56 protein-coding genes and 1 pseudogene (1 of these 57 cut by a window edge) are annotated in these 57,671 nt (G+C 36.6%); 23 read left to right on the forward strand and 34 right to left on the reverse strand.

What is annotated here, in order from left to right:
• Positions 1 to 199, reverse strand: a 199-nt coding sequence (locus ACQKMV_RS14885; protein WP_427504952.1) for a hypothetical protein, incomplete at its 3' end; no start/stop codon positions are given.
• Between ACQKMV_RS14885 and ACQKMV_RS14890 the strand changes: the two are divergent.
• Positions 187 to 420 (forward strand): annotated as a pseudogene (locus ACQKMV_RS14890) (DJ-1/PfpI family protein); the annotation flags it as partial. The gene ACQKMV_RS14885 and the pseudogene ACQKMV_RS14890 overlap by 13 nt on opposite strands.
• A 37-nt stretch (positions 421 to 457) precedes the next feature.
• On the opposite strand, the gene ACQKMV_RS14895 reads toward ACQKMV_RS14890, so the two are convergent.
• The 4 genes from ACQKMV_RS14895 to coaW all read right to left on the reverse strand — a co-directional run bounded on the left by ACQKMV_RS14895 (position 458) and on the right by coaW (position 2,258).
• Positions 458 to 811, reverse strand: coding sequence for a DUF3889 domain-containing protein (locus tag ACQKMV_RS14895; RefSeq protein ID WP_427504884.1), 354 nt, complete (start codon positions 809 to 811; stop codon positions 458 to 460).
• A 71-nt stretch (positions 812 to 882) separates the two neighbouring features.
• A complete protein-coding gene (locus ACQKMV_RS14900; RefSeq protein ID WP_323656514.1) occupies positions 883 to 1,026 on the reverse strand; it encodes a hypothetical protein in 144 nt (47 codons plus the stop codon).
• Between the two features lie 23 nt (positions 1,027 to 1,049).
• The gene (locus ACQKMV_RS14905) at positions 1,050 to 1,286 is read right to left on the reverse strand and encodes a hypothetical protein (RefSeq protein WP_425492685.1); all 237 of its coding nucleotides are present in this window, start codon (positions 1,284 to 1,286) and stop codon (positions 1,050 to 1,052) included.
• A 135-nt stretch (positions 1,287 to 1,421) separates the two neighbouring features.
• On the reverse strand, positions 1,422 to 2,258 hold the full coding sequence (coaW, locus tag ACQKMV_RS14910; RefSeq protein ID WP_427504886.1) for a type II pantothenate kinase: 837 nt from the start codon (positions 2,256 to 2,258) through the stop codon (positions 1,422 to 1,424).
• 689 nt (positions 2,259 to 2,947) lie between these two features.
• Between coaW and ACQKMV_RS14915 the strand changes: the two genes are divergently transcribed.
• Complete coding sequence (locus ACQKMV_RS14915) at positions 2,948 to 3,769, forward strand: squalene/phytoene synthase family protein (RefSeq protein WP_427504887.1); 822 nt, start codon at positions 2,948 to 2,950, stop codon at positions 3,767 to 3,769.
• A gap of 210 nt (positions 3,770 to 3,979) precedes the next feature.
• Here ACQKMV_RS14915 and ACQKMV_RS14920 read toward each other — a convergent pair whose 3' ends face one another.
• The 6 genes from ACQKMV_RS14920 to ACQKMV_RS14945 all read right to left on the reverse strand — a co-directional run bounded on the left by ACQKMV_RS14920 (position 3,980) and on the right by ACQKMV_RS14945 (position 11,515).
• Positions 3,980 to 4,810: a MerR family transcriptional regulator gene (locus ACQKMV_RS14920; protein ID WP_427504888.1), complete on the reverse strand. Its 831-nt coding sequence runs from the start codon at positions 4,808 to 4,810 to the stop codon at positions 3,980 to 3,982.
• Positions 4,811 to 5,170: 360 nt separating this feature from the next.
• Positions 5,171 to 6,181, reverse strand: coding sequence for an agmatinase (gene speB / locus ACQKMV_RS14925; RefSeq protein ID WP_427504890.1), 1,011 nt, complete (start codon positions 6,179 to 6,181; stop codon positions 5,171 to 5,173).
• A gap of 70 nt (positions 6,182 to 6,251) precedes the next feature.
• On the reverse strand, positions 6,252 to 7,430 hold the full coding sequence (locus tag ACQKMV_RS14930) for an iron-containing alcohol dehydrogenase (RefSeq protein ID WP_427504891.1): 1,179 nt from the start codon (positions 7,428 to 7,430) through the stop codon (positions 6,252 to 6,254).
• A 60-nt stretch (positions 7,431 to 7,490) separates the two neighbouring features.
• On the reverse strand, positions 7,491 to 8,963 hold the full coding sequence (locus tag ACQKMV_RS14935) for an aldehyde dehydrogenase family protein (protein ID WP_427504948.1): 1,473 nt from the start codon (positions 8,961 to 8,963) through the stop codon (positions 7,491 to 7,493).
• Positions 8,964 to 9,249: 286 nt separating this feature from the next.
• Positions 9,250 to 10,647, reverse strand: a complete 1,398-nt coding sequence (locus ACQKMV_RS14940; RefSeq protein ID WP_427504892.1) for an APC family permease — start codon at positions 10,645 to 10,647, stop codon at positions 9,250 to 9,252.
• Positions 10,648 to 11,026: 379 nt separating this feature from the next.
• The gene (locus ACQKMV_RS14945) at positions 11,027 to 11,515 is read right to left on the reverse strand and encodes a metal-dependent hydrolase (protein ID WP_427424465.1); all 489 of its coding nucleotides are present in this window, start codon (positions 11,513 to 11,515) and stop codon (positions 11,027 to 11,029) included.
• Between the two features lie 258 nt (positions 11,516 to 11,773).
• On the opposite strand from ACQKMV_RS14945, the gene ACQKMV_RS14950 reads away from it, so the two are divergent.
• Together ACQKMV_RS14950 and ACQKMV_RS14955 are read left to right on the forward strand one after the other, a co-directional pair.
• Positions 11,774 to 13,018: a ferredoxin reductase family protein gene (locus ACQKMV_RS14950; RefSeq protein ID WP_427504894.1), complete on the forward strand. Its 1,245-nt coding sequence runs from the start codon at positions 11,774 to 11,776 to the stop codon at positions 13,016 to 13,018.
• 127 nt (positions 13,019 to 13,145) lie between these two features.
• Positions 13,146 to 13,772, forward strand: a complete 627-nt coding sequence (locus ACQKMV_RS14955; RefSeq protein ID WP_427504895.1) for a nitroreductase family protein — start codon at positions 13,146 to 13,148, stop codon at positions 13,770 to 13,772.
• Positions 13,773 to 13,947: 175 nt separating this feature from the next.
• Here the strand turns inward: ACQKMV_RS14955 and ACQKMV_RS14960 are convergent, their stop codons facing one another.
• The 4 genes from ACQKMV_RS14960 to ACQKMV_RS14975 form a co-directional block, all read right to left on the reverse strand.
• Entirely contained in the window at positions 13,948 to 14,055 is a 108-nt protein-coding gene (locus ACQKMV_RS14960) for a putative holin-like toxin (protein WP_220443510.1), read from the reverse strand.
• Positions 14,056 to 14,487: 432 nt separating this feature from the next.
• Positions 14,488 to 15,528: a threonine aldolase family protein gene (locus ACQKMV_RS14965; RefSeq protein ID WP_427504896.1), complete on the reverse strand. Its 1,041-nt coding sequence runs from the start codon at positions 15,526 to 15,528 to the stop codon at positions 14,488 to 14,490.
• 36 nt (positions 15,529 to 15,564) lie between these two features.
• Complete coding sequence (locus ACQKMV_RS14970; protein WP_427504898.1) at positions 15,565 to 15,756, reverse strand: hypothetical protein; 192 nt, start codon at positions 15,754 to 15,756, stop codon at positions 15,565 to 15,567.
• Positions 15,757 to 15,928: 172 nt separating this feature from the next.
• Positions 15,929 to 17,368 (reverse strand): PLP-dependent aminotransferase family protein, encoded by a 1,440-nt coding sequence (locus ACQKMV_RS14975; RefSeq protein WP_427504899.1) that lies wholly within the window; start codon positions 17,366 to 17,368, stop codon positions 15,929 to 15,931.
• Between the two features lie 126 nt (positions 17,369 to 17,494).
• Between ACQKMV_RS14975 and ACQKMV_RS14980 the strand changes: the two genes are divergently transcribed.
• Entirely contained in the window at positions 17,495 to 18,406 is a 912-nt protein-coding gene (locus ACQKMV_RS14980) for a DMT family transporter (RefSeq protein ID WP_427504900.1), read from the forward strand.
• A 39-nt stretch (positions 18,407 to 18,445) separates the two neighbouring features.
• Here ACQKMV_RS14980 and tnpB read toward each other — a convergent pair whose 3' ends face one another.
• Together tnpB and ACQKMV_RS14990 are read right to left on the reverse strand one after the other, a co-directional pair.
• On the reverse strand, positions 18,446 to 18,601 hold the full coding sequence (gene tnpB, locus ACQKMV_RS14985; protein ID WP_268639446.1) for an IS66 family insertion sequence element accessory protein TnpB: 156 nt from the start codon (positions 18,599 to 18,601) through the stop codon (positions 18,446 to 18,448).
• A gap of 278 nt (positions 18,602 to 18,879) precedes the next feature.
• Positions 18,880 to 19,314 (reverse strand): hypothetical protein, encoded by a 435-nt coding sequence (locus ACQKMV_RS14990; RefSeq protein ID WP_427504902.1) that lies wholly within the window; start codon positions 19,312 to 19,314, stop codon positions 18,880 to 18,882.
• Between the two features lie 474 nt (positions 19,315 to 19,788).
• On the opposite strand from ACQKMV_RS14990, the gene ACQKMV_RS14995 reads away from it, so the two are divergent.
• Complete coding sequence (locus tag ACQKMV_RS14995) at positions 19,789 to 19,977, forward strand: DUF4177 domain-containing protein (RefSeq protein WP_402991471.1); 189 nt, start codon at positions 19,789 to 19,791, stop codon at positions 19,975 to 19,977.
• 335 nt (positions 19,978 to 20,312) lie between these two features.
• Here ACQKMV_RS14995 and ACQKMV_RS15000 read toward each other — a convergent pair whose 3' ends face one another.
• Positions 20,313 to 20,486 carry a hypothetical protein gene (locus ACQKMV_RS15000; RefSeq protein ID WP_427504903.1) on the reverse strand — a complete coding sequence of 58 codons (174 nt, stop codon included), beginning with the start codon at positions 20,484 to 20,486 and terminating at the stop codon, positions 20,313 to 20,315.
• 48 nt (positions 20,487 to 20,534) lie between these two features.
• Positions 20,535 to 20,930: a nucleoside triphosphate pyrophosphohydrolase gene (locus ACQKMV_RS15005; RefSeq protein ID WP_427504904.1), complete on the reverse strand. Its 396-nt coding sequence runs from the start codon at positions 20,928 to 20,930 to the stop codon at positions 20,535 to 20,537.
• A 584-nt stretch (positions 20,931 to 21,514) separates the two neighbouring features.
• On the opposite strand from ACQKMV_RS15005, the gene ACQKMV_RS15010 reads away from it, so the two are divergent.
• From ACQKMV_RS15010 to ACQKMV_RS15020, 3 genes are all read left to right on the forward strand, one after another.
• A complete protein-coding gene (locus ACQKMV_RS15010; protein WP_427504905.1) occupies positions 21,515 to 22,000 on the forward strand; it encodes a hypothetical protein in 486 nt (161 codons plus the stop codon).
• A 474-nt stretch (positions 22,001 to 22,474) separates the two neighbouring features.
• Complete coding sequence (locus ACQKMV_RS15015; protein WP_427504907.1) at positions 22,475 to 24,289, forward strand: terpene cyclase/mutase family protein; 1,815 nt, start codon at positions 22,475 to 22,477, stop codon at positions 24,287 to 24,289.
• A gap of 124 nt (positions 24,290 to 24,413) precedes the next feature.
• Positions 24,414 to 24,701 carry a hypothetical protein gene (locus tag ACQKMV_RS15020; protein WP_427504908.1) on the forward strand — a complete coding sequence of 96 codons (288 nt, stop codon included), beginning with the start codon at positions 24,414 to 24,416 and terminating at the stop codon, positions 24,699 to 24,701.
• A gap of 237 nt (positions 24,702 to 24,938) precedes the next feature.
• On the opposite strand, the gene ACQKMV_RS15025 is transcribed toward ACQKMV_RS15020, so the two are convergent.
• From ACQKMV_RS15025 to ACQKMV_RS15040, 4 genes are all read right to left on the reverse strand, one after another.
• Positions 24,939 to 26,420, reverse strand: coding sequence for a sodium:solute symporter family protein (locus ACQKMV_RS15025; RefSeq protein WP_427504910.1), 1,482 nt, complete (start codon positions 26,418 to 26,420; stop codon positions 24,939 to 24,941).
• Positions 26,420 to 26,617 (reverse strand): DUF3311 domain-containing protein, encoded by a 198-nt coding sequence (locus ACQKMV_RS15030; protein WP_427504911.1) that lies wholly within the window; start codon positions 26,615 to 26,617, stop codon positions 26,420 to 26,422. Before ACQKMV_RS15030 ends, ACQKMV_RS15025 begins: the two co-directional genes overlap by 1 nt.
• A gap of 99 nt (positions 26,618 to 26,716) precedes the next feature.
• On the reverse strand, positions 26,717 to 27,568 hold the full coding sequence (locus ACQKMV_RS15035) for a nitrilase-related carbon-nitrogen hydrolase (RefSeq protein WP_427504912.1): 852 nt from the start codon (positions 27,566 to 27,568) through the stop codon (positions 26,717 to 26,719).
• Positions 27,569 to 27,581: 13 nt separating this feature from the next.
• Positions 27,582 to 29,198 carry an amidohydrolase gene (locus ACQKMV_RS15040; RefSeq protein ID WP_427504914.1) on the reverse strand — a complete coding sequence of 539 codons (1,617 nt, stop codon included), beginning with the start codon at positions 29,196 to 29,198 and terminating at the stop codon, positions 27,582 to 27,584.
• Between the two features lie 929 nt (positions 29,199 to 30,127).
• Here ACQKMV_RS15040 and ACQKMV_RS15045 point away from each other — a divergent pair.
• On the forward strand, positions 30,128 to 30,616 hold the full coding sequence (locus ACQKMV_RS15045; protein ID WP_427504915.1) for a hypothetical protein: 489 nt from the start codon (positions 30,128 to 30,130) through the stop codon (positions 30,614 to 30,616).
• Positions 30,617 to 30,675: 59 nt separating this feature from the next.
• On the opposite strand, the gene ACQKMV_RS15050 is transcribed toward ACQKMV_RS15045, so the two are convergent.
• Positions 30,676 to 31,353: a DUF1835 domain-containing protein gene (locus tag ACQKMV_RS15050; protein WP_427504916.1), complete on the reverse strand. Its 678-nt coding sequence runs from the start codon at positions 31,351 to 31,353 to the stop codon at positions 30,676 to 30,678.
• Positions 31,341 to 31,754 (reverse strand): hypothetical protein, encoded by a 414-nt coding sequence (locus tag ACQKMV_RS15055; RefSeq protein ID WP_427504918.1) that lies wholly within the window; start codon positions 31,752 to 31,754, stop codon positions 31,341 to 31,343. The genes ACQKMV_RS15050 and ACQKMV_RS15055 overlap by 13 nt, the downstream gene beginning before the upstream one ends.
• 234 nt (positions 31,755 to 31,988) lie before the next feature.
• On the opposite strand from ACQKMV_RS15055, the gene ACQKMV_RS15060 reads away from it, so the two are divergent.
• Positions 31,989 to 33,170, forward strand: a complete 1,182-nt coding sequence (locus ACQKMV_RS15060; RefSeq protein ID WP_427504919.1) for a pyridoxal-phosphate-dependent aminotransferase family protein — start codon at positions 31,989 to 31,991, stop codon at positions 33,168 to 33,170.
• A gap of 341 nt (positions 33,171 to 33,511) precedes the next feature.
• Here the strand turns inward: ACQKMV_RS15060 and ACQKMV_RS15065 are convergent, their stop codons facing one another.
• Complete coding sequence (locus ACQKMV_RS15065; protein ID WP_427504920.1) at positions 33,512 to 34,093, reverse strand: TetR/AcrR family transcriptional regulator; 582 nt, start codon at positions 34,091 to 34,093, stop codon at positions 33,512 to 33,514.
• A 232-nt stretch (positions 34,094 to 34,325) separates the two neighbouring features.
• Between ACQKMV_RS15065 and ACQKMV_RS15070 the strand changes: the two genes are divergently transcribed.
• The 4 genes from ACQKMV_RS15070 (at position 34,326) to ACQKMV_RS15085 (ending at position 38,050) form a co-directional block, all read left to right on the forward strand.
• A complete protein-coding gene (locus ACQKMV_RS15070) occupies positions 34,326 to 35,561 on the forward strand; it encodes an MFS transporter (RefSeq protein ID WP_427504922.1) in 1,236 nt (411 codons plus the stop codon).
• Between the two features lie 22 nt (positions 35,562 to 35,583).
• Entirely contained in the window at positions 35,584 to 36,657 is a 1,074-nt protein-coding gene (locus ACQKMV_RS15075; protein WP_427504923.1) for an LLM class flavin-dependent oxidoreductase, read from the forward strand.
• Between the two features lie 29 nt (positions 36,658 to 36,686).
• On the forward strand, positions 36,687 to 37,628 hold the full coding sequence (locus ACQKMV_RS15080) for an alpha/beta hydrolase (RefSeq protein WP_427504924.1): 942 nt from the start codon (positions 36,687 to 36,689) through the stop codon (positions 37,626 to 37,628).
• 230 nt (positions 37,629 to 37,858) lie between these two features.
• Positions 37,859 to 38,050 (forward strand): hypothetical protein, encoded by a 192-nt coding sequence (locus ACQKMV_RS15085; RefSeq protein WP_049666523.1) that lies wholly within the window; start codon positions 37,859 to 37,861, stop codon positions 38,048 to 38,050.
• A gap of 78 nt (positions 38,051 to 38,128) precedes the next feature.
• Here ACQKMV_RS15085 and ACQKMV_RS15090 read toward each other — a convergent pair whose 3' ends face one another.
• Complete coding sequence (locus tag ACQKMV_RS15090; RefSeq protein ID WP_427504926.1) at positions 38,129 to 39,469, reverse strand: D-serine ammonia-lyase; 1,341 nt, start codon at positions 39,467 to 39,469, stop codon at positions 38,129 to 38,131.
• The gene (locus ACQKMV_RS15095; protein WP_427424486.1) at positions 39,459 to 39,932 is read right to left on the reverse strand and encodes a YaiI/YqxD family protein; all 474 of its coding nucleotides are present in this window, start codon (positions 39,930 to 39,932) and stop codon (positions 39,459 to 39,461) included. Before ACQKMV_RS15095 ends, ACQKMV_RS15090 begins: the two co-directional genes overlap by 11 nt.
• A gap of 187 nt (positions 39,933 to 40,119) precedes the next feature.
• Here ACQKMV_RS15095 and gdhA point away from each other — a divergent pair, with 187 nt between their 5' ends.
• The 4 genes from gdhA (at position 40,120) to ACQKMV_RS15115 (ending at position 43,190) form a co-directional block, all read left to right on the forward strand.
• The gene (gene gdhA / locus ACQKMV_RS15100) at positions 40,120 to 41,493 is read left to right on the forward strand and encodes an NADP-specific glutamate dehydrogenase (protein ID WP_427504927.1); all 1,374 of its coding nucleotides are present in this window, start codon (positions 40,120 to 40,122) and stop codon (positions 41,491 to 41,493) included.
• Between the two features lie 179 nt (positions 41,494 to 41,672).
• The gene (locus tag ACQKMV_RS15105) at positions 41,673 to 42,359 is read left to right on the forward strand and encodes a phosphoribosylaminoimidazolesuccinocarboxamide synthase (protein ID WP_427504929.1); all 687 of its coding nucleotides are present in this window, start codon (positions 41,673 to 41,675) and stop codon (positions 42,357 to 42,359) included.
• A gap of 178 nt (positions 42,360 to 42,537) precedes the next feature.
• Positions 42,538 to 42,726: a hypothetical protein gene (locus tag ACQKMV_RS15110; RefSeq protein ID WP_427504953.1), complete on the forward strand. Its 189-nt coding sequence runs from the start codon at positions 42,538 to 42,540 to the stop codon at positions 42,724 to 42,726.
• Complete coding sequence (locus ACQKMV_RS15115; RefSeq protein ID WP_427504949.1) at positions 42,723 to 43,190, forward strand: YIP1 family protein; 468 nt, start codon at positions 42,723 to 42,725, stop codon at positions 43,188 to 43,190. The genes ACQKMV_RS15110 and ACQKMV_RS15115 overlap by 4 nt, the downstream gene beginning before the upstream one ends.
• Before the next feature lie 65 nt (positions 43,191 to 43,255).
• Here the strand turns inward: ACQKMV_RS15115 and ACQKMV_RS15120 are convergent, their stop codons facing one another.
• From ACQKMV_RS15120 to ACQKMV_RS15135, 4 genes are all read right to left on the reverse strand, one after another.
• Positions 43,256 to 44,458, reverse strand: coding sequence for an NAD(P)-dependent malic enzyme (locus ACQKMV_RS15120; protein ID WP_427504931.1), 1,203 nt, complete (start codon positions 44,456 to 44,458; stop codon positions 43,256 to 43,258).
• Positions 44,459 to 44,889: 431 nt separating this feature from the next.
• Positions 44,890 to 45,720, reverse strand: coding sequence for an MBL fold metallo-hydrolase (locus ACQKMV_RS15125; protein ID WP_427504932.1), 831 nt, complete (start codon positions 45,718 to 45,720; stop codon positions 44,890 to 44,892).
• A 359-nt stretch (positions 45,721 to 46,079) separates the two neighbouring features.
• Positions 46,080 to 46,889 (reverse strand): sulfurtransferase, encoded by an 810-nt coding sequence (locus tag ACQKMV_RS15130; protein ID WP_427504933.1) that lies wholly within the window; start codon positions 46,887 to 46,889, stop codon positions 46,080 to 46,082.
• A gap of 10 nt (positions 46,890 to 46,899) precedes the next feature.
• Positions 46,900 to 50,511: a dynamin family protein gene (locus ACQKMV_RS15135; protein WP_427504934.1), complete on the reverse strand. Its 3,612-nt coding sequence runs from the start codon at positions 50,509 to 50,511 to the stop codon at positions 46,900 to 46,902.
• Between the two features lie 1,297 nt (positions 50,512 to 51,808).
• On the opposite strand from ACQKMV_RS15135, the gene ACQKMV_RS15140 reads away from it, so the two are divergent.
• The 4 genes from ACQKMV_RS15140 (at position 51,809) to ACQKMV_RS15155 (ending at position 55,137) form a co-directional block, all read left to right on the forward strand.
• Complete coding sequence (locus tag ACQKMV_RS15140; RefSeq protein WP_427504936.1) at positions 51,809 to 52,264, forward strand: chemotaxis protein CheX; 456 nt, start codon at positions 51,809 to 51,811, stop codon at positions 52,262 to 52,264.
• Positions 52,265 to 52,625: 361 nt separating this feature from the next.
• Positions 52,626 to 52,748 (forward strand): hypothetical protein, encoded by a 123-nt coding sequence (locus ACQKMV_RS15145; protein ID WP_268636764.1) that lies wholly within the window; start codon positions 52,626 to 52,628, stop codon positions 52,746 to 52,748.
• Positions 52,749 to 52,997: 249 nt separating this feature from the next.
• Positions 52,998 to 53,489, forward strand: coding sequence for a cytochrome c oxidase subunit II (locus ACQKMV_RS15150; protein ID WP_427504938.1), 492 nt, complete (start codon positions 52,998 to 53,000; stop codon positions 53,487 to 53,489).
• Positions 53,476 to 55,137 carry a b(o/a)3-type cytochrome-c oxidase subunit 1 gene (locus ACQKMV_RS15155; protein WP_427504939.1) on the forward strand — a complete coding sequence of 554 codons (1,662 nt, stop codon included), beginning with the start codon at positions 53,476 to 53,478 and terminating at the stop codon, positions 55,135 to 55,137. Before ACQKMV_RS15150 ends, ACQKMV_RS15155 begins: the two co-directional genes overlap by 14 nt.
• Positions 55,138 to 55,392: 255 nt before the next feature.
• Here ACQKMV_RS15155 and ACQKMV_RS15160 read toward each other — a convergent pair whose 3' ends face one another.
• Positions 55,393 to 56,331: an alpha/beta fold hydrolase gene (locus ACQKMV_RS15160; protein WP_427504940.1), complete on the reverse strand. Its 939-nt coding sequence runs from the start codon at positions 56,329 to 56,331 to the stop codon at positions 55,393 to 55,395.
• 487 nt (positions 56,332 to 56,818) lie between these two features.
• Positions 56,819 to 57,671 carry the 3' portion of an alpha/beta fold hydrolase gene (locus ACQKMV_RS15165; RefSeq protein ID WP_427504951.1) on the reverse strand. 98 nt of this gene lie beyond the right edge of the window, so only the last 853 of its 951 coding nucleotides appear in the window; its start codon lies beyond the right edge, outside the window — the gene reads right to left on this strand; the stop codon is at positions 56,819 to 56,821.

Raw genomic sequence — 57,671 nt, forward strand, 5'->3', positions numbered from 1 at the left:
CAGCGATTCTCCTGGCATTATCAGCGATTTCTTCACTTTTATCAGCGATTCTCCTGGCTTTATCAGCGATTTCTTCACTTTTATCAGCGATTCTTCTGGCATTATCAGCGATTTCTTCACTTTTATCAGCGATTCTCCTGGCTTTATCAGCGATTTTTTCACTTTTATCAGCGATTCTCCCGGCATTCAAATAAACCAATCGCGGCTGTCTGTCACGCAGCTCAAATTTTCGCGACCATTCCAGAGGTACTGAAAGGACGTGAACTAACAGCCTATATTGCCTGTAAGCCTGAAGTTCAAGTAGCAGGAGCAACGTATATCGATGCTAATCTTCATACAGACGGTAATTTAATTAGTGGTCATGCATGGCCAGATTTACCTGGATTAATGCGCGAATTTATTCAAAAACTAGAAAGCTAATGGAAGGAGGATGCCTGAATTTAGGCATCCTCTAATTTTATGAAGCGGCTTCTTGAAATTCAATCTTTACCACTTTATTCGTATTCGTTACATATTTGATTCTTACATGTACGCCGAATTCCTTATCACTTTGTTTTAGCCAAAGCTTAAATTTCTCGATAGTGGAATCTCCATTAACCTCGCTCCCCTCATGCAAATAATCGAGGATTTTAGCTTGAGGATATTTTGCCTGTGCCTCTTTTATCACTACTTTTCCCCATTGCGCATGGGCTGGTATTTCTTGTTGAGCATAAGCAATTGTTGAGTTGTGTACAGCAAACAATACAAGAAAAATTCCTAGTATTACACAAAATTTTCTCAAGTGTATCAACCTTTCATATTCTTTTGGCATAAAATCGCCAAAACAGCAAAAAATAAGTGCTCCTCAAGTAATTCTCAATCTTCTTAAGGAGCAGCTTTTCGTTATTTTTTACTGGATTGTTTTGGTTGTTGAGGATTGTTATGAATTACTTGATTAAATTCTGCAGAGTATTCTTCACGATCATTTCTTTTATGTGTATCTTCTTTCTTTTTCTTTTTGAAGCTTGTTTTATTCTTTTTTGCCATTACTTAGACCTCCAATATTTTGGTTATTTGTTTTTGTTGGACTGTTGATTTTTCTTATGATTCGTTTTATTATCTTTATTTTTGGCTTTCGCATCAAATTCTGCAGCGAATTCTTCATTTAGATTGTCATTCGGGTTATTGTTATTACTATTTGATTTATCGAGGTCTATTTTTTTGTAGGTATCAAAAGGATTATGCGTTCTAACATTCATTGTTTTATTGTTATTTTTGTTGTTTCCATTGGTGTTTCTATTGCCCACGGATATTCACCTCCTACATGTAATGTGCTCAGGATAGAAGGTTTTATGCTTTGGGGATTACTACAGACATTACTAAAACTTTTGCAGTATAAAAAAATGTACATCACTAATATTAATTAGTAATGTACATTTTATTTAGACAATCGTATATTCAGTTATATTTAACAAAGCACCGACTGCACCTGAAAAACCGTGGTCATTTATAAAGACAGGTGTATGCTTTTTCGTACGTGTATAATTGGCAATAACACGTGCAAGATGATCATTATTACTTAAAGTTGAACCGATATAAACGATATGCTGCGCATTTTTCTCCTCAGCATATTGAATACTAAGTGTAGTAATAACTTCACCTACAAGCCCTTGTACAGTTGCAATAATATCTTCTGTTGGATGTTTGACTGACTCTGTAATACCAACTTTACCAAAATTACTAGCTGTCAAATGCCCATCAATAGGTGTGTCCATCCCTTGATAAATATCCTTTACAAGTAAATCAATTTCTTCTCGATTACCTTTAGAGGCTAATCCTCTTATTTCATTATAATCCGTGATTCCAGTTGTAAGCGCTGACAATCCAATCAATGTTCCTCCGCCAACCCCTGTCCCACCAACACGAATATGTGTATTATCTTCCATATAATGAATTGAAGTACCAGTACCAATATTAGTAATCATACTTCGCTCGAAGAGGTAGCCCTCTTTATGCAACAAATATCGAACGCCCTTCAATGTGGCTTCAAACTCTACTATATAATGAATCGATTTCATTGTTTTAATGACATCAAGTAATTGTTCGGTACGCCCTCCCGTAACACCAATATCCTCAATATCTGGATGGTTAATTATCCAATTCTTCACAGCTAGCAAATCATTTGACGGGAAAGTTGTTAAAACAAGCTCATTATGTTCATCTAGATAAGCAACTTTTGTCAATGTTCCGCCTGCATCAATACCTATAGCCTTTGGCATACCATTCTCCTTTGAATTTACGTACAATCTCAATTTCAGAAGGTGAGATATATACTAGATTTTGCTTTTATTCAAGAGGCGTTTAGAAGCCAGTTGAATAACGTTCATGCCTCCACGATGTCACGGATTTTGCAAGGAGTTATTGTTCCAAAATCCGATGTATTGTATTTCAGTATCGAAAGCAAATCAACAGCTACAATTGTTTACTGCGCGAAAGCAAATCAACAGCTACAATTACTCTAAAAGTGAAGTTGCATTTTGTCCTTCCTAAACTTTAACGCTGTTGAAATAATTGTGCAATAACTTAGCAAACTTTCATGAAAAAAAACACGAGAAATATCAAATTCTTTCTATTATTCACGCGAGTTCCATCGCATTTTTATAACTTTAACATTATTCTACTAAAAAACGAAAGAAGTGAAAACCCATTGTTACATTTTCACTTCAATAACAATTCATACAATTAAGGACTGAATATCCTTCATTAATCACTAATCATTTTGCCATTGCTGCGACCATCCTGAAGCACAACTTTTAATAATTGCAACATTGTTATCTACCCTCTTTTTATCTTTAATCTTTCCCATTCAAAAATAGTTGATTATAAATTGAACAATCTATTTTATCTTTCTTCACTTTTACGATACGATATACTATAGATGTGTTACCATTTGAACGGAGGAATACAAGTGAAAGATCAAAAAAAACTTTATAAAGAAGCGATGCAAGTTTTAAAGGAAACTAGTCGCACTTTTTATATACCTATTACTTTTTTAAAAAATGATTTAAAATTGTCAGTGGCAGCTGCATATTTAGCAATGCGTGCTATAGATGAAATTGAAGACCACGAAGAGCTTTCTAATGATATAAAATTCGATTTACTAACTGCTACAAGCGAATTATTAAAGGATACATTTAATGCCAAATCTTATGAAGCATTATTAGCGCCATATGCAGATCAGCTACCTGAAGTATCTCTTCGTTTAGCAGATTGGCTAACGTTTTGTCCTGAAGGCTCACGTAAAATTGTCCAAGATTCAACGAGTGAAATGGCATTTGGGATGGCAAAATGGGCAAAGGCAAACTGGCAGGTGCATACGCGAGAGGATTTAGATGATTATACATACTACGTAGCAGGGCTTGTTGGGACAATGCTGTCTGAGCTTTGGGCGTGGGGTGCAGACATTAAAACGGATCGCGATTTAGCAATTGGCTATGGTCGAGGTCTCCAAGCAGTTAATATTTTACGCAATCAACATGAGGATATGGATGAGCGCGGAGTAAGTTTCGTTCCTGATGGCTGGACACGCGAGGATTTATTTGCTTATGCGGAGGAAAATCTTGCGAAAGCTGATCTTTACATGAAAGATATTAATAAACGAACGGTATTATTATTCTGTCGATTACCGCTTGCATTAGCCCATAAAACATTGAAGGCGATGCAAGAAGGCCGTGAAAAAATGACTCGGGCAGAGGTTGAGCAAACGGTCGAAGAGGTACAGGCTGACTGATTGGTGCTTTACATTTCTCAAATACCCCATTAAAATACACAACCAATAAAACCCCTGCATGAGAATTTTCTCGTACAGGGGTTACTTTTTTAGGAGCTCTCACTATATCCATAATTTACATTCCCGTATCAAATGAAAAAACTATTTGAATAAAGCTTGTTCAAAATGGAGTTTATCACAAGCGTATTTTTGGTTAACTGTATTCATGAATTACAGTTTTCTGACGGGAACTTGGATTTCAAAGGTGATTTCATTCGGTTTATCCGTAATCGTAATATCGAGATGCATAATTTGTAATGCATCACCAGTAATCTGATAGTTATTTTTGTTAACATAATGAAGTAGTTTTCTTAAACTTTCACTACGACTCGACAGTAATTCTCCATTGTAACGGATACACGCAAATAATCCCCCTGGAATCGTCAATTGATATGTATTTGGAATAACTTCCTTATTCTTTGCGACAATAAAAATTGTAGAAGGTTCTTCAAAACGTCCCAATTTAAGATTCGTCTCTTCGATAATAATGCCCAGTCTATTGGTAGCTAAAATAGGTGTCTTATCTGTAAGCATATTCTCTAAATTCAACACACCATAACAGAGTTCAAAGTTATCATTAATTTTCTCATGCAGAGTAAGTAATCGCCTACTTTTCATTTCACGGAATATGACTTTCTGAAGTTCATTTTCTTTTTCCACCTGTTCCAAGTAGGCGATCTTTTCCCTGATATTTTCTTCCATCTCGTTCAATTCTTTCAGACTTGAAACGAGTTCTTCGTGTTTGGTTCTCATAATATCCAATGATTTACTGAAATTACGTTCATTAAGATATTCCTTTATTTCATCTGTAGTCATCCTAAGTTGCCTTAGTTCTTTTATGGTACCTAGAATTTCATATTGGAAAATGGAATAGTATCGATATCCTGAATGAGGATCGATAAATTGTGGCTTGAACAAGTCGATCCGGTCATAGTGGCGTAATGTCTCCGAAGTCACCCCTCGCAGTTTTGCCATTTCACCGATTGTCAGTTTTTCTTTCAATCAGCATACCTCCTACAAAATTTAAGGACTGCTAAAATTTTTATAGTAGGAATTTAAAACTCACCAAATCTAAAATTGGCATACATGCAACAAACTTCAAAAAACAAGTGATAAGCTGTATCCTCAATTATTTTCCTGCCTACTTCAATTTCTGCAAAAATCTATTAGAACCCTTTTACAGGTGGATTGAATTTTCAGCGAGTCCCTAATTCAAAATATGCAATCTTTTCTGACTATTTGTCAAGTGCAATTCCGATCCCCATCTCCGCTATTAGATAAAAGCCCAAGTAAAGCTTTCAAGTTTTCATGAAAGTTCTTTCAATACTCAGAAGCGCTTCCAAACGGTTAAACAGGTATACTTTACTTCAGTTCAGCAACCATCGTGTTTTGCGTACTATTTTCCTTTTTTGCTAGTCCTCTTGTCTCTTTCTCTTTTAAAACATAGCTGAGCAAATCTAGCATGATGCGAGCCGCTACTTGCTGCGTTATACCGGTAGGATCATAAGGAGGCGCCACTTCGACTAAGTCGAAACCAATCACATCTCCCCGTTTTGCGATACCTTCCAATAATTCGTTTACTTCATCGTAAAGAAGGCCGCCTGGGGAAGGAGTACCAGTCCCCGGTGCGATTGATGGATCCAATCCATCAATATCAATCGTCACATAATATCTTTCTCCAGCTGGTATTTGTTCCAGCACTTCTTCAATCCCCATTTTTCTCATTTGGCGTGGAGATAGAATGACGCTACCATAATCTCTTGCAGCATCAACATCCTCTTTTTTACTGCTGCTAATTCCACGAATACCTAATTGGAATATTTGCTGTACATGATCTAGCTCCGATAAACGGCGGATACAGTTCCCATGGCCATACCGCATTCCTGAACGGTGATCCGCCCAATCTAGATGCGCATCAATCTGAATAACATGAAATGGACCCAATTCTTCCAGTCCTTTTCCTACTGCAGCCGTGATAGAATGATCTCCACCTAGCACTACTGGCATAGCTCCTTTAGAAACAATTTTGCGGATTGCCTCTTCTGTATTTTCATGACATTGCATGAGGTCTCCATGTACCATATCGACATCGCCGCAATCCACTACTTTCCAATCTGGCCCGAGATACGTAATATCATTTTCGATGTCATACGCACCATCTAATCCAAAACTGTAAAGTGTTGAACCTTCCCTGATTCCCCGCGGTCCCATTCTGGCACCTGATTTCCATTGGGTACCCATGTCATTCGGAACCCCAATAACCGCTACATCGGCATCCAGCTGGTCCAAATCTGAGCAAATCGGATATTTCCCAAACGTACATATCCCTGTAAATGGTAAATTTAAAAATTGTTTCTCATCGTGACTAACCATATTATTTCCCCCTACTATTCTTGATTCTCACGTTATGTACACAGGAGCCCTCCAGTGTATCGTGAGATGATTAAGATGAATGTTGCATTTTCATCTCATAAGTAATTTGAAACAATTTCAAATAGTCATCTTTCGATAATTTACGAGAATTTGTAATTGTACATAAATGTTTGAATGCCCCTTCAGCAAGGAATTCGAAATCTTCAGGGTCAACATTATCTAAATCTCGGAATTTCGGAATGCCAATTTTACTTGCGAGTTCATGTAGCAATACAACACCTTCTTGAGCAATTTCCTCTACTGTCTTCCCTTCCGCTTTCGCGCCAAGCTTCACAGCAACCGTCGCATGTTTTTCCGGATTGGAAGGAATATTATATTCAAATACATGAGGAAGGAAGATGGAATTTGCCACTCCATGTGGTGTGTCATATAACCCTCCAAGCGGTTCAGCCATTGCATGCACCGCACCCAGGTCGGCGTGCGTAAATGCCATACCTGCAATCAAACTTCCTACAAGCATATTTTGTCTTGCTTCTAAATCGTTGCCGTTTTCTACAGCGAGTGGAAGATACTTAGCGATAATTTCAATAGCATAAAGACTGAGTGCATCAGAAATCGGTTCAGCAATATTGCTCGTATAAGCTTCTATTGCATGCGTCAATGCATCCATTCCAGTAGCAGCCGTAATCGATTTAGGCAAAGCTAGGGTCAATTCAGGATCTACTATTGCCAGTTTCGGCGCTAATTTTATATCAAGGATTGCTTCTTTCTGTTTAGTGATTGTATCTGTGATGACAGATCCCGTCGTCACCTCACTACCTGTACCCGATGTGGTAGGGATACAAATAAGAGGTGTAATATCGCGCTCCAGCAGATTGAAACCATAGCGATCTTTAAGCTCCCCTTCATGTGTGAAAAGTACCCCAATTGCTTTAGCAGTGTCCATTGAACTTCCACCACCAAGGCCCAATAACAAGTCGATATTTTCGTCTTTGAATTTTTCGTAGGCTTTTACGCAGTCTACATCTTTCGGATTCGGAGTAATTTCATCATAAACAAGGAAAGAAACCCCTTCTTGTTCCAATGAATCTGTTACCCTTTTTAAAATCCCCGTTTGTGCCAGCCCTTTATCCGTAATGATTAGTACTTTATTGCCGCCCAACTCTTTCGCTCTTTTCCCTACATTGTTTACTGTCCCGTTACCAAACTCAATAGAAGTTGGTAAATTGAAATTGAAATCCCAAATCATTAATCATTTCCCCTTTCCTTTTTTCATGACCTTACGTTAGCGAACTTCTTTCACGAGATGTTAATTTTCAAACCAATTCGTCGGACTAACTTCTAAATTGATATTTATTTGCTTCACTTCCGAAAATTCATCCAAACCGAACGTGCCTAACCCACGACCGAGTCCACTTTGCTTATATCCTCCCCATGGAGCTTCGTTGTAAGCAAGATTGTATGCATTAATTGAAGTAATACCTGCTCTAATTTTTTTAATAACGCGTAAAGATTTAGCCCCATCTTGAGAGAACACTCCAGCTGCAAGACCGTACGGCGTATCATTTGCGAGCTCGATCGCCTCCGCTTCATCTTTGAACTTTTGGACAACTAGCACAGGGCCGAATATTTCTTCTTGAACAATTCTCATGTCAGGCGTTGTATCTACAAAGATTGTCGGCTCAACAAAACAGCCATGCTCAAGCCCACCATTTGTAATCCGTTTACCGCCACAAGCTAATTTTGCTCCTTCATCGATGCCGATTTGAATATAATCTAGCACTGAGTTCATATGATCTTCACCGACAAGGGCACCCATTTGAGTCGACGGATCATCACCACGACCTACACGAATTTTTTTCGCTTTACTAATCAAGCTTTCAACGAACTTGTCATGAATGCTTTCTTCAAGAAGTAAACGTGAACCTGAATTACATACTTGGCCCGCATTCACAAATATTCCATAAAGCGCATAATCGACTGCTGTTTCGAAATCTGCGTCAGCGAAGACGATATTCGGCGATTTACCACCTAATTCAAGTGCAACTTTCTTAATATTTCCTGATGCTGCTTTCATGATTGATCTGCCTACCGTTGTACTGCCAGTAAAGGAAACCATATCGACTTTTTCACTTTCAGCCAATTCATTTCCGACAGTTGAACCTCCTCCAGTCACCAAATTTGCAACGCCCGCTGGAATCCCTACTTCTTCAAGAATTTCGAAGAGCTTGAAAGTGGTAATTGGCGTCAACTCTGCTGGCTTGAACACAATCGTATTTCCTGCTGCAAGAGCAGGCGCAATTTTCCAAGCTCCTGTCAATAATGGGAAATTCCAAGGCGCAATCAGACCACATACACCTACAGGCTCACGGACAACAAGCGCTTGTACTGGATCGGCAACTGGATATGTTTGACCGTTTGGTTTTGTGACAAGGCCACCATAATAACGGAAGCAATTCACAGCATCCCCAATATCGAACTCTGCTTCTTTAAGGGGCTTTCCTGTATTCAACATTTCAAGTTCACTCAACTCTGATGCTTTTTCCTCAAGTTTATCTGCAATTTTAAATAAATAGGAGGCTCTTTCGGAAGCCGGTAAGTTTGACCATATTCCTGAATCAAATGCATTTCGCGCTGCATCAATGGCATTTCGCGTTTCTTCTACACTTGCTCTCGGAGCCTCTGCAATCACTTCGTTATTCGCTGGATTGATAATATTACGTTTTTCCATGTTCACAGAATCTGACCATTTACCATTAATAAACATTTTCAAATCTAACATTTTCAAGTTTAGCATTCTAAAAACCCCCTAATTTATTATCCATATTTTATTAAATTCATATTTAGCCTCACCTATAAGTGGGAGGAATTGCATGACGTCTCTATTCCGATTAACTGTCAAAGAACTACATTCCCCAAAATAATCGTTTCGTCATATCATTTTCAAAGTTTACTATCTTTCTTTTTTCCAAAAAAGCTGTTCTCATTTTCGAAATTCAGCCTACCTCACCCCTTTCAATTGCAGATCCTACCTGCAAAATAACACGAGAATCACTCCATGTAAGCCTTTACATTTTTATGTCTTCTATAAGAACATTTTCAGGAATAATCTCCTTATCGAAACTGAATTCAGGCAATCCCTGCCTGAAAAACTTTGTCATATAAATTAAATACCCAATGCCAATTGCCATCCAGATGCCTCCAAGAATCAATGCATCCAACTCTAAGTGAGACCATAGCCAAAGCGTAAATCCTGCTCCAATTAGTGGCATAACCAGATAACGCATGTATTCGGTGAAAGTAGACCGCTTACGATTCCGAATAAAATAATGAGCAATGACAGACAAGTTAACTGACGCGAAGGCAATAAGTGCTCCAAAGTTAATAAACTTAATGACTTGGTCGAGTGTCAGCACAATACCGAGTAATGAAATGAAACCGATTACAATAATTCCTGTTGACGGTGTTTTATAACGGGAATGAATATGGCCAAACACTTTTTTAGGCAGTACGGAATCTCGTCCCATTGCATACAGTACACGGGATGCGCTTGTAGTCGCAGCAACACCGGAAGAGAAATTCCCTAAAATTACTGCTGTCACAAATAAAGATTTGAACAAATTCCCGCCGACCAAATAGACAACTTCCATTGCTGCAGAATCTGGATTTTCAAATGCAAAGCCAGGATGAACCAATTGTGCCAAATAGGCTGATCCGATATAGAGGACACCCATTATCAGCAACATGACGATAATCGCTCTTGGTATTGTTTTTTCAGGATTAATTGTTTCTTCAGACAACGTAGTAAGGGAGTCGAAGCCAAGAAAACTGAAACAAAGAATGGACGCTCCTGCCAAAATTACAGGCAAATCAATGTCTGCATTGAACAAAGGTTGGATAGAGAAAAGTGTACCTGCCCCTTCACCTGCCAATAAACTTTTGATGGTCATAATCCAGAAGATGAAAACAAATACGACTTGTGCAATCACAAAAATCTTACCAGTGGATGCAGTGAACTTAACACCCAAGATACTAGGTATTACAATAGTTGCAGTTAAGAGGATAATCCACAGGGCGTGAGGGACTCCAGGGAACATGGCATTTAAAAAAACAGTAGACATTAAACAAGTGACCATTGGTGTTAACATATAATCCAACATGATTGTCCAACCGATAAGAAACCCAAGTTGTGGATTAATTGATTTTTGTGTGAATGTATAAGCAGAACCGGCAATTGGAAATGCTTTTGCCATCTTTCCATAACTAAATGCGGTAAACATGATTGCGAGAAATGCAATGATATAAGCCCCCATGATGACACCTTGGGAAGTGACGGTTGCGATTCCATAAGTATTGAAGAATACCATTGGGTTATTCCATGCAATCCCTAAAAATACAACTTGAGACAAAGTCAGTGTTCGCATTAATGTTTGTCGTTCTATAATAACTCCCCCATCCGTTGACATAATTAGAATCTTCTGAAGATTCTCTTTTATTAATAATGAATATAAAGGTTTTTGTTACACAAAGGTCAATAGCTAGATTAAGATTTTCTGTAATGAAAAAACATCCATAGGAATATCGTAAAATGCATCAATTTGGACACTGAAAGTAAGAATTCTTTCGAGAAAAAGCTACATATACGACGAAGGTTGCTTTTATAAGCATCACTGTTGACAGCAAAAAACTCTCCAAAAAATTCTTCATAAATGCTCTCTTTTAAGCTTCACTCTCGCTTCACAAAAGAATTAATAATTGAAAAAAAAATACTCCCCTTAGATAAACAGATTTTTTCATCTGCCTACCTAATGGGGAGCATCTCACTCTCTTATTGGGTTTCTTTACTTATATTGTATCAATAAACTTAACAATAATTTCATAGCTAAAAAAGACTGAAAGCATTGTTAACAACATAAACACTACCTTTTCAACTTTACTACCTGTTTTTGTAGTAAGTGGTAGACGCACCGCAATAGATACTGGGAAAAAGAGCTTAACACCCTTCTTCGTCCCCATATCAAGAACAACGTGGCTTGCCATCCCTAATAAAATACCTAGTGTAATGGATTCGTAAGGTATAAATGTATGTAGTAGCATCCCAACCAAAAATAAAAAAAGCAAACTATGTGTAAAGGAACGATGTCCAAACAGCGAATTTACCGTTTTTGAAATGATGGGAAACTTCCTCCCGATTTTGCTACCACCATGGCAAATATCTGGAAGTAACGCACCGATAACGCCTGCCCCTACTAAAACAAGCGGATTATCATTAGAAATTTGTGCAAAGGCAAGGCTTGCAGTTATGCCCCCAATAATATGTGTATTCCCTTGCATATTTACTTCCACTCCTAAACGTCTCTATTTTTTTATCCTTCTTAATTTAACACAACCCACCCGGAAAGGGAACATATATTCCGAACACACAGTCCCTTTTTTACTATCAAAGACAATTCTTTTTTTAATGTCTACTCGGTTGGAGATAATTGTTATATGTTAATAACTCTTATATAAAACAAAAATATCAGAAACATTTCAGGTTCTTATTGTATATGTAAGATGATTAGAGATAAAAATGTGTAATGGAGGTTATTTATGAAATCTATCAAAGGTATTTTATTTATCATACTAATAATGAGTAGTAGCGCTTTACTGTGGTATTTTGCTACACCTATAGAGCCTATCCAAGCAGTTAACAGACTTAGTCATATCATTGGAGGCATGGCCATTACAGGCTTCTTTCTTGTCTTTTTATTAGCAACAAGAATGAAAATTTTTGAGCGTTGGTTTCATGGACTAGAAAATGTTTATTTTTATCATAAATATTTAGCTATATTTTCACTATTATTGGTGATTTTGCATGGGCAATTACAAGGTCTGGTCCCCCACTTGGATAAAGTACAAAAGACGTCATTCAGCGAATTTGCAAAAGAACTGGGATCACTTGGCCAATATGGTTTCATAGCACTAATTTTGATTGCGCTTTTGGCTAAATTCCTAAAATATGAGCACTGGCGAATCTTTCATCGGTTATTGCTTATCCCTTATGCATTTGGAATTTATCATGCCTATTTTTCAAGTAGATATGATTTATTACAGCCTACACCTTTAGGAATTTTTACAGCAATAACTGCGACTATTGGATTTATGTCTGCATTATATATGTTGACGATGTATCAGGATATGTTCTTTAAATATAACGGTAACATTACGGGTATCAAAAAATTTGGATCCAGTGTTATTGAACTGGAGCTAACACTTGATAAAAAAATACCATATCAATATGGACAATTTATTTTTATAAAGATTTTTCAAGATGGATTAGAAAAGGCGCCTCATCCCTTCTCAATTTCAGGTGGCGATGGGAAAAAAGTATTTATCACTATTAAAGCGCTTGGTGATTTCACAAAAAAAGTATATGATACAGTCCAACTGAATACACCAATCTCACTTGATGGTCCATATGGTCATTTAAACTTTGAAAATGGGACACAACAACAAGTTTGGATAGCAGGTGGCATAGGCATTACTCCATTTTTATCTTATTTGCAATCACAGCCCGTCAATCGTGATATTGAGTTATTTTACACTTATCATGGTCAAGACAATGCTATCTATAAAAAATTTTTACAGGAGTACGCAAAAACTAATCAACAATTCAGAGTGAACTTTATTGATACTACTCAGGTGGACAGGCTTTCATTTGAAAATTTTTCAGTGCCCGCGCATACAGGTATTTTTATGTGTGGCCCTGAAAAAATGCTAAAACATTTTGCCAAGCAATTGAAATCCCACAATCAAGATATAAGCATTGACTTCGAAGCATTTAAATTTAAGTAATAATGAGGCTTTAATACAATCATTTACAATACGCAAATCAAAACTCTCTAATTCGAGCAATTTACTTGGAATTTCAAAAACTATATCGTATAGTAATCTCATCATAAATAAAGGAGTTTTTTTAACGATGACTACAACAAAAAGTTATTTAAAAAAAGTTATGCTAGAACGTAAATCTGTTCGTAAATATGAGGCAAATTATAAAATTCCTCAAGCTGAATTGGAGGAATTACTTATAGAGGCAACAACCGCTCCATCATCAAGCAATTTACAACCTTGGCGCTTTTTAGTAATACAAGATGATGCAGTAAAAAAAGAACTACGTTTAATTGCTAATAACCAGGAGCAAGTTGAAACTGCGTCTGCCATCATTGCGGTATTAGGCGATACTGAAATGTACAATAATGTAGAGGAAGTCTATACAAAAAACTTCGAGCTTGGCTATATGGATGAAGCAACAAAAAATATGATGATTGAAAATTCATTAAAGATTTATTCAAACCTTCCTAAAGAAGTTCTAAAAAATATAGCTACATTTGATGCGGGCTTAGTTTCTATGCAAATCATGCTTTTAGCAAAAGATATGGGCTATGATACAGTTACAATGGGTGGCTTCAATAAAGAAGCTTTTGCAATGCGCTTTGAATTAACAGAAAATCTAGTGCCAATTGTCTTAATCGCCATCGGAAAAGCAGCATCTCCAGCTTATGGTTCATCTCGTTTAGCGCTAAATAACATTGCAAAATTCATTTAATCGAGAGATAAAGACTGTACAAAATGTTCGTTTTAGAATAAATATGATACACTAAATATAGAATAAAAAAGACTGGATGCGTCAACATCCAGTCAAAGCAACAATCATGCCGCAACATAGCGGCTGACCAAGTTAAAGTTGGAGAAATAGTTACCTTACTTAGCCGGCGAGGTGGCTATTTCTTTTTATTTTGAGAGACAATAATACTAAGCATCAGAGTAAGTACTGCAATTAGCAAAAGGCTACACTGTACAATCAAACTAAATGCTTCAAATACTGTCATTGGTTATCTTAAGTAAAGTGTATATAACAAGTAATAAACCCTATAAAATCAACTGCATTTTTTATTATATACTTTAAACATCTAATACATAATTGAAAAAACTCTACTGCCGATTCAGCCTTAAAAGCCATCCTCTTTTATTAACCATGGAGGATGATTTTTTTATTATCGTATCCCATTCTTGAAGAGAGAAGATTTGAACTAACTCTTGTTAGTAATAAGAAAAAGCTATCCTCAAAGAGATAGCTTTTCTTCAACTAAATCAATTGTTTTTTTTGCTCCTTGTTCAACTAAGGCACCCCGTTAGTTTAAGTGCATTCCTTCACAAACTACAACATTGGGATACATTTAAAATACAACAGGTTAGAGAATCTGAATTTTTATCCCTTCAATTGAAAAACTATTGGTTCAAGTCAATACACCTTTCACAGATTAAGATTCTAATTCCTTAATATCCTCTATCAGCATTTCAACATGCTCTTCTTTTGTAGCCCAACTAGTACAAAATCTAACAACACTGTGTATAGGATCGACTTTTTCCCAAAACGTAAAAGAATATTTTTTGGACAATTTCTCTAACACATCATTAGGCAAGATGGGAAACTGTTGGTTTGTTTTGGAATCATATCGTAATGAAAATCCTTTTTCAACAAACGCCTCTCGAATCATCATTGCCATTTCTACGGCATGAGTAGAAATTTCATAGTATAAGCCATCTTCAAACAAGGTTTCAAACTGAATCCCTAATAATCTCCCCTTAGCTAACATTCCGCCCTTTTGCTTGATCAAATACCGAAAATCTTTTTTAAGGTTTTCATTTATGATAACTACGGCTTCCCCAAACAATGCTCCAATTTTCGTTCCACCGATATAGAACACATCACAAAGTCGGGCAATATCTGCTAAGGATAAATCGCTGTCTTTTGAAGCTAGACCATATCCCAATCGGGCGCCATCCAATACTAACGGCAAATCACATTCCCTACAAACTTTGCTCAATTCCTCCAACTCAGATTTACTATAAGTTGTCCCATTCTCGGTAGGGTGCGAAATGTAAACCAAGCCTGGCTGAACCGTATGCTCATGAGCGCCATCATTCCAATGAGTATAAAATAATTCTTTTACCTGTGCGGCTTGAATTTTTCCATCATCACTCGGCAAAGTAAGAACTTTATGACCAGTGGCTTCAATAGCTCCCGTTTCATGTACAGCAATATGGCCCGTAATTGCAGCAACTGCACCTTGATGCGGACGTAATATGGAAGAGATAATCGTAGTATTGGTTTGTGTTCCTCCAACTAAAAAGTGGATTTCTGCATTCTCTACATCACACGCATTTCTAATATAATTTCTGGCTTTTTCACAGTATTCATCCATACCATAGCCAGGTGTCTGCTCTTCATTGGTCTCCATTATTCGTTGCAGAATGCGCTTATGAGCACCTTCTGCATAATCATTTTCAAATCGTATCATCCATATTTCCTCCGAACCTATTGTATTTATTCTGAATCATCTCTTTACGTTTTGAACAATATAAGTTAATAGGTCATATTGATTATCTTGAATAGTAATTGTTAATCTCTGGCTCATTCTATTTTTTTCAACTGAAGCTGTATACTGACGATGAAAAAATGCATTTCCAAAAGATGAGGTTTCTTCATCTGTAAAGAGTAATGAATACATTGTAGTTCCTTCTTTCAACGGATATGCCATCTAGTTGTAGTGTGCCGAAAAAAAGTGAGGTAAACAAAAAATAACTCCAAAATCAACTTTTATCTTATATTTTGGAGTTACTTTACATTTACTTATATACAGAATTGGTACAAATCATATATGTAAATCAAAAGGCTTCCAATCGTAATGTTGGGAGCCTTTACTCATAACAAAAGTTGATTGCTTTTTGAAGTCGAGAGATCCCTTCAGTAATATCATTTATATCTACTTTCCCATATGACAGACGAATATAACCATCTTTTGCACCGAAAATACTGCCAGGCATAAAGGCAACTTGTTGTTTTAAACCTTGAATAGTGAGTTGTTTTTCTTGTATAGGTTGTGTTAATTTTCCCCATATGTAAATACCACCTGTCGGCATGGGGAATGAGAGTTCCTCCTGTAGGGAGCATTGTAATGCGTCTACCAATACATTTCTTTTTTGTAATAATTTAGATTGCAGCTGTTGTAAATGTGTTTCAAATGGAACTGTTTCAAAAAATTGTTGCATAATCCATTGCGGAAAGATACTTAAGCCTAATTCCATTTGGTGTCTTGCATCTGATAATCGTTCAATAACGGACTGAGGAGCAACGAGCCAGCCGATTCGCAATCCTGGTGCTATCAGTTTTGACAGAGAATGAACATAAATGACTGTTCCGTTTGTATCGATTGATTTTAAAGTTGAACATGTTTGTTCTTTATTTTCTAATGTTAATAAACTAGAAGGGTCATCTTCGACAATCGGAATTCGTAAATCGGCACATAAAGATAGAAGTGTTTCTCTTCTTTTTGGATGAAGGAGTGTCCCTGTTGGATTTTGATAATTGGGATTTAAGAAAATCATTTTAATACGGTGCTTTCGATAAAGTTCATGTACATCATCTGGATGAATGCCATGTTCATCAACAGGTAATGGGAAAATACGAATGCCAGCCGATTGAAAAAGAGGTAAGGAATAACAATGCGACGGACTTTCAAATGCTACTGCATCGCCTGGATTTAATAAACATTGCACAATAAGGTGCAGTGCTTGTTGGGCACCGGAAGTAATCATAATCGATTGTTCGGTTGCATCAATTTGTAAATGCTCCTTCATATACTTAGCTACAATTTTTCGTAAAGGAAGATATCCTTGTGGGTGATCATAGCTTAACGATTGCGTTAGTGGTTGTTGATGTAAAATTGCTTGTAATTGCTGATGTGGAAATAAATCACATCCAAGTTCACCATTTGCAAAATCAATGATATTTTCATTTTGCTGAACTTCCTCACGAATGTAGCGAAGGAGTGGTAAGTTAGGTAAAAATGTCCCACCTTCCACAAAACCGCTCCAATTCGGTGCGAATTTTGGCGATACACCCCACATCTGTGTACTGACCCTTGTTCCTTTTCCAGTTGTACTCTCAACAATTCCCATTGCACGTAGTTCATTATAGGCTGTTGTAATTGTACTTCGATTTACTTGAAGTTGTTCTGCTAGCTTGCGTTCTGAAGGGAGAAAACTTCCTGGTGGAAGCTCTCCGTACATAATACGCCTTTCAATATAATCAACAACTTGTAGATAAATCGGAATTTTACTATCTAGATCTAACTTCAATTGTAACGTCTCCTTGTTCCTTCATTCTTACCATTATAGCAAATTGGCTGTGTAAAAAAACAGTAAATTGGCTGGTGTTACAGGGGGCCAATTTCACTATACTAAATGTGTGAAGGAGAGATTTGGATGAAACAAAGGCAAATGGAATGGCTCCTAATGTCAGTTGCTTTAGTATGGGGAGCAAACTATTCCATAGGAAAATATGGAGTGGCATATATGTCATCCATTCAATTTAATAGTATGCGATTTTTAATTGCATCACCAATTTTGCTATTTATTACCTTTATTATGGAACGTTCATTACATATAGAGAGGAAAGACTGGTTGAGACTTTTGGTGGTTGGTATTGTTGGGACAACATTATATCAAACGCTTTTTATGCTTTCAGTAAAATATACTTCTGCGACGAACGCTTCATTACTAATTGCGATGTCACCAATCTTTACAGGGATTTTAGCTATATTGCATAAACAAGAACGTTTTTCTCTGAAAATACAAATCGGATCTATGCTTTCTTTTGGAGGAGCAGCACTTGTACTATTAACTGGGCATACGAACCAATCTGCATATGAATATGCATGGTTTGGAAATATAATTGGATTGGTTGCGTCAATCGCATGGGGCTGGTATCCAATCCTTGCTCAGCCGCTAATTACGAAATATTCTGCGATGCGAGTAACCGCTTGGTCAACGTTATTAGGAATTGTCCCGCTTGTTTTATACTGCTTAATAAATGTAGACTCCTTAACATTGCCGTCTGATATGCTAAGTTGGGGATCGTTAGGATATTCTATTGTATGTGCAACAATTTTCGGACTAGCAATGTGGTACGTTGGAATTAGTAAAATTGGTTCAACAAAAGTAATGGTTTATATGTATCTTGTTCCACTATTTGCTGTTATATTTGCTGCTGTAACGATAGGCGAACAGGTGAATATCATGCAATTGTTTGGTGGACTTGTTATTTTCGCTGGGTTATATGTTGTGAAAAAAGGAGCAGTGATAAACCCAGCGCTCAATTTAAAAAAGGTAAGTTAGTATGAAAAGTGACCACGTCCTAAGAGTGGTCATTTTTGTTTACAAAACAAGTTTGCTTGCTTCATGGCTCGCGTTTGAAAAGGTGTCTAACTCAAATTCTTCTTTTACAATAGCCGCTAGCTCATCAATTGATTTACGTAAATCTGTTGCCCCTTGTGCAAGATATACTTTTTCAATTACGATTTCTGATATCATTCCTCCACATGTAGTATGTAAGGAGATTACCTAATTGCTTATTTACAAATTGTGGGTGGGGAATATTTGACCTTACTTTTAATTCCCCCGTCTATATCTTTATTTATCTATGTACTTTTACTTAGTACTACATACGTTTTCACAAGGTTTAATGTTACATGCTTGTTCAAGTATTCTGCTCCGTTAGCAGAAAAAAGAGCCGTCTGTGCAGCTCAATGATCTTCATGTAAAACCTATGTTAGTAAAACTAATTAATTTAGTTGTAGGTCACTCTCTTTTTATTCAACACTAACATCAAAAACAAAAGTTTGTTTTCCTTCAGACCATATTGTTTTAAGTTGATAAATATAATATCCACTTTCCAATGGCATCATAATTTCATTATCTTTCACTTCAACAAGATCAGTTGTACCATCTTCATTCAGTTTAGATACCGTAATTGAAGAAGGGTTTGTATCAATTTCAAATTTAAATATAGTGCTTTTTTCAACTTCTAGTGTATCGAAATGTTCAGCTATCTCGTTTATATCGGAAGAATGTTTACTACTAAATTCAACTTTGTCTTCTTTCTGCTCATAATCACTTAGAATCATTGTATATTGTTCACCATTCACAATCACTTTGCCTTCTAGTTGACTAAGAGGATCGTTTAGCGATTTATTGCATCCAGTCAAAATAATAACAATCAATATGGATAAAATTAATTTATTCATTTTATTACTTTCCTTTATTAGATTTTTACTTTCGCTCCGTCTTTTCATTTAAGTATATTATTTCGTGATTCCCTTTTTATTTTAGCACATATATCCAATGAATTTATTGGATGTTGTTAAAGTAAACTGCTTCGTTAGTTCAATAAAAAAAAGAGCTGCATATGCAACTCAATGATCTTCAAGAAAAGCACTACGTTAGTTTAATAAGAACAGCGACGCTTATTCAACAATCGCGCCCGATTGTTGAATAAACAACTGCATAATGTCTACGTATTGTTCAATAAACTACATCAACGAAAAAAGGTTTGTCTGAATATTATTGGGCTTTCTTTAAAAGAGTTGTATTTTTAAGTGGCTTTATCTTCAACTCAATATTGGCTTTGGTCGTTTATTCGGATTGAAAATCTAATTATGAAACTATCTTCTACTTTCTTCGTATATTAACTAAGTCAACTAATTCTCGAGGTGATAATAATGTACGAATACCATTTCGTTAAAGTGGAACTAAATGCTTGGGGTAGTAAACCAAAAGAAGATTATCAAAATATAATTCACCAATACGCATCTGACGGATGGAGATTGGTTCAAATTTTTGCTCCTTCAACTAAAGGATATGGTTCCGCAGCCTATTTTGAATTAATTTTCGAGAGACCCCTTAATTAGATTTGAGGGGTATTTCTATTTTTAGGAACATAATGTAGAATTCTGTTTACTTAAACTCATCAGCTTTTTATCACTGAACGGTTTTGTTCTAATGTGCCTCATTTTTTGCATTATTTTTTATTAGACATTAATAATCTAATTTATTTTTACAGCAAATGCTCATTCTTTTTGTGATTTCTTATTGAACAAACCTGCACCGTTAGTTCAATAAAGAAAAAAGAGCTGCATATGCAACTCAATGATCTTCAAGAAAAGCACCCCGTTAGCCATCCATGTCGTGAAAAATTAACACTACACCACAGAAAATGAAAGATGATTACGTTCTTTCATGGGAGTTAAGTAAGAAATACTGAAATGGATACAACAAATAGAAACACTATTAAAAGAAAGGGAACTAAAGCCTTTCTTATCTCTTCTGAGTTTTCAGCTTTGTTAATCTTCTTTCTGTAATCAATCCAACTACCAATCAATACAATCGAAATTATTATTACATATGGAAGTTCTTCCAAAATGAATCCCCCCTTAACCCCGTGTATTGAAAAAACTATTCAACTAACCTACCAGTTAGTTGTACAAAAAAAGGTGCTGCTAATTGAAGTACCTTTTAGTTTGCTAATTAATTGTCTATTTAACCTGCGATTTTGCTTTTTGTACTTCAAAACAGAACCCGTTACGCGTTGCTTCTTCTTCTGAGTACGTATTTGTTCTAATTGTTCATAGGATACATCGTACATTTGTAAAGCAGTGTGTACTAATTCTAAAATATCCGTAAGTTCCTCAATAGCCTCTTTTGGTGAGGCTGCCTCCAGAAATTCTAATGCCTCTTCTTGCATTTTCACTTTTATTTCTTCTAAATGTTCTCCTTGTTCTAACACTCTTATGCTACATGTTTTACCCTCTGCTTCTATTATTTGTGGAATCAGATCACGTACTAATTTATTGTATACTGGCATGCCTACTGTCCCCTTTAAACATACGATTATTTACTGTTTTTCTACTGAATCGTTTGAATATGTCGTTTTTTGATTTCATCGGATACTTGCATTTGAAGCACAAGCTTATTGTATATTGCTTGAAGACCATCTTGTGAGAAAAGCTGTTTTGCAGTTTGCTTTTGTGTTTGGATATAAAGCCAACGTATACTCTTCTTTCTCTTAATTTTTTTACTTAATATAAACAAAAGTAATTCCTAAAAACTATTAAACCAATATCACAGTGGATATTTTTGTAATTATTAAACTTAATATAGCTCATCACCATAATGTGTGTTTGATTTCCGTTACTAAAAGATTACTCTAATTTTTGCAGGATTGAATTCTTTCCAATATTATTTGAAACCAAAGTAAACTAGTTTGCCAATTCAAATTTTTTACGATTCAATCAACCTCCGTCAAAATTTTATCATCTCAGCAATATATATATATTGAAATAGTATAAATATATCATTAACATTAAATACCGGATATTTTTAACTGTAGATTTATGACTTTAGTATTGTTATTATAAAAAAGTATTTTTTTAGAAAGGAGGTTTTCTTATGTACGATTCTAATTATTACGATGATTTCGATCCGGCATTTGGTGGTTTATTTCTCATTATTATGTTAATTTGCCTTGTGATGAGTATTGCAAGCTATGTTATTAGTTCACTCATTTATTATAAGGCATCTAAAATAAATGGTTTTAGCGATTTAGCTTATATTTCTTGGATTCCAATTGTTAACGTTTATAGCCTTTTCTTATTAACGTCAAAGGGTAAAAATGATGAAACCGTTCGTGCAACAGCGAAAAAGAATGTTATTATTTACGCTGTATTATTACTTGTTTCATTTATTCCGTTTCTAGGTATTATTGCTACTTTAGGTCTTTTTGGATTTACTTTGTATTTCACATATCGCCTCTTCTATCGTTGGACTGGTGAAACTGGCAAAGCTGTACTTTATACTATTTTATCGCTAATTACATTCGGACTATTCTATTATATCTACGGCTTAATGAAAATGAATAAACCTTTCGTTGCATAGTACATATGCAAGTACAAATACCTCTTTACACCTTTTAGAGGTTAAAGAGGTTTTTCACTTATTCATCATATAGCGTGTCTCCTAGACTTTTGAAAAGATCTCACTTTAAGCAATACATAATAACAAAACAAAATTTTCCAGGCTGATGACATCTCCTTTATCAAAAGTACTTTTAATTGCATTAATAACATTTTCACTAAATACTTCTTTACCATCTACATACGTAAGGTTATGTTTAATATTTTAAGAGCCACTCATTTCAACTGAAATGCCACTCCGTTTTGGATAAGTTAGATTATTAGTTTATATGAGCTAATTTCATTAAATATAGAATTTTGGGTAATTTAAGTAATTTTGACTCTCACCCTCCCCAATTATCCGCACTTGTCTATTTATCTTTATAACTCTCATCATAAGCTATCTTAATTGCAATTCATTTTTCCAGATGCAAAAGGAGAGGGTGTAAAAACTTAAATGAATCTAATAAATGAGATTAACCAAAAAACACAACAAATCATTAAAAATCTAATGCAAGACCAATATAATGATGGTTCGTGGAGATATTGTTTTGAAAGTGGACCAATGACCGATGCAAATATGATTATCATGTTAAGAGTATTAGATTATGATGATGAGAATCTTATAAAGAAACTTGTTGCACGTCTACTTCAGCAACAACAAAATAACGGTGCTTGGAAGCTTTACGATGATGAAAAAGGCAATTTATCTGCAACGATTGAAGCATATACAGCTCTTTTATTTTCTGGACATTTGAATAAGGATGATCCGTCGATGAAATTAAGTGAACAATTTATTGTGGAGAATGGAGGACTTGAAAAAAGTCATATTTCTACGAAGTGTTTACTAGCTATTACCAACTTATACCCTTGGCCAAGACTATTTCCTATCCCACTTAGTATCATGAATATACCAAAGTTTCTAACATTTAATTTTTTTCATTTTAGCTCATACGTACAAGCACACTTTCTTCCTATTTTAATATTAGGACACGATAAATTTGTAGTTACTAATAAATGGACGCCTGATTTACAGCATTTATTTTTATCTCAAAAGAAATATAAAGCACTTAAAAAGGATAAAAGATGGTTTAATTTATTTAAAAAGATATTGCCTACTTATAAAGAATCTACGAGGCTAAAAGCTGAACAACATATAAATAATTGCATTGAAAAGGATGGGACATTATATAGTTACTCAAGTTCTACATTTTTTATGATTTATGCACTACTTTCTCTAGGTTATAAAAAATCTTCTCCTATTATTCAAAATGCTATTGGAGGTATTAGATCTTTTATATACGAAAAAGGAGATGTTTTTCATATTCAAAACTCTCCTTCGACTGTTTGGGACACTGCGCTAATTTCTTATTCCTTACAAGAATCGGGTCTTACCATTAAGGATCCAGCTATCCAATTAGCTTCGAACTTCTTATTGGAATTACAACAAAAACACTCTAATAAAGGATGGGGTTTTTCAGAAAGCAACTCCATTAATCCTGATGTTGATGATACACAAGCGGTATTAAGGGCGCTTTCTAATTTTACATGTAGTCATTCTGAATTTCGTATGGCATGGAATTCGGGAGTTAATTGGTTATTAACCATGCAAAACAATGATGGCGGCTGGGGAGCATTCAATAAAAATAGTCCTTCATACATTAAATGGCTTTTCCCCATACAGAGTTTTGAAGACACTGCTATAGATCCTTCTGCTGCTGACATCACCGGCAGAACATTGGAATTTCTAGGGAATCATTTAAATTTGACTATGCAGCATCCTCGTGTATTGAACAGTGTAAAATGGCTAATAAAGAATCAAACTAATAATGGTTCATGGTACGGACGTTGGGGGATATCTTACATTTATGGAACATGGGCCGCTGTCACAGGCTTAAAAGCAGTTGGGGTTTCATCTGATCATCCAACTATTCAGAAAGCAAAAGATTGGTTGTTAAATATAAGACAATCTGACGGAGGCTGGGGTGAATCATGCCAGAGTGATTTTCATAGAGAATATATTCCTTTGCCCTATTCTACACTAGTGCAAACTTGTTGGGCGGTTGATGCTTTAATTTCTATCTCTGAGTTTCCTACAAAAGAAATCACAGAAGGAATTATAAGAATTTTAGAATGGCAAAATACAGAAACTAATCGGACCACTTATCCTACAGGTGCAGGTTTACCAGGACACTTTTATATACACTATCACAGCTATCAATACGTATGGCCTTTGGTTACATTGAGCCATTACTTAAAAAAATACAATTAGTTCATTATTGGAGTTTTTTTTAAAATAGTTAATCTATCTATCCCCCTCCTTTTTCATTTCATATACTATATTGTTCCTATCTTTATTTCTGTAATTTACTTTTATTTGAAAGGAGGTTTTGTCAATGGCCAATATTGATCCTAATTTAATGCGTGTTTTCCGACAAAGAATTAGAAACCCCCAATGTTTCGGTCGTGTATGCGGAGCTCTTAGATCATGTAACTATCATCAGTTAAGAAGTCCCGCAGGTGCATACGGTCTTGTTGATCGTCTATCTGAATGCTGTGGAGTACCTATAACAAGAGCTCAGAGAGATAATGCAGCAAACTGGCTTATGAATTGTGGAGTTGATCCTCTAAACACAGCTCATCGAAGAAGGATGTGGGGTATTGTTAGGGGAGGTTTGTGGTAAACCGAAACACTTTTAAAACTATTAATCAAAATAATCTTTTTTCATAAAATTATCAATCACTAATGTACGAATTTTTCACTTTTCATAACCAAGAAGCGTATCTGGGAAACTAATGAATTACCATCTTAGGCAAAAATTTATTGCTCCCAAATCAGATATATTATATTAGAAAAGACGTTTATTCACATTAGAGTAAACGTCTAATTTTATTTAATAAGTTATATTATCAAGTCATTTTTATGCTACAAGTGTATCAATAGCGTCCTTCTCTTTTGTAACTAAATGATTTGTTGCAAGGCTTACTACAATAGCTACTGCAAAGTTAATAATAACAGCAATCATTCCAGTGCTGATGTCATTAATGACGTGCGGGATGTTCGGGAAAAAGTCAATTAGTTTATGTGATGTTATAGCACCATAAAGTACGATTCCTACACCGGTAAAAATCCCTGCCATTGCACCGATTTTGTTAAGAATGCGATTTTTATAGAAACTAAATAGGAGTGCTGGAACAAGTTGTGTTATTAAACTATATGACATAATGTTTAAGATTGCTAGTGCATCCCCTCCAGTAATCGTGAAGATGAATGCAACCATTATTATAGCAAACACAAACATTTTTGAAGCAAATAACTGTTGGCGATCTGTTGCCTTTGGTTTCACAAGCTTGTAAAATCCAGTCATTAATCCAATGGAAGCAGACATTAACATAACAGATGCGGGTACTAAAGCTGTTAATAACCCAGCAGCACCGACAACACCTACTATCCAAGGATCAAATGTTTGAATCGTTAATCGGAGTAATGATAAATCTCCTTCAGCCCCTTTTAATCCTGGAATCTCTATAATGGCTGCAAAACCAATGAAAAATGCAAATAAGAGTAATAGAGTGTATAAAGGTAAGGTAATGGCATTTTTCTTCAATGCTTTTGCACTCTTAGATGATAATATTACTGAAAAGGAGTTTGGTAATAAATAGAATCCGAATGCATTTAATATAATGGTTGAGACAAACCAAGAAATACTTAATCCAGAACTTGCAAGAGTTAAGCTTTCCGGTTTTATTTTCTCTACAGCTTCAAATAGAGGTTGTACGCCTCCAAAATAATGGTACGGAATATAAATCCCTAAAAATGCAATGACTCCTAGTATCATGATATCCTTTAATACGGCTGTCCAAGCAGAGCCATGGATACCTGAAATGGTAACATAAATTGTAATAATTATGGCACCAATAGTACTAGCCATAATTGGACTAATCCCTCCATAGGAAGCCTCCGAAACAATAATACCTAACCCTTTTAATTGTATAACTATATATGGAATCAATGCGATAGCACCCAAAAATGATACAACAAATCCTAATATCGGACTTTTATAGTGGGAAGCAAAATATTCTGGTTGAGAAATAATGTGGTGATCTTTAGCATAATTCCAAATTTTCGGTGCAATCCAATAAGATAAAACATATGCTAAACAAATATATGCAGGCACATAAAAAGCAGCGGCTCCATTCGAATAAGCCCAACCACTACCACCAAGGAATGTAAAGGTAGTATAAACTTCTCCTGCAATTAGTAGGAAAATGAATAATGTACCAAAGCCCTTATTACCAACAGCAAATTCATTGACATTCATTTTTTTTCCATGTGTTGCTCTGATACCAAGGAAAAGAGCAATCAATGCAAATGCAAAAATAATCAGTAATGCTATATTCATTATTCATCGCCTCCTTGGTTTTCAGGATCCAATTTATACACAATCGCTAACACTAATGACGATAAAATCATCCATAAGATAATCCAGAACAGGAGAAACGGTAAACCAACAATATAAGGCTGTATTTTATTTGCAAAGGGCAAACATAAGCACATTCCAATAAACGGTATCACCAATAACAGTTTAATGTTTTTCATATAAGCCTCCTTTGAATTCCCTCTTTATCGTACGAAAAAGTAGTGTAACCCTCAGTTTAACGAGAATAAGCCTGGAAATTTAAAGTTCAATACACGGTTTCATAATGCATAAATGTCTTTTCTACGGATACGATCTTTATAAGTTGTTGCAGCCCCATTTTTACGATTTTCGTAAAGATCTTCAAGAGATAGTTCAGCCGTAACAACTGTACTTGATTTACTTGTAGTTTCTGCAATTACGCCATTTTCTGTCCAAGGTAAGTCTGCAGGACCTATAATAGCGGTAGTCCCAAATCCATTTAGAATGTGCCCTTGAATTTCGCCAATCGTAGGACAATGAACGACATAGAGTTGGTTTTCAACACTTCGTGCATGAGCACAATGGCGAACTCTCCAGAAACCGTATTCAGAGGTCGTATAGGAAGGGCAAAAAATAATATCGGCACCTTTTTGACTATAAATATGTGCAATTTCTGGAATCTCTATTTCATAGCATATGGCAATACCAAATGTTACTGGTCCAATTTTGAAAACTTCCAATTCATCTCCCTCTACAGTGTTCCAAGCAGATTCAGCAGGGAAAATATGTGTCTTCCGATGTTTAAATACATTGCCATTCCCATCAAAGATATAAGTCGTATTATAATTTCCCATATAGGCGGGTTCAATTGTAGAACCCGCAATAATAATCTGTTTTCTTTTCTGTGAAAGATTATTAAAAAATTCAAGGTAGTCATCTAAAAAGAAACCTAGTTTCTCATTATCTTTTTCTGTGAATTGATTGTAATTGTTATAAGTTGTTAGCAAAGACAAAGTAAATAACTCTGGTAAGAGCACATAATCACTTGTTAGTGGCACATCATTGAATGCATGTAAAATTCGGTCCTTAAAGGTAGAGAAATTATCAACTTTTTGCAATTCAAATTGACAGCTTGAAATTTTTATTGTCATAAGAGCCTCATCACTATATTTTCGTTTTAGAGCGTTCGAAAAGAATATCCCCATCTAATATTGTTAATTCGACTTGAATATCTTTTAAATCTTGTGGAAGGGTTTTCAAAATACTTCGATCAAGTACAATCATATCTGCTAATTTACCAGGTTCTAAACTCCCCTTTATATCCTCGTCAAAACTTGCATATGCACCGTTATAGGTATAAAGACGAATAGCTTCAAGAACATCTATTTTTTGTTTTTCACCAAAGGAAGTTCCATTGGCAGTGAGTCGATTGACCGCTTCGTGAATTCCCATAAACGGATTGTAGGTTGTAACTGGTGAGTCTGACCCCGCAGCAGCAATAATTCCTTGATCAATAAAGTCTCGTGCAGGGTACATAAAGTCTGTACGTTCACCGTAGTTCGTTAAATAACTTTCACCAAATTCATATGGAAATGGTGGATTAGGTATTGGAATCATCTTTAACTCTTTCATTCGTTGCTGTAAATCGGGGCTTGAAATTCCAGCGTGTTCAATGCGATGTCGATGATTTTCACGAGGATTTTCTTTTAAAGCGCGTTCTACAACATTCAAATATGCTTCAATTGCTTGATCACCTTGTGCATGTACAGTAATTTGATAGCCTAATTCATGTGCTTTACCCAGTACTTCATAAATTTCATCCTCGGTGTAGTATAAGATTCCATAATCGTCGGGATTGCTTGTATAACCTTCACGGGTTGCAATAGTCGGACCAGTACTACTACCATCTGTAAACAATTTAGCAGGACCCACTTTAAAAAATTCATTTCCAGTTCCAGTTATTACTCCAGTTTCCATCATATTTAATGTGAACTGCTTACAGTCACTTATACTAGCAATCATCGCATAGACACGAATTTTCAAGTCTCCTTTTTGAGAGGCTAATTGTAACATTCGGTAATTTTCTTTCGAAAACGTTCCAGCTTCATGAACGCTTGTAATGCCAACTTTTAAGAAATGTTGCTGCGCGATTTGAATGGCTTGAAAAACTTCTTCATTTGAGAAAGTTGCTATCTCATTAAACTGCATAAAAGCATTTTCGATTAATCGTCCAGTTAGTTGACCTTTTGCATCTCTTTCTATTAAGCCTCCTTGAGGATCAGGTGTTGTTTCGTCAATATCTGATAGACGTAAAGCAACTGAATTTACAATCCCGATGTGACCGCAAGTACGGGTAATGGCAATCGGATGGTCTACCGTAATGTTGTCCAATTCTTCAAGAGTAGGATATCGTTTTTCTTTAACAGTTTGTTCATTGAAACCCCAAGCACGAATCCACTGACCCTTTGGTGTAGTAGCAGCTTTGTCTTTTAAAGTAGTCAAAATTGCATCTATAGAGTCCAACCCGGGCTCCTTACAGCTGATACTAAGTTGAAAAGTACCATACATGACCAGATGTAAGTGAGCATCAATAATTCCAGGTAGAATTGACTTTCCTTCCAAGTCAATTACTTGTGTAGAATCACAAATTAATTCTTTAATCTCCTCATTCGAACCAACTGCTAATATTTTGTTATCAGAAATCGCTAGAGCCTCACGGATAGAATCTTGTCCATCTACAGTAATTACTTCACCATTTAAAAAAACAATGTTCGCTTGCATCTAAATCCTCCTCGTCACAAAATTTAAATATTCAAAAAAATGAATATATTTGTCGTTTATTTTACCAAAAATAGATTGTCTTATATTTTTACAAAAGGTAATTATTTTCACTTATTTTTAGACAAAAGGTTAAAAGGGTTATTTCTACTTAACTATAAAAATTCAAAAAAGGCTTTATTATGTGCATGCTAATATTACTTTTGAAAAAAACAAATTTATGCAGATCCTTACTACCCCTCAATTTTAATATTTGTATATCAATAAACAATAATCAAACGTCCCAGTCAGATTTAGCAAAATTAAGATTAAATAAAACCATCGCAAACGTATTTCGTAATGTTAGATATCATAGGATGTACAAAATAAATACTTCAAATAATTTATAAACTAATTCATCTCTTCCGTTTGTAATTAAATTTAAAGCCATTACAATTTCTTTTGTTCACTATTTAAATCCATCGAAGAAAGAAAAAATGGAAAGTCTCTAATAATTCCATTAATTTCAATTTGTTCACCACTTAAATTATAAGATCAATAATATGTAATTGAGTAGAAGTAATACCCTAAAAGAAAAGTTAAAGGATAACTAATTGCTATCTTTCCTTCATATTTCTATGCGATTTTCAGGGAAAGAAGCATTTAATACAGCATATGATGTACTTTGTCATACTCTATTAAATATTAGTAGAATCTAAAACAGAAAAATTTGTATAAAATGATTCTTCACCACTAGATTCCCAATAGTACCAAATTCATTTTTACAATTCGATCAATCTTATATCAAAAAAACATCATTAAAATAATACAAATATTCCATAAAAATAGTATATATGTATGATTATCTAACATCCCCTGTATTTTCTACTATAGATTTAACACTTTAGTACTGTTATTATAATGAAGTATTTTTTTAGAAAGGAGGTTTTCCAATGTACGATTCTTATTATTTTAATGATACCGATGCATTCTTCGCTGGTTTTTTCCTTATCATTATGTTGATTTTTCTTGTGATGGGTATTGCAGGCTATGTTATTAGTTCACTTATTTATTATCAGGCATCTAAAGCAAATGGCTTTGGTGATCTTGCCTATGTTTCTTGGATTCCTATTATTAACGTTTATAGCCTTTTCTTATTAACAGCAAAGGGTGATGATGACGTAACAGTTCTTGCCGAAGCGAAAAAGAATGTTTTAATTTATGCTGGATTATTACTTGTTTCATTCATCATTCCATTTATAGGTATACTCGCTTCCTTAGGTCTTTGTTTTTATGTTATGTACTTCACATATCGCCTCTTTTATCGTTGGTCTGGTGAGCCTGGAAGAGCTGTACTTTATATTATTTTATCGTTCATTACATTCGGACTATTCTATTTTATCTACGGCTTAATGAAAATGAATAAACCTTTTGTTGCATAATTACATATGCAAAATGGAAAACCTCTTTACACCTTTAAAAGGGTAAAGAGGTTTTCAACTTATTCACGTAATTTTACACTATAATGTCCCATGGACTTAGGAATACCTTTTAATACAAGTACTCCACAATAGACTAAAAATCTTATTCTACATTCTAAAAAGAAGACACTTGGAAGCTCGTCCATAAAAGGTAAAAGTTCCGCAATCACTGTTCCCGTCTTTATAAAATCTTTAGTTTCTTGCTCATTATGTAGATTTTCTATTGTCTTTATAATTAGTAGATCAAAATAATTTTCTGGTACCCCTTTTATTTCATTATCAATCCATAAACGCAGAACATCGTTAGTTTTCGATAATGTTTCCCATTCATTTTGGAAAATAAGACGGTCCTGAGTAGTTAATGGCTTTTTTTCTTTTATGTTCACAAACAGCTGCGCTAATTGCTGTGAATCAAGCTGACTTGTCGCACAAATAGTCTTATTATGTTCAGTTGTATTAATAAGAAAAATCTCATTTGATTTATCTCGCAATAAATAGAGGAAAAAACGAAGCCCACATTGTTCATTGGTATTATTACCATACCAAATATAGATAGGTACATGATTTGAAATATCTTCTATTTCACGCAAAGTATTTGTAAACTTATTTTGATAAACATCTTCCTGTCCATCGGTAATATTTTCAAATAACCAATCATTTCGGAATGCTTGCCCCCTTTTCTCTTCTAACTTCCACAATGGTCCAATTGAGAAGCAATCGGGAATCCAATCACATGTTTAGGTGGTGCAAGCGCTACTCTCACCGAACCTGCTGCAGATTCAGAGCTAACAATATGAACTGCCTGCGTTGTTAATTGTTGATCTACTGCACGATGTTTTTGAATACAGTCATTTATGATTTCTACTATGTTACATAATTCATCTTGCTCTAAATAGAATCCCCAGCCCTCAATTGCATCATTTTCTTCATGGTTGAATGTTTCTAATAGAGCATGTTGCTGTATTTTATATGTCTCCCATTTACTACTATCCATCACATCTGATGCGTTTAGATAATTTTGTGTTGTAATTCTATAGACAAAAACTGTATTTGACTCCAATAAAAAATAAATAAATGGATAATTTACTTTCGATTCCATAACTTAGCCCCCTTTATTTAAAAATTTTACCATATAAAATATTAGGAACTATTCGTTGTATCTTTGCACACACGCAATTTCCGCTATTCAATTATAAATACTCTCTTACGACACTTTACTTATCAAATGCCACCAACTTGTTGAAAAAGAAGTTAGTTAACAGAAAATATATGCTATATTATAGTTAGAAAATTTCGAATTTCTAATTTTAAAATACAAAGGGGTTTGATGATTGTGTATGAAAATATTTTAAGACATCCAGGACCTACACCTATTCCGAAAAAGGTCCAGCTTGCGATGAATCGCGATATTATTAGTCATCGCAGCAATGAATTTGTGGAGCTTTACCGTGAAACAGTCGAATTAGTGAAACCTATTTTCGGGACAAAACAGGATATTTTACTCCTTCCATCAGGTGGTACAGCTGCTTTAGAGGCTGCGGCGGTTAATACTGTTTCTGCTGGTGAAAATGTTGTTGTAATAACTGTTGGAGCGTTCGGAGACTATTTCGTTTCGATTTGTGAGAAATACGGTTTTCATGTACATAAGCTTGAAAAAGATTGGGGACAAGCTTGCACCGCTAAAGAGCTACGAGAATTCTTGCAGCCGTTAAAAGATATTAAAGCTGTTTTTATAACATACAATGAAACTTCGACTGGTATCTTAAACCCAATTGCTGAATTAGCACAAGTTGTTCGTGAGGAAACGGATGCATTATGTATTGTCGATGGTGTAAGTTGCATCGGTGGATCTCCTGCTGAAATGGATGCCTGGGGAATCGATATTCTTGTTACTGGATCTCAAAAAGCGATGATGCTACCTCCTGGACTTTCTCTTGTCAGCGTTAGTGATAGAGCTTGGAAAGTTATTGAGGAAAATAATACACCGTCCTACTATTTAAACTTATTAAGCTATCGTAGTTGGGCAGAAAAAGGGATGACTCCAAACACGCCTACTGTCACACTTATATATGGACTTTACGAAGTATGTAAACTTATAGAGGAAGAAGGAGGCTTTGAAAAAACAATTGCCCGCCATGAACTAATGAAAAACATGGTGCGCAATGCAATGAATGCCCTCAATATTGAACTTCTCACTAATGAAGAGCATGCTTCTCCAACTATTACAGCGATTATGGCTCCAAAAGGGATTGCACTCGATGACTTCTTGTCACATTTAAAGCAACAATATCATTTAGATTTCGCTGGAGGACTTGGGGATTTGCAGGGTAAAATTTTTAGATTCGGCCATATGGGCTATTGTTTCCCAAGTGATATATTACAGGCCATTTCTTTAATGGAAGCAGCACTTCAAGACTTTGAATATGACTTTGAGCCAGGTGCAGGTGTACGAGCAGCACAGGAAGTATTTTTAGCATCACATCGAAAACAATGCCACGAAAAAGTAAGACTATAATCAGTGAGGTCTTCTGCAAACCCAGAGGTTAGTCTTCACCAATTGGACTTATACAAGCAGTTAATCTCCCATCTAGCTGGTAGTTTTTATTCTTACCACTTGTAATGTGGGATAAAGCTTTATACCTTCAAATCTGTGTATGGATTTGGAGGTTTGTTTATTTATTTGGGTTAATTTCATAAATTCAATCCCTTTAGTTTCAATGGATCCGAAACAAACTTTTCGTTATGGCTTTTTATATTTCGGCTGGGACATAAATAGTCTCGAGAAGAAGTGAAAAAAGTGAAATCGCGTCGTCGATTTCACTTTTTTTCGAAAAATATTAATAGTTTTAAAAAAAATTATTTGAGAAGTGTGAGAGTTGTTGCGATTGCATTGTCAATAAATGATTTTTGTGGTTGAGATTTCATCATGACCGTTAATCCAATTAACGCCACAATTAGAGCCTGTGCTAAAGACTTTGCATCCGTTTCTTCCTCTAACTCACCCGATTGGATTCCTCGTTCAATTGTCTCCTGAAAAATGACGGCTAAATAAAGTTGATGTTCTCTCGTTAAGATCTCAAATCTCTCATCATGAGGAGCTAGTTCAACCATTGTATTGATGCAAAAACAGCCGTTACTAAGATCTTTCGTATATTCAGCAGCAATCACTTCTTCAAAAAAAATTGCAAATGCCTGTTTTACAGAGGTATGACTTTGAAGTCTAGCTCGTATATCAGCTGCTCGAGATGTCGTATATCTGCGAAGTGCTGCTTCGAATAGTTCCTTTTTATCACCAAAGGTTGAATAAATACTCGGACGTTGAATCCCCATTCTCGCAGTGAGATCACTTAAAGAAGTAGCTTCATAGCCCTTCTCCCAAAATAACTGCATGGCAGCCTCTAAAACTTTTTCCTCATCAAATTCACGGGTTCTTGCCATAAAAAATCCACCTCCATTGTTTAAGAGTTATTGAGTTAGTCCCTATAAAATTTTAAATACCAAGCAGTATGTAAACATTGTATAATCAGCTGCTTTTATTGTCAATTTCCATAGTATTAGGTAAATGTGGAGTAAAATAATTTCAAAAAACCTTGACATCATAAACAACACTAAGATATATTTACCAATGATTATATTGTACCGAACGGTATGTTATAATTAAAATCCAATAATGAACGGAGGATATGGTGTGGTCAATGATCTGAGGCAAGAAGTTGATGCTTCTGTGATGAATCTACAACCTTCTATGTCTAGAACTGTAACTTTATTATTCGCAACAGCCTGTGGAATGTCTGTCGCTAATATTTATTTCGCACAGCCGTTGCTTGATCAATTATCTAATGAATTTAATATTGATCACTCGACAATAGGTGTTGTAATTACCATCACGCAGATCTTTTATGGATTGGGCTTATTACTTCTAGTGCCTCTTGGAGATTTACTTAACCAACGACGCTTGATTATCGGACAGATGCTATTATCCACAACGGCTTTGGTTATAGTTGGTACTGCTTCTTTTAGCGTGATGCTTTTTACTGGTATGGCCTTAGTAGGTCTACTTGCAGTTGTGACGCAGACACTTGTGGCGTTTGCAGCAACTATGGCTTCCCCTACAAAACGTGGACGTGTTGTTGGTATTGTTACAAGCGGGATCGTCATTGGCATTCTGCTCGCTCGAACCTTTGCTGGTCTATTAACAGACCTTACAGGATGGCGATCCGTCTATCTAGTCTCTGCCGCTCTCATGCTTGTAATGGTTTGTATGTTTCTGAAGGTGTTACCAAAGGTGGAGCGTGAAGTAAAATCACTCCCCTATCATCAGCTAATTAAATCCGTATTCACTCTGTTTATGCAAGAAAGAACATTACGCATCCGCGCAGTTCTAGCCATGCTAATTTTTGCTGATTTCAGTATTTTGTGGACTCCACTTGTTCTACCACTTAGTGCGCCACCATTAGCTCTTTCACATAGTGTAATTGGCGCATTTGGTCTCGTTGGAGTGGCTGGTGCACTAGCTGCAGCACAAGCCGGGAAACTGGCCGATCGAGGTTACGGACAAAGAACGACAGGTATTGCTTTAGTTCTATTACTCATTTCATGGTTGTTTATCAACTATCTAGAACAGTCGTTATTGGCATTAATTGTAGGTATTGTGTTGCTTGATTTGGCCGTACAGGCAGTACATGTCACTAATCAGACGATGATTCTTCCATTACGTACAGAGGCAAGGAGTCGACTTACTGCTGGGTATATGATGTTTTATTCCATCGGCAGTGCTGGCGGCTCAATAGCTTCTACACAGATGTATGCACACTTTGGTTGGGGAGGGGTTTGTTTCCTCGGAGCTTTAATCAGTGCAATTGCCCTTATTTTTTGGGTTACGACTAAACAGTTTACAAAATATTAGATTTGACTAGGAGAGATGACAAATGGAAATAGGAATTACCTCTTTTGTAGAAACAAAACCAGATGTTCATAGTGGTGAAGTGATTAGTCATGCACAACGTTTGCGTGAAGTAGTTGAAGAAATCATTCTTGCAGATCAGGTGGGACTGGATGTGTTTGGTGTTGGCGAGCACCATCGAGAAGATTATGCTGCTTCCTCTCCAGCAATGGTGCTATCTGCTGCAGCTCCACAAACAAAAAAGATTCGGCTAACAAGTGCGGTAACAGTTCTATCTTCAGCTGATCCCGTACGTGTCTTTCAGGATTTTTCCACATTAGATGGACTATCAAATGGGCGTGCAGAGATTATGGCAGGTCGTGGTTCCTTTATCGAATCCTTCCCCTTGTTTGGCTACAATTTAAATGATTATGATGAACTATTTGAGGAACATTTGGACTTACTTCTCAAAATTCGAGAGTCAGAAAAAGTAGTATGGGAAGGCAGACATCGACCAACAATCAATAATTTAGGTGTGTATCCAAGACCTGTTCAAAACTCCTTACCAATATGGGTTGGTAGTGGAGGAAATCAACAATCTGCTATCCGTGCAGGACTTTTAGGATTACCACTTATGCTAGCAATCATTGGTGGCAGTCCAATGCAGTTTGCACCTATCGTACAGCTCTATAAAAAGGCAGCTGCTCAAGCAGGGCATGATTTATCAAAACTTCAGGTGGGATCTCATTCAATAGGTTTTGTTGGTCCGAATACTGAATGGGCAGCGGATACATTTTTCCCATCAACGAAGGCGGGCATGAATAAATTGGGCAAAGAAAGAGGTTGGCGATATTATGATCGCTCTAGCTATGATGCTGCACGTAGTTTTGAAGGGGCGTTATATGTAGGTGATCCAGATACAGTTGCTGAAAAAATCATCCATCTTCGTAAACATGTAGGGATTACACGTTTTATGCTGTACGTACCATTAAGCACAATGCCACATGATCAAGTCATGCAAGCTATAGAATTACTCGGATCAAAAGTTGCCCCTCGTGTACGTGAGGAAGTTGCCAAATGGGAAGCGGAAATGGCACTAGAAGGACATCCATTTCTTTAAGATATCATTATTTAACAGGAGGAATTTATATGACGATCAATAACCGAGTCTTGCCAGAATTAAGACAGGCTTACTCCCAATTTCCAGGTTTTCGGTTGGAGGAAGATTTAGAGTGGAGTCGAAGTCTCTTGTCCAACCCACCTTCGGAGAAGTCAGAACTTGTACACACATCAATTCGGATGATTCCCAGAGGTGATAGGGACGAGATGTTGGTTAAAATTTATGAACCAGTTGAACGAAATATTAATCAACTTCCAGCGATACTTTGGATTCATGGCGGTGGTTTCGTTATGGGACACCCTGATATGGATGATGTTTCATGTGAACGCTTTGTTCAGACTGCTAATTGCGTTGTCGTTTCGGTTGATTATCGACTTGCTCCTGAGCATCCCTACCCGGCGGCTATAGAAGATTGTTATGCAGGGTTAGTATGGATGACAACCGAGGCACCATCCCTTGGCATCGATGTCAAACGGGTGGCGATTGCTGGCGCAAGTGGTGGCGGAGGGCTAACAGCAGCTCTAGCATTAATGGCTCGCGATAAAGGAGGACCCTCAATTATATTCCAGATGCCACTGTATCCAATGCTTGATAACCGAAATGAAACACCTTCTAGCTACGAGATTACCGAGGATCATGCAATATGGAGTAGAACTAATAATTTGACCGCTTGGGGTATGTACTTAGGTGAGGAAAAGGACACCCATGAGCTATCTCCGTATGCGGTCCCTTCAAGAGCAGATAACTTAGCAGGATTACCTCCAACTTATACATGTATAGGTCAACTCGATTTATTCCGAGATGAAACCATTGAATACGTGACACGTCTTGCACAAGCAGGAGTAGATGTTGAATTCCAACTCTACCCTGGTAGCTTCCATTGCTTTGAAGTATTTGTGCCAGATGCGGAAGTAAGTCGACGAGCTAGTCAGAATTATTTAGAGGCTATGGCACGCGCTCTTTATTCTTAATATCGGATAACCTTAAACTTCAAATGAAGCCCTCTCCCGACTGACTGATTTGAAAAAGTCGAACTGTACAGGAGAACGATACACCTAAGTAAAATTGCAATTTCTGCCAATACTTCACGGCATAATCGACTGAATAATCTTTTATAGCCAGAAATATGAATATGAATGCATTTTCAAAAGCTAAAAATGTTATACTAATAAGCACGTTATAAATTGAGGAGTTAGACAGTATGAAATATTTTAAACCACAAATGCAGCAACTTGTGAAAGAAAACCGTGAATTACATGATCGCCTAAAAGAGTTAATGTCCGAAATGGATTTGCAAAAAAATTATGCTTTAAAAGCTCTATATCACGCAGAAGTAGCGGACGGTGGGCGCTATCAGCAAGATTATCAAGCGTTGGACTATTTATATAAATAACTCTAAATGAGCAAAAGTAATAAACGCAAGAATGTTGATTTTGATAGCATTCTTGCGTTTTCTCATTAACTTACTTCCTTAATCATCAATTCTTGCTACTTGCACTGCCTTTGCCATGTATTCCTCACGCATTTCCACTGGCACCATACTTCCACCTGTTGCCCATACAAGATGGGTAGCTTGCTCCATTTTATCAACTAAATTATGCTTTTCTAAATAACTTTGTCCATTTTTCATTAACTGTATCGGCCCGAACATCCCTGCATGTGCAGATGGCTCTAAAAATAATCCTTCTACCCCCATAACTAATGCTAGTGATTTAAATAATTCCTCATCTTTCACTGTGTAGCAACCACTCACATATGTCTCCATTACTTTGCCAACAAATTTAGAAGCACGACCAACAGCAAGGCCATCTGCTTCGGTTTTATTATTAAGACCAATATCTTCTACACTAATGGCGTCATGCAAACCTGTCATTAAGCCAATTGTCATACAAGGGGATGCTACGGGCTCAGCGAAGAAGATATGGGCATGCTCTCCAAAAATTTCACGTAAGCCGTAAGCAACTCCACCCGGTCCTCCACCTACACCACATGGCAAATATACGAACAATGGATGGGCTTCATTCACAATAATATTCGTCTTTTCAAACTGTGCTTTTAAACGCTTCACCGCCACTGCATAGCCAGCAAATAAGTCCTTTGAATTTTCATCATCAATAAAATGACACATAGGATCTTGTTCAGCCTCTCGACGACCTTGTTCTACAGCAACGCTATAATCAGCTTCATATTCAATAACTGTCGCACCTTTTTCACGCAGCAATGCTTTTTTCCACTCTTTTGCATCACTCGACATATGTACAACGACATTAAAGCCGAGTTTTTTGCCCATAATGCCGATACTTAATCCTAAATTACCTGTAGAACCTACGGCAATTGTGTATTGTTGGAAGAACGTTTGAAAGTCCTCTGTTGCCAATACTGCATAATTATCCTCTTTTGTTAGTTTCCCACTTGCGATCGCAAGCCGCTCTGCATGTCTTAATACTTCAAAAATACCACCACGGGCTTTAATAGAGCCGGAAATTGGCAAGGCATGATCGCATTTTAAGATAAATTGACCTGGTATTAAAACTTCAAATTCCTTTTCAAGAGCTTTCTTTATCAAAGATATATCTTGTATCGATGATTCAATAAGTCCATTGCTTTCCAAAAGCTCTGGAAATACTACTGTCAAATAAGAAGAAAAGCGTTGAAGTGTTTCTTCTGCCTCCTCAACTTCCTCCATTGAAAAAAGATTTGTCTTGGCCTGATTTTTTCGATTTGTATTTTCCCAAAGCACAGTATCATGCTTTGCTAATTCTTTTAGCCTTGGAAATTGATTTAATAGTTCGTGTTTAAGTTCATTTTTCATCTTCAGTTGCCTCCATTTTTTGTGCTAAAATTGCTCGTTCACAAATTTGTCGAAATTTCAATTCGAACGAAATATTGTTTTCTTGTGTTCGTTTTTTAGGTCCTCTCGTACGTCCACCAGCACGTCTAATTTTTTGACCAACATGGCGCATATCGAGCAAACGTTCGATATTTTCATCGGACATTTCTCTTCCATTTTGATCGATTGGATAACCTCCTCTTGCCAAAACCATCGCAGCTAAACCGTAATCCTGTGTAATGACAATATCATGCTTTGAAAGCGCATTCACTAGCGTAAAGTCAACCGAATCTGGACCCTTAGGAACAATAATTGTTATTACATTATCACGTTCAATACGGTGGGACGTATCGCAAAACAAGATTGTTTCTATCTCAAACTCAGATGATATAGAGAGCGCTAAATCCACGACTGGACAGGCATCAGCGTCAATTAAAACCTTCACAATAAAGCATCATTCCTTTCTCATAATTAGATAGATCACTCACCACATTGTTATTTCGATATAATAAAATCTCACCCCCATTTGTTCAATTTTTCACAAACTTAAGACTGTTGAGAAAAGTATTTTATTGAATAGTGCGAAAAATAGATATACGATACACATATCAAATAACTGGAGGTTTTTTACTATGACAACTATAACTGTAAGCAACGACCAATTAGCAAAAGAATACGTTGATGGTGTATTCGAGCAACTTAAACAACAAAATAGTTATCAAGCGGAGTTCTTACAAGCAGCTGAAGAAATTTTCATTTCATTAGTGCCTGTATTTGCACAACACCCTGAATATATTAAAGCCAATATCCTATCTCGTATCGTTGAGCCAGATCGTATCATTTCTTTCCGTGTAGCTTGGCAAGATGATAACAATCAAGTTCACGTAAACCGTGGTTACCGTGTGCAATACAGCAATGTAATGGGGCCATATAAAGGCGGTCTTCGCTTCCACCCTTCCGTAAATGAATCAATTATCAAATTCTTAGGATTTGAACAAATCTTTAAAAATGCTTTAACAGGCCAACCAATCGGTGGTGGTAAAGGTGGATCAAACTTCGACCCTAAAGGTAAATCAGATTCGGAAATCATGCGTTTCTGTCAAGCATTCATGACTGAATTATACCGCCATATTGGTCCAGATGTCGATGTTCCAGCAGGTGATATCGGTGTTGGAGCTCGAGAAGTAGGCTATTTATGGGGTCAATATAAGCGTTTAACAAAAGCAAACGAATCTGGTGTATTAACTGGTAAAACTCCTGGCTACGGTGGTTCTTTAGCCCGTAAAGAGGCAACTGGTTATGGTACTGTATATTTTGTAAAAGAAATGCTTAAAGACACCAACGATTCATTTGAGGGTAAAACAGTTGTAGTTTCTGGCTCTGGTAACGTTTCAACATATGCAATTGAAAAAGCACAAGCCTATGGCGCAAAAGTCGTTGCTTGCTCTGACTCTTCAGGCTATGTTTACGATCCAGAAGGTTTAGATCTTGCTGCAATTAAAGAAATTAAAGAAGTAAAAGGCGATCGTATCTCCACTTACTTAAACTATCGTCCTAATGCTACATTTACAGAAGGCTGCACTGGTATCTGGACTATTCCTTGTGACATCGCCCTTCCATGCGCTACTCAAAATGAAATTAATGGCGATTCAGCTCGTACTTTAATCTCTAACGGTGTGAAAGCTATTGGTGAAGGTGCAAACATGCCATCAGACCTTGAAGCAATTAACGAATTCTTAAATGCGGGCGTATTATTCGGTCCAGCTAAAGCTGCTAATGCCGGAGGTGTTGCTGTATCTGCTCTTGAAATGGCGCAAGATTCTAGTCGCGTATTCTGGTCATTTGAAAAAGTAGATGCTAAATTACATGAAATTATGAAAAACATTTACGCGGACAGTAAAGCAGCTGCTGAAAAATATGGTTACCCTGGGAACCTTGTAGTTGGCGCGAACATCGCCGGCTTCATAAAAGTTGCTGATGGTATGCTAGCTGAAGGCGTTTATTAATAACAATTTAAAATCCCTTTCACAAGATGATAACAAATATTCGTTATCATCTTGTTTTTAGTTAGAAACAGAGTTAAAAAACACAAAAAATATTGCTTAAAACGAACATTTTTACTATTAAATATTTAAAACATTCGTGTTATAATAATGAAGTACTACGAAATATTGGAGGGTTTTTTGTGGAATTATTGTATACAGGTAAAACGAAAAATGTGTTTCAATTAGAAGATGGTCATTATTTATTAAAATTTAAAGATGATGTAACTGGTGAAAACGGCGTATTCGACCCAGGTGCTAATACTGTCGGATTAACAATCGACGGTGCTGGTTTAGCTGGACTTCGCTTAACTTCTTATTTCTACTCAAAACTAAACGAACAAGGTGTTCCTACTCACTATGTTGATGCAAACTTCAACGATGCAACAATGACGGTAAAGCCTGCAACTGTTTTCGGTAAAGGTTTAGAGGTCATTTGCCGCTTCAAGGCAGTAGGCTCTTTCCTACGTCGCTATGGTGCTTACGTGAAAGAAGGACAAGACTTAGATTCTTTTGTAGAAGTTACCATCAAAGATGACGATCGATTAGATCCTCCTATTTCTGAAGATGCTTTAGCAATGTTAAACCTGTTAACACACGAAGAATACGCAATTTTAAAGCAACGTACAATTGAAATTGCTAAATTTGTTGCTGCAGAGCTTGCCAAAAAAGAGTTGACACTTTATGATATTAAATTAGAATTTGGTCGCGATGCTAAAACAAACGAAATTTTATTAATAGATGAAATTTCAGGTGGTAATATGCGCGCTTACAAAGGCGAACAATACATTGAACCATTAGAACTTGAAAAAATTATGTTAGCTGAATAAAAAATCCATTCGATTAATATGCCACGTCTGACTAAATACGAATAATCAAGAAGAGTCGCTTACTTGCGGCTCTTTTTTGTTAGTAAAATAATTTTTTTCTTTCGAAACTTTCCATTGGATTATTCGTATACTATTTATACGCTTAATGTATTTATACTATTATTTTGGAGGTAATTTAATGGATGACTTTAATGAAACATCACAAGAAAGGCTAAAGGTTAATCCATTTTTGTCTATTTGGTTGCATCCAAAGAAAACAGCCCGTTACATGATAGAAGAAAAATCAATAGGCTTTGCGATTCTTCTTATGTCAATTGGTTATATTGGTGTTACACTTTCAGACCTTATTGTAGGATATCTTTTATAGACTGGTCTCCTTGGCTCATCATACTACTATGTGTTATTCTATCTCCAATTTCAGGAATAATCGGTACGGCTTTTGCTGCACTAGTCACTTGGCTGTTCGGTAAACTCTTTAAAGGAACAGCTAAGTACTCACACTTATTTAAAGGGCTAAGTTTAAATGCTATTCCTTTTATTGTACTTATTCCTTTTTATTTAATTTGGTTATTTACATCACCTGAGTCTTTAATGGATCCTAACTTCGCTGGACCTTACCCTTGGATTTTTTGGCTTGCCACTTTATTAACAATTGCGATTGGAATTTGGGCAATCGTCATTACTGTAGGGGTTGTTGCAGAGGCACATCAAATATCCAATTGGATGGCCTTCTTTACAATCTTAATTCCAAGCATTATTTTCTTTGTCTTAATCTTTATTCTGATTATTGTTCTCATTTTCGTTTTCGGTATTTTTTTCGGAACGATGTAAAAAAATCTCCCCTCTCTATATGAGAGTGGGAGATTTTTTTGATTCACTTGTATAAGTAAAGTAGATTAAACCGAAAGCACTGTATTTTGTTGGAATAGCTCCGACACACCTGACTCAACAGCTGCACCACTTACCGCTTGCGAAACGATTTCAACAACCCGCTCATCTAATGATTTAGGTACAATGTATTCCTCCGTTAATTCTTCATCACTTACAAGTGAGGCAATCGCTTCCACTGCGGCTATCTTCATCGCCTCGTTAATATCTGTTGCTCTGACATCTAATGCCCCACGGAAAATACCAGGGAAAGCAAGCACATTGTTAATTTGATTTGGATAATCTGAGCGTCCTGTCCCCATAACACGAACACCCCATGCCTTTGCGTTTTCATACGTAATTTCAGGATTTGGATTTGCTAGTGCAAACACGACTGGATTATCATTCATTGAAGCAATATGTGCTTCTGTTAATAAATTGGCAACTGATACGCCGATAAAGACATCAGCGCCTTTAAGGGCATCTTCCAATGTGCCATGTAATTTTTCTGGATTTGTTAAATGGGCAACCGTTTCTTTAATTGGGTTCATACCTTCAGCGCGACCTTCATAAATGAGACCTTTTGTATCACACATATAAATATTTTTATAGCCCATTTGCACAAGAATACGTAAAATAGCAATACCCGCTGCTCCTGCACCATTAATGACGACCTTCATCGTTGCCACATCTTTTTTCACAATACGATTGGCATTAATCATCCCTGCACCTACAACAATCGCCGTTCCATGCTGATCATCATGGAATATAGGAATATCACATTCTTGGCGCAGACGATCTTCAATTTCAAAGCACCTTGGCGCTGAGATATCTTCTAAATTTACAGCACCAAAAGTTGGAGCAAGCGCCTTCACAATGCTGACGATTTCATCCGTATTCTTCGTATCTAAACAAATAGGAAAAGCATCAACATTGGCAAAACGCTTTAATAAAATAGCCTTTCCCTCCATTACTGGTAATGCCGCCTTCGGACCAATATCTCCTAATCCTAATACCGCAGTACCATCTGAAACAACAGCCACCATATTACCTTTCATTGTATAGTCGTAAACAAGTGAAGGATTTCTTTCAATCTCAATACAAGGCGCAGCAACCCCTGGAGAATACGCAAGACTTAGATCATATGAATCTTGCACAGGTACCTTAGAAATCACCTCTAATTTTCCACTATAATACTCGTGCATTTCTAAAGCCTTTTTCATAACGTCCATTCGATCCCATCCTTTTCATCTGAATTATTATATATTCCAGAATCATAATACTTTGTGAAAGTAAAGTCAACGAATTTTCTGTCAATTTTATTTTTTCTTCGAAATAGCGCCATTTATAATCGTCTAATCAACTTTTTTATTTTGTTATTTATTTCACAATCAATTATTTTAGTATAATCTTAGCACCGATTTCCTTTTAAAAGAACGTACAATTACCGCCATTAAACCTGTTCAACTTTTCACATAGTATTTTTCTTATGTAAATGAGAAATTTTTCACAAACTAATGTAAGCGTATCCATTATTTCATCTAGATTCGTCACATTTCCTTCACATTTTTTCACAAAGTTTTTATTATGTAGATAAAAGTATTCTTTTTTTCCCTTCCTTCGATTCCTATGCAGAATTACGTTAATCAACAAAAAAGAGCCCTTATTTTAAGGACTCTTGCGTAAATTGATTTATAAATGCGGTGATAATATGCTTGGATGACCACTGTTCCCCTGATACTTTTGTAATCGGGTAATCACGAGGAAATATTGATTTAGTAATTTCTTCTTCCGAATAACCTTTATAAAATAATTGCCTTATATTACTCTCCATATCTTCTAAATAAGCAATTTTTTCTTGTATTTTCGCTCGACCATCCGCTAGAAAGCCTGCATGACAACAATACACTACCTCGAAATCATAGTTTAATATTTTCTTTAAAGAAGCCAAGGTATGTACGATATTTTCTTCATCAAGGACAACCTTAGTTTTCGTTTGTATATACAAATCACCTGTAAACATAGCACCTGTTTCTCGATTATAAAATGATACATGATCTGTCGTATGCCCTGGTGTTTCGATCACATCCCATGTAGCTGATTTTGTTTGCAATGTATCGCCTAACGGTTGGGCAATAAATGCTGGTCGCTCACCCCATAATGCCTGTCGATATAAAGGATACTCTCCATCTTGCGCACAAAGGCTCACCGAATCACGGTGAACATAGATAGGTACACTCTTATGTTGCTGAATCCATGCTGCATTTCCTGAATGATCCTCATGAGAATGAGTGAGCGCCAATTGTTCAAACGGTATTTCGTTAAAAAAGGATTGGAACTCCTGCGAAAGCGAGTATGAACCTGTATCAATTAGTAACCCATCTACAAAAAAGCTAAAAACACTCATACCAATACCATGAACTGCCACTTTACCGTGAGCACATTGCACATCACGATTTTGTTGAATCTCTATACTTTTCTCTCGTTTAAACACACTTTTTCACCCCTTTGTAAAAAAGTGTAGCACAAAATGAATAACCAGTCATTTTATGAATACATAACAACTCTCATCGATTGATGATTACTATTTAAACTCTCAGTATTAATAGAGAGACCATGGCATCGTATTTTCACTCATTAAAAAGTCCAGCTTGCTGTAGCAGGGGTACAATCCACATATATTGTTTCATAATTACTCGCTCTGGCGGGCTATCCACGATTTTGGATTTCTATCCGTCGTTTTGGCTCTTCTTTCCGCCGCTCTTGCCTTTCTATCCGTAACCTTGGCTATTACTCCCCTTTCCACTCAAAGAAAAAAACGCTCACCAAAGTGAGCGTTTCTTCTTCAATCATTTATTCATTTGTCCCTTTTTCTACATCATATTGTGTAATCCAGTCACTATAGCTGCCTACATACAGTTGAATATTTTCATAACCTTCATCTGCTAGGACTGCATACAATGGTGATGCTGTAACACCGCTGCCGCAATACACAACAACGTGCTCGTCGCGTGCAACTTTGCTGCGTAACTCATCATTGGCTTGCAAATGACCATCTGACTTTAATTGCTCCCAGTCAAAGTTTTTCGCAGTTGGAATATGCCCAGCTACCAAATCAAGAGGCTCCATCTCACCACGGTAGCGAGCTGCGGCACGTGCATCTAGCAACGTCGCTTCGACTTCTCCATCTACAATGGTTTTAACTACTTCACGTGGAGCATACAGCTCATCTCGCCAAACAAATTCAATCGTAGTCGGTGGATATTTTATAATGTCTTTTGTGAAAGATATTTTTTCCTCGAGAGCAGGTGCGCCACCATTCACAATCACTACATTTGGAAAGCCCGCATATGTCAGCATCCACCAAGCACGTGGTGCAAATGGTGCAGCTCCTTGATCGTAAACGACAATTTGATCCTCGTAGTTTAATCCTAATCCTTGAAATACTGCCGATAGCTTTTCCTTATTTGGCATAGGATGGCGACCATCGCTGGACCCCATATCTGATAGATCCTGCTCTAGATCGATATAAATTGCTCCTGGTGCATGACCCTCTTCAAATATTTTATAACCTGCCTCTTTTTTTTGTAAATCAAAACGAGCATCTACGAAACGGACTCCATCTAACTGAATTTCCTCAACTGATTTGAATACTTTTCCCAAATGAATCACCTCATGCGTATTGTAATTGAGCGTAAATAGATTTCCAAGAAGCTAATCGACTTTCTTCCTGAAGTGCAAGTCTTTCCGTTGCAATCTGTTCAAGTGCCTGATGGTAAATGTGTAGACGTAATTTCTCCGCTTCCTCAGCAATATAGGTAATAGCCCATGTCATGAGAGATACTTTCTGTGAATCTAAATAATCTTGCGCATCTGGTTTTGTTAATACCTCTAGTGCCTCACTTAGCTTCACTTTTTCATTCTTCTCAAAGAATGCCTTTGGATTGCGGAAGTGTGATTTCACACCTGAATATTTCGTGATATCTGTAAATGGTCCTTCAAAATCAAGTAAATCTGGCTCAGAAGATTCAAACGCTAAGAATGAGAAGCTACGGTTTAATTCTTTGAGCTCACGTACCTCATCTTTAAAGCGCAGTTGCATCTTCTTACTAATAAACTGTGATAAACGGAAGTTTGTTACACGCATTTCTTGTGTAAAGTCAAATCGTAAACTTTGCATTACTTCCTTTAAAGCATGTTCTAATGCTTGCTGAGCTGGCATTGCTGCAAATGTTGACGGATTGTAGCCTTCCTTAAAGAACTCTGGGTAACGATAATATACACGTTGAAGAACATAATACAGTAATTCATCAAGTTCTTGCTTCGTTTCACTTTCTAACATACTTGTATTAAGCGAATTAAACTTCGATTTTATATGCTGTTCAAGAGTTGTTAATTCTTCTAAACGCTCATCCTTACGCTTTAAGTTGTCTTCTGTTTGTGCAATTAAGTCACCTAAACGTTGTTCCGTTTTATCGACTTCCTCTGCGAGTGCCTGAACAGCCAATGCACTTAATTCATCATTTAAGAATGTGTGGAAGTCTTCTTCGAAAGGTGGCATACCTGATGTTAAATCAGCACCCTCTACTTTTTCTTTTAATGCCAATAAGCTTGACACACCGTACAGTCGAGGGAAACGAATACCAAAGCGTTGTAGCTCTGAACGGACATAGCCTTTTACATCTTCCTGTTCTTCTTCTGTAGTCGCTAAATCAATTGCATTGACGATAAAGAACATCTTATCAAGTTCAAAAGCATCCTTCACACGCCCTAGCTGGATTAAAAACTCACGGTCAGCTTTAGCAAAAGCATGATTATAATAAGTAATAAACAAGATTGCATCAGCATTACGAATATATTCAAACGCAACACCTGTATGACGCGCATTAATAGAATCTGCTCCTGGTGTGTCAACAAGTGTCACACCCATGCGTGTTAACGGACTATCATAATAGAAATCAATATTATCGACAAAGCATGATTTATTTTCCTGCGCCACAAATTTTTCGAACTCTTCACGGTTAACACGTAATACTTTTCCAAGCTCAGACTTAAATGTTGGGAATCCTTCTTTATATGCTCGAATAAATGATTTATGCACATTTAAGCGTTCATCTGATAGTTGGACCGCAAGTCCCTCATCTGCACGATTAAACGCTTCTTCTAAAGAAGAAACCGATAAACCAACTGCTGCATATGAAGCTTGAATATCCTCTAGCATTTGGTCAGCTGTTTTTAACAATACATCTGCTGTTTCATGCGGATGCTCTGGTGTCACAGGACGAATTTTATTAATAGCTGCTGTTGTAGGGTTTGGTGATACAGGTAAAACTTTGGCACCCATTAACGCATTAGAGAACGAGGATTTCCCTGCACTAAATGCACCGAACAGCGCGATTGTGAAATCCTTTTTCTGTAATCGTTCTACTTTATTTTCTAAGTAAGTTGCTACTTCAGCAAAGCCTTGTACGTCTTTTACAGCATTTGCCGTATGAAGTGCACGCTTAACTACACCTTCAATTGGAAGGCTAGTTGCACTAATTGCTTGCTGAGCCTCTTCTTGTTGTAACACTACCTCTTTTGGCTTTAACATCGATTCATCAAATAATCGAATATCAGCTAAATCTTGCTTAAAGGCATGATCCCAATTTGTAAGCTGTTGATTTGCTAGTTGACGTATTTCATTGCTTGCCTGATGCATAATACTTGCACTATATTCCTGATAGCCCTCAATTTCAAGTACTGCCTGAATGGCATCAACTTTCTCCTGCATCCCTGCCATTTTTAATTTAGATGGAGCAGCTGTTTCAGTAGCCACCGCTTCTAAAGTTGTTGCTTGCGCATCCTTCCAATTATCTGTTTCCTGGATGAAGTAGCGTTTTGTTGCCTCTGCCACACGGTTTGCGAAGTTTAGAACGGCATCTCCAGTTAATATAGCACCAACTTGTATCTGCTGCTCAATAAGTGAGAATGGTAATTCAAAGGCATAGGCATCAATAGCTGTAGCACGTTCTTCATTTAATGCACCAACATCCTTTAACACCTTTTTCATTAGCCCTTTTAAATGTCCAGTAATCTGTGCATGTACAACATTTTGATAGGCAATATAGGCATCCTCTTTACGGCGGTTACGCTCTTCCTCTGTTTTTTTCTTAGCGGTAAATAAGCCCCCTACCTTGAAACCATCCTGCTGGCTCTCTAAATACAGACGTAGTTTATCACGTAAATCTGCTGGCATAATGGCTGCATTCGCAAGTAGTTCTTTACGTTGCTCTTCGAACGTTTCATTCCATGCTTCGACCGAGAACAATTCAACTTGACGATTTAACTTATTGTACTGCTCTAAAATATCTTTATGGTTTGCCCAGTCATCGGCACTTAATACATCTTCATCGATGTCTAAACTATCTTGTCTTTCTTCCGTTAAATAATTATCATGCTCACTTTGTAATAAACGCAGCGTATTTGATGAAGTCTGTACTAGTTGATCCTGCCAATCGTTCATACTATCCATAACGATTTTCTTTACAGCCTCAAAATCGTTATATGGGAGCTCAGGCTCTCTTAATGAAGTGAAAAATATGCCCTTTGGTACAACTCCCCAAGCTGCAAAGGAGTTGTGAACTGTTGCTTTAAAATCCTCAAAGCTTAATTCATTATCATTATGCTTATCAATCATGTTAACGATTAAATAAACGTTTGGATTGTATTTCATTAATTGCTTTGTAAATTGAAAATTCAATTCCGATTGCACGTGATTGTAGTCCATTGTATAAAATACGATATCAGCAATATGAAGGGCTGACTCTGTGGACATTCGGTGTGCATCATCTGTCGAGTCGACACCTGGTGTATCCATAACTGTAACGCCTAGTGGTAATGTCGATGTGCTATGACCAATTTCAATTTGTGACACTAGATCCCCATTTTTACTAAGCTCTTTAACTGTTTTAAAATCATAGCCTGCTTCAAATTTTACAGGCTTTTCATTGTGCATATAGACAACCGCAAAGTCTTCATCTGATTTATGGACTTTGACGATATTGGCACTCGTTGGAATAGGGCTTGCCGCAAGTAAATCTTCACCTGATAATGCGTTAATCATACTCGACTTACCAGCAGAGAAATGGCCTGCAAAGCCAATAACATATTCTTTTTGCTGTATTTTACGTGCAAAAAGTGATGTCTTATCCATACGCTCTGTATCACCATTATGCTGATAAATTATGTATTGTAACGACGCTTGCTTTAATAGCGCCTCCAACTGTTGTTCAAAATCATTCATAAAAACCAGTAACCCCTTTATTCATATTAATCAATTTCGCCTTGGCGTAATTGCGTCCGGATTTTGAATTGTGCGAGCACAATTCATTCCTTTAAAAATCCGTGACATCCGCCGGAGGCATTAGGCCAACACGATGTTGGTCACTCAGTCGTTGCCACAGGACGTGGCGTTCTTAGACTGAGTTCTTCTATTTAGTCTTGTTTGGAAAGGAACTATATCCGCATTCATCTTACCACTTCAGAGGAAGTAGTTTTTATGAATGAAGATAGTCATAAATAATATTCTACCTTATTCGACACGCAATGTATAACACTAATTTACTTTGAAAAGCATAGATATCGGGGTTTCAGACGCCATATTCATCCATATCGTCCTGTTTAACAAATAAATTAAAGCATTATTTGGGCTCACTATCAAAACGTGGGGTTTGTTTCCGATCCGACTGGGCGCTTTTATCACTGCCGCTTCACTTCGCGCAGAGCAGAGCTTCCTATGGGCGTCGGGCCAACAGATGTCTTTTGCGCGAAAGCGTAGTGTTAACGTAGCTGCAGCAAAGTGTTTTTGTCTGTGCGAAAGCGTAGTGCAACGTAGCGACAGCAACAGCACCGATGTTGGTCACGAAGGTGTTATCACAGGATGTGATGGTTTCAGCCTTCGTTCCTCTATTGCTGGTCCCCAAGGAGTCGCCCAGTCGGAACGAAGATCAACTTATGTATTGCATACGTTTTAACAAATGTCATCATCCTTAATTTGATAGGCTATTATTTTTCTAATAAACTACTAATTTCTATTGCAAAATAGATGCACAACTATGCAAATAATAATTTTCTTCATATTTTAAGGTAAAGAAAATTTAGTTTGGTGTTTCACGGCCCTCTCTATGTTGCTTTGCGTAAACTAGCCCTTCATACATAATATGATTGCATAAAGATAAATAAATATTATTCATATAAAAAAAGCATAATCCCAAAATTACTCGGACCATGCTCTACTAGTATGAATATTATCATTATCGATATTCTCTTATTTTAAATGTGCAGTCGCCTGTTTCATGACGTGTTTCCCCACTCCAATATAAATAAGCACTGTCGCTCCAATGAATACGAATGTCATCGCTAACCGCTCCTTTTTAATAAAAATTTGTATTTAAAAATAGACTGAAACGTCAATTCATTGATTTTGAAAATCATTCTCATTAATATAATATAAATTTCCCACTAATTCGTCAAGACATACTTTCATCTTACCCATTTAACATGGTAAGATGTAGAAAAGTCGGAAAAAGGATGCGGTAATGATGAGTAATTCGAAGCACTTTCAAACTATTTTAAACGGGACAATTCACGCTTTAAAATCGATTCTACCTATGGATATAGAGGTGAAAACGCCTAGTATTATTTCTGAACCATTTCAACAACAGCAAATGGGTGTTTTAATTGGTTTAATAGGAGATTTAAAGGGCCGTGTAATCATTGATTCCTCTCCTGAAATATTTAGTGGCATCGGTAATACTATGTTTGGTATGCCTCTTGAGGGGGAAATGTTGGAATCCTTCACAGGGGAATTTGGAAATATGATTGCAGGAAATTTATGTACAACCGTAGGACAAGAAAGCTTAGAAATCGATATCACACCGCCAACAGTAATGGTTGGCAATACAAAGTTATACGGCTTTGATAAGGCATTTATACTCCCTGTTACAATTCCAAACCTTGGTGCACTGAAAGTTCTTTTAACAATTGAAGAAGAATAGAGTTTTCTAGAATACCAGACTGTACCAAATGATATATCCTATGCCAATACATTTAACATTTATGATCGAGCTTTTGTCATTCGCATTAAGTAACAGTGGATGCCCCATAAGGCTCAGGTCTAAATTTCAAATAGTAAAATTTCTTGAAAAATAAGAAATTTTAATAAAAATTACCCCAATTTCAACGCATAAGTGGCCATCTCAATGACTATTGAGGTGGCTATTTTTTATTCCCCCCTCAATTTTTCACATATATTTCACAAATCCCAGCAAGATGTGTGATTTTTTTCACATCAAAATGAAATTTATTTAGATATCATGGCAATTAGAAAGACACAATAAAAGCGTAGGAGGAGCAAAAATGGCAAATAAAAAAAAGTCAGATGAGAATTTAAAAGGTTCACTCTATGCAGTATTTGGAGTAGGAATCATTATTATCTTACTTTGGGTGTACTGCTTCGATTTGTTCATGAATCGTTTTTAACTTCTTTCAGCGGGTTTCCACTGAAAGAAATTAAAGCCTCCGGCGGATGACACGGAATCGGAAAGGAGTTCAATATAGGATGTTAGCCTAAGATCATCGCATCCATGCGATAACGGCTAACTGACATGCATCGGTGCTGCTGCCGCTACGCTTTCGCGCAAAAGACATCTGCAGGCCTAAGCACAAAACCGATTCCGGACGCAATTATGCCAAGGCATAATTGATTCTACTAAGAAAGGACAGAGACATATGCACTTACATAAGTATGAAAAATATTGGCTTGTGTTTGGAGTTGCTACTTTAGTAGCATTCCTTATCATTCTCGGCATCGGTGCATTCCATCAAGGCTCACATCCGAACAATGGTAAAAAAACACTAGATTATGAGAAAGTAAAAGAATTTGCCCCCTTCGATAATCCTGGTGTTCATAAAGTAGAAGGTAAGGATTGGGATTATGAAGTGGTTGTTTTAGCATCAGCATTTAATTACAATCCTCCAGAAATTGAAGTTCCACTAGGAGCTAAGGTGAAATTTATCGCAACAAGTGCAGATGTAATGCACGGTTTTGAAGTTGCAGGTACAAATATTAATATGATGCTTGAACCAGGTTACGTTTCTGAATATGTAACTACAGTAAATAAAGAAGGAGAGTTTTTAATCGTATGTAATGAATACTGTGGTACAGGACATACGATGATGCACTCTATGCTAAAGGTGGTGAAGCCAAATGAGTCTAAATAATAATTTGACAAAAGTGGATCGTCGTGATGCGAAGCTAGCGATGGCACATATTTATGTGGCATTCATCGCATTGTTATTAGGAGGTCTCGCAGGTTTATTACAAGTTTTTGTTCGTTCTGGTCAATTTACATTACCAGCAGGCATTGGTTACTATCAAGTTTTAACTGTACATGGCGTTTTACTCGGTCTTATTTTAACAACTTTCTTTATTTTTGGTTTCCAAATCGCCAGTGTTAGCCGTACGTCAGGGACTTTTACAGCTGGTCAACGTCGCCTTGGCTGGATTGGCTTCTGGTTAATGACTATCGGTACAGCAGCTGCTGCAATAATGGTTCTACTTAACGAAGCATCTGTTTTATATACGTTCTATGCTCCACTAAAAGCTCACTGGATATTCTATTTTGGCCTTACATTAGTCGTTGTTGGTTCTTGGGTTGGCGGCGCTGGCCAAATTTTACGATATGCACAGTGGCGTAAAGAAAACAAAGGAAGCGGACAACGAAGCCCACTTCTATCATTTATGGTTGTTGTCAATAATTTAATGTGGTTCGTAGCAACTCTAGGTGTAGCTGTTTCTGTTCTATTCCAGCTACTTCCATGGTCCTTAGGCTTTATCGAGCGTGTTGACGTAGCACTATCCCGTACATTATTCTGGTATTTTGGCCATGCTCTTGTGTACTTCTGGTTACTACCAGCTTACATGATTTGGTATGTCATTATTCCGAAGGTTATTGGCGGAAAAATTTTCTCTGATTCTTTAGCAAGACTTTCATTTATGCTATTCTTAATTTTCTCTGTTCCAGTTGGGATTCATCACCAATTAACAGAGCCAGGTATTACTGGCACATGGAAATTCATACAAGTTGTTTTAACATTTGCCGTAATCGTACCATCCTTAATGACTGCCTTCTCGATGTTTGCAATGTTTGAATTACGTGGTCGTGAATTAGGTGGCAAAGGACTTTACGGCTGGTTTAAAAAATTACCTTGGAAAGATGCTCGTTTCTTCGTGCCATTTATCGGTATGGTAGCATTTATTCCTGGTGGCGCAGGCGGTATCATCAATGCTTCTTACCAAATGAACCAATTAATCCATAATACCATTTGGGTTACAGGACATTTCCATTTAACAATTGCAACAACAGTCGTATTAACTTATTTCAGTGCGGCATTTTGGTTAATTCCACATTTAACAGGTCGCACACTGACTAAACCTTTAAACAATCTTGGTAATTTTGCAGCTGTTTTATGGGCTACTGGTATGACAATTATGTCTACAGCTATGCATATCGCTGGTCTAATCGGTGCACCTCGTCGATCCGATTACTCTGAGTATGGCGGTGCTCAACAAGCTTATGATTGGATTCCTTATCAAATCGCACAAGCTGTTGGTGGCACAATCCTATTCATCGCTATCTTACTCATAATTTATATTGTGGTGAAATTAGCATGGTTTGCACCAAAAGGCGAAGAGGAATTCCCAGTTGGTGAAGTACATGAAAACGGTGGTACGACACCAGCTATCTTAGAGAACTTCAAAGTATGGCTTGTTATTTTAGTAGCATTAATTTTATTTGCTTATACTATTCCAATTATCGATATTATTTCTAACTCCCCTCCTGGCTCTAAAGGCTATAAGCTTTGGTAACAATGTTTTGCATCTTCATAAAAAAGCGATTTCTCTAGCTGAGAAATCGCTTTTTACTTTGCTGAAAAAAAATGCAATAAAGGTGTCATAATAAAGTATAGCTTTTCAGCAAAAACGAGTGGTTGATTTCAGTTCCGACTGGGCGCTTTCCTGGAGGCGTCGGGCTTCTACTCGTTCTCATCTTTCCACTTGAGGTGAGCGTCTTACTGACCGTAAATGCGGGATAAATTCGTGAAGGAACCTTACTCAGCACATTCACTTTACTTCTTTCATAAATTCTCTGAAGTTTTCAACGATTTCCTTTGATCTGGTATGGTGTAAATAATGTCCTCCTTCAAATGTTATCACTTTTCCATGTACAGAATCTTTGACTTGCTCTTCATGCAGTGGTATCCATCCTTCCGTTTCGGTATCATTCGCTTGTAAAAAGAAAATAACAGGAAGATTCTTGGGGAAGGTCAAGTTTTCAGCAGCTTTAAAATTAGGGTTAAAATGTTCGCCTTCACTTAGGGTGTTCGGATTAAACATGTTTTTGAGTGTAAGGATTTTGATTTGTTCTCTTGTTTCATCATCTACAGTTGGTGCAATCAATTGGTCAGGGCTCAGTTTCATTAACAATCGTAGGAAACCTGATTTTTTGAGCAGTTTATATGTTCCTGATGGGAATGGATCATCCGTACCACCCTGCGTTGGAACACTGCTATCGATCCCGACAAATGCACTTACTTCGTTTTCATATTTATTCACATAATCCAGGCCGTAAATGCCTGAAATGGAGTGGCCCATTAGAATATATCGGTCAATGTTTAGACTCTGCAATGCTTCATGAATTTCATTTACCATATTCTCCAGGATTCGTTCCTTTTCCGTTACATCACTTAGTCCATAACCAAAAGGCTCGATCACGATGACCTTGTAATAAGGAGACAACTCTTTCACTAACGGCTCAAAATCAAGTGCTGGAGCCGCTGTTCCATAACCAGGTAGGAGCACGACGGTTTCTTCGCCTTCTCCTTGAATTAACACATTCATATTTTTTCCGTCTACTGTTACAGACTGACCATAAGATTCTATTTTTCTTTGCTCCGATTTGTTGCTAACCTTATTCACTATAAAAACGATAGCTAGAAAAAGTACTATTGCTATAGCTAAAACTCCTAATAATTTAACTATAATGTTAAACGCTTTTTTCATTTTTTTTGCACGAGTGGTGTAGAGCGGCAATTGTAGCTCGTTTTCTACCTGTACTCGTGCCTCCCCTCCCTTTTCATTCTCTATTCGTATCTTCTATCCACATCAGTGTATTCCGGCTACCTTCACAAACCATTAAGAACAGCTTATATAAAGAAGATGTACCCCCTATGACAATAATATGAACAGAGTATGAACAAGAAAAAAATGCTACGGTAGGCAATATGAATTTCGAACGGGTTCGCTTTGATAAATAAAAAGTGAAAAAACCGTCCTAAAGGGCGGTCTTTATATCACTTTGATGTATGCATAAAGTGAAACTCCTATCAGTGGGGGTTTTCTTCATCCTACATTGATTGTTAGTTGAACCAATCGGGCTTTTACGCTCCGTTGATCGCCCACCTAATTGACTCATTTACATCTTTCCACTTGAGGCAGGCGTCTTACTGACCGTTTTAATGTGGGATAATATCAGGGACCTTTCTCGCACTCACTTTAATTCTTTCATAAATTCTCTAAAGTTTTCAGCGATTTCTTTGAATTTACTATGGTGTAAATAATGTGATCCATCCAATGTTATTACTTTTCCAAACATTGACTCTTTAGCTTGCTCTTCATGCAGTGATACCCAATTTTCCCTGTCCGTATTATTTGCTTGTACATATAAAAGAAGCGGAAGATCTTTAGGGAATGTTAAATTTTGAGCATTTTTAAAATTAGAAGAAATATGTTCCATCTCATTCAAGGTAGTGGCATTATACGAGTTTTTATTTGAAATCATTTTCATTTGCTCTTTGGCTTGATCATCAAATACTAGTTCAGCATAGGGGTCTGTACCTACTTTCTTGATTAATCTCAAAAGACCTGATTTTTCGAGAAACGCGAATGTTTTTAATGGAAATTTGACATCCATACCGCCTTGTGTAGAAACACTAGTATCAATGCCTACAAATGCACTCACTTCGTTTGGATATTTTTTGACATAATCAAGGCCATAGATACCTGCAATGGAGTGGCCCATTAGCGTAAAATGGTCAATATTAAGCTGCTGTAAAGCTTCATGCATTTCACTGACAATATTCTCAGTGCTTCGTTCTTTATCGGTTTCATCACTTAATCCATATCCGAAAGGCTCAATCGCGACAACTTTGTAAAATGGAGATAATTCATCGATGAGCAGCTTAAAATCAAGTGCTGGTGCCGCTGTTCCATAGCCAGGTAGGAGCACGATGGTTTCTTCACCTTCTCCTTGAATTAACACATTCATATTTTTTCCGTCTACTGTTACAGACTGACCATAAGTTTCTATTTTTTCTTGCTCCGATTTGTTACAGACAATATTA

Source organism: Lysinibacillus sp. NPDC094403, from assembly GCF_050278745.1.
Classification (GTDB): Bacteria; Bacillota; Bacilli; order Bacillales_A; family Planococcaceae; genus Lysinibacillus.

Excerpts from the sequence above, each read along its gene's own strand:
- ACQKMV_RS14895 (WP_427504884.1), bottom strand. The coding sequence starts at position 811 with ATGCCAAAAGAATATGAAAGGTTGATACACTTGAGAAAATTTTGTGTA.
- ACQKMV_RS14900 (WP_323656514.1), bottom strand. The coding sequence starts at position 1,026 with ATGGCAAAAAAGAATAAAACAAGCTTCAAAAAGAAAAAGAAAGAAGAT.
- coaW (WP_427504886.1), bottom strand. The coding sequence starts at position 2,258 with ATGCCAAAGGCTATAGGTATTGATGCAGGCGGAACATTGACAAAAGTT.
- speB (WP_427504890.1), bottom strand. The coding sequence starts at position 6,181 with ATGGTTAGTCACGATGAGAAACAATTTTTAAATTTACCATTTACAGGG.
- ACQKMV_RS14930 (WP_427504891.1), bottom strand. The coding sequence starts at position 7,430 with ATGATTTGGGATTTCAATTTCAATTTACCAACTTCTATTGAGTTTGGT.
- ACQKMV_RS14935 (WP_427504948.1), bottom strand. The coding sequence starts at position 8,963 with ATGTTAGATTTGAAAATGTTTATTAATGGTAAATGGTCAGATTCTGTG.
- ACQKMV_RS14940 (WP_427504892.1), bottom strand. The coding sequence starts at position 10,647 with ATGTCAACGGATGGGGGAGTTATTATAGAACGACAAACATTAATGCGA.
- ACQKMV_RS14945 (WP_427424465.1), bottom strand. The coding sequence starts at position 11,515 with ATGCAAGGGAATACACATATTATTGGGGGCATAACTGCAAGCCTTGCC.
- ACQKMV_RS14950 (WP_427504894.1), top strand. The coding sequence starts at position 11,774 with ATGAAATCTATCAAAGGTATTTTATTTATCATACTAATAATGAGTAGT.
- ACQKMV_RS14955 (WP_427504895.1), top strand. The coding sequence starts at position 13,146 with ATGACTACAACAAAAAGTTATTTAAAAAAAGTTATGCTAGAACGTAAA.
- ACQKMV_RS14960 (WP_220443510.1), bottom strand. The coding sequence starts at position 14,055 with ATGACAGTATTTGAAGCATTTAGTTTGATTGTACAGTGTAGCCTTTTG.
- ACQKMV_RS14965 (WP_427504896.1), bottom strand. The coding sequence starts at position 15,528 with ATGATACGATTTGAAAATGATTATGCAGAAGGTGCTCATAAGCGCATT.
- ACQKMV_RS14980 (WP_427504900.1), top strand. The coding sequence starts at position 17,495 with ATGAAACAAAGGCAAATGGAATGGCTCCTAATGTCAGTTGCTTTAGTA.
- tnpB (WP_268639446.1), bottom strand. The coding sequence starts at position 18,601 with ATGATATCAGAAATCGTAATTGAAAAAGTATATCTTGCACAAGGGGCA.
- ACQKMV_RS14990 (WP_427504902.1), bottom strand. The coding sequence starts at position 19,314 with ATGAATAAATTAATTTTATCCATATTGATTGTTATTATTTTGACTGGA.
- ACQKMV_RS14995 (WP_402991471.1), top strand. The coding sequence starts at position 19,789 with ATGTACGAATACCATTTCGTTAAAGTGGAACTAAATGCTTGGGGTAGT.
- ACQKMV_RS15005 (WP_427504904.1), bottom strand. The coding sequence starts at position 20,930 with ATGCCAGTATACAATAAATTAGTACGTGATCTGATTCCACAAATAATA.
- ACQKMV_RS15010 (WP_427504905.1), top strand. The coding sequence starts at position 21,515 with ATGTACGATTCTAATTATTACGATGATTTCGATCCGGCATTTGGTGGT.
- ACQKMV_RS15015 (WP_427504907.1), top strand. The coding sequence starts at position 22,475 with ATGAATCTAATAAATGAGATTAACCAAAAAACACAACAAATCATTAAA.
- ACQKMV_RS15020 (WP_427504908.1), top strand. The coding sequence starts at position 24,414 with ATGGCCAATATTGATCCTAATTTAATGCGTGTTTTCCGACAAAGAATT.
- ACQKMV_RS15025 (WP_427504910.1), bottom strand. The coding sequence starts at position 26,420 with ATGAATATAGCATTACTGATTATTTTTGCATTTGCATTGATTGCTCTT.
- ACQKMV_RS15030 (WP_427504911.1), bottom strand. The coding sequence starts at position 26,617 with ATGAAAAACATTAAACTGTTATTGGTGATACCGTTTATTGGAATGTGC.
- ACQKMV_RS15035 (WP_427504912.1), bottom strand. The coding sequence starts at position 27,568 with ATGACAATAAAAATTTCAAGCTGTCAATTTGAATTGCAAAAAGTTGAT.
- ACQKMV_RS15040 (WP_427504914.1), bottom strand. The coding sequence starts at position 29,198 with ATGCAAGCGAACATTGTTTTTTTAAATGGTGAAGTAATTACTGTAGAT.
- ACQKMV_RS15045 (WP_427504915.1), top strand. The coding sequence starts at position 30,128 with ATGTACGATTCTTATTATTTTAATGATACCGATGCATTCTTCGCTGGT.
- ACQKMV_RS15055 (WP_427504918.1), bottom strand. The coding sequence starts at position 31,754 with ATGGAATCGAAAGTAAATTATCCATTTATTTATTTTTTATTGGAGTCA.
- ACQKMV_RS15065 (WP_427504920.1), bottom strand. The coding sequence starts at position 34,093 with ATGGCAAGAACCCGTGAATTTGATGAGGAAAAAGTTTTAGAGGCTGCC.
- ACQKMV_RS15070 (WP_427504922.1), top strand. The coding sequence starts at position 34,326 with ATGAACGGAGGATATGGTGTGGTCAATGATCTGAGGCAAGAAGTTGAT.
- ACQKMV_RS15075 (WP_427504923.1), top strand. The coding sequence starts at position 35,584 with ATGGAAATAGGAATTACCTCTTTTGTAGAAACAAAACCAGATGTTCAT.
- ACQKMV_RS15080 (WP_427504924.1), top strand. The coding sequence starts at position 36,687 with ATGACGATCAATAACCGAGTCTTGCCAGAATTAAGACAGGCTTACTCC.
- ACQKMV_RS15085 (WP_049666523.1), top strand. The coding sequence starts at position 37,859 with ATGAAATATTTTAAACCACAAATGCAGCAACTTGTGAAAGAAAACCGT.
- ACQKMV_RS15090 (WP_427504926.1), bottom strand. The coding sequence starts at position 39,469 with ATGAAAAATGAACTTAAACACGAACTATTAAATCAATTTCCAAGGCTA.
- gdhA (WP_427504927.1), top strand. The coding sequence starts at position 40,120 with ATGACAACTATAACTGTAAGCAACGACCAATTAGCAAAAGAATACGTT.
- ACQKMV_RS15110 (WP_427504953.1), top strand. The coding sequence starts at position 42,538 with ATGGATGACTTTAATGAAACATCACAAGAAAGGCTAAAGGTTAATCCA.
- ACQKMV_RS15120 (WP_427504931.1), bottom strand. The coding sequence starts at position 44,458 with ATGGACGTTATGAAAAAGGCTTTAGAAATGCACGAGTATTATAGTGGA.
- ACQKMV_RS15135 (WP_427504934.1), bottom strand. The coding sequence starts at position 50,511 with ATGAATGATTTTGAACAACAGTTGGAGGCGCTATTAAAGCAAGCGTCG.
- ACQKMV_RS15140 (WP_427504936.1), top strand. The coding sequence starts at position 51,809 with ATGAGTAATTCGAAGCACTTTCAAACTATTTTAAACGGGACAATTCAC.
- ACQKMV_RS15145 (WP_268636764.1), top strand. The coding sequence starts at position 52,626 with ATGGCAAATAAAAAAAAGTCAGATGAGAATTTAAAAGGTTCACTCTAT.
- ACQKMV_RS15150 (WP_427504938.1), top strand. The coding sequence starts at position 52,998 with ATGCACTTACATAAGTATGAAAAATATTGGCTTGTGTTTGGAGTTGCT.
- ACQKMV_RS15155 (WP_427504939.1), top strand. The coding sequence starts at position 53,476 with ATGAGTCTAAATAATAATTTGACAAAAGTGGATCGTCGTGATGCGAAG.
- ACQKMV_RS15160 (WP_427504940.1), bottom strand. The coding sequence starts at position 56,331 with ATGAAAAAAGCGTTTAACATTATAGTTAAATTATTAGGAGTTTTAGCT.